Annotated in this window: 32 protein-coding genes; 10 read left to right on the top strand and 22 right to left on the bottom strand. The window is 73.4% G+C overall.

The window, feature by feature from the left end:
- The first annotated feature begins 189 nt into the window (after window positions 1–189).
- Window positions 190–1,578 carry an amidase gene (locus AB0G16_RS19085; RefSeq protein ID WP_362806267.1) on the top strand — a complete coding sequence of 463 codons (1,389 nt, stop codon included), beginning with the start codon at window positions 190–192 and terminating at the stop codon, window positions 1,576–1,578.
- A gap of 91 nt (window positions 1,579–1,669) precedes the next feature.
- Here the strand turns inward: AB0G16_RS19085 and AB0G16_RS19080 are convergent, their stop codons facing one another.
- Window positions 1,670–2,221 carry a hypothetical protein gene (locus AB0G16_RS19080; protein ID WP_362806265.1) on the bottom strand — a complete coding sequence of 184 codons (552 nt, stop codon included), beginning with the start codon at window positions 2,219–2,221 and terminating at the stop codon, window positions 1,670–1,672.
- A 96-nt stretch (window positions 2,222–2,317) separates the two neighbouring features.
- Here AB0G16_RS19080 and murA point away from each other — a divergent pair, with 96 nt between their 5' ends.
- On the top strand, window positions 2,318–3,634 hold the full coding sequence (gene murA / locus AB0G16_RS19075) for a UDP-N-acetylglucosamine 1-carboxyvinyltransferase (RefSeq protein ID WP_362806263.1): 1,317 nt from the start codon (window positions 2,318–2,320) through the stop codon (window positions 3,632–3,634).
- Between the two features lie 52 nt (window positions 3,635–3,686).
- Window positions 3,687–6,098 carry a transglycosylase domain-containing protein gene (locus tag AB0G16_RS19070; protein WP_362806261.1) on the top strand — a complete coding sequence of 804 codons (2,412 nt, stop codon included), beginning with the start codon at window positions 3,687–3,689 and terminating at the stop codon, window positions 6,096–6,098.
- A gap of 158 nt (window positions 6,099–6,256) precedes the next feature.
- Here AB0G16_RS19070 and AB0G16_RS19065 read toward each other — a convergent pair whose 3' ends face one another.
- From AB0G16_RS19065 to AB0G16_RS19055, 3 genes are all read right to left on the bottom strand, one after another.
- Entirely contained in the window at window positions 6,257–7,660 is a 1,404-nt protein-coding gene (locus tag AB0G16_RS19065) for a serine hydrolase domain-containing protein (RefSeq protein ID WP_362806259.1), read from the bottom strand.
- Window positions 7,661–7,876: 216 nt separating this feature from the next.
- A complete protein-coding gene (gene dnaE, locus AB0G16_RS19060; RefSeq protein WP_362806257.1) occupies window positions 7,877–11,398 on the bottom strand; it encodes a DNA polymerase III subunit alpha in 3,522 nt (1,173 codons plus the stop codon).
- Window positions 11,399–11,712: 314 nt separating this feature from the next.
- The gene (locus tag AB0G16_RS19055) at window positions 11,713–12,744 is read right to left on the bottom strand and encodes a chorismate mutase (protein ID WP_362806255.1); all 1,032 of its coding nucleotides are present in this window, start codon (window positions 12,742–12,744) and stop codon (window positions 11,713–11,715) included.
- A 330-nt stretch (window positions 12,745–13,074) separates the two neighbouring features.
- Here AB0G16_RS19055 and AB0G16_RS19050 point away from each other — a divergent pair, with 330 nt between their 5' ends.
- From AB0G16_RS19050 to AB0G16_RS19025, 6 genes are all read left to right on the top strand, one after another.
- Entirely contained in the window at window positions 13,075–15,690 is a 2,616-nt protein-coding gene (locus AB0G16_RS19050) for a protein kinase (RefSeq protein ID WP_362806252.1), read from the top strand.
- Window positions 15,691–15,737: 47 nt separating this feature from the next.
- Window positions 15,738–17,729, top strand: a complete 1,992-nt coding sequence (locus tag AB0G16_RS19045) for a protein kinase (protein ID WP_362806250.1) — start codon at window positions 15,738–15,740, stop codon at window positions 17,727–17,729.
- Window positions 17,726–18,661 carry an AraC family transcriptional regulator gene (locus AB0G16_RS19040; RefSeq protein WP_362806248.1) on the top strand — a complete coding sequence of 312 codons (936 nt, stop codon included), beginning with the start codon at window positions 17,726–17,728 and terminating at the stop codon, window positions 18,659–18,661. Before AB0G16_RS19045 ends, AB0G16_RS19040 begins: the two co-directional genes overlap by 4 nt.
- Window positions 18,662–18,672: 11 nt before the next feature.
- Entirely contained in the window at window positions 18,673–19,353 is a 681-nt protein-coding gene (locus AB0G16_RS19035; protein WP_362806246.1) for an AzlC family ABC transporter permease, read from the top strand.
- Window positions 19,350–19,661: an AzlD domain-containing protein gene (locus AB0G16_RS19030; protein WP_362806244.1), complete on the top strand. Its 312-nt coding sequence runs from the start codon at window positions 19,350–19,352 to the stop codon at window positions 19,659–19,661. Before AB0G16_RS19035 ends, AB0G16_RS19030 begins: the two co-directional genes overlap by 4 nt.
- 211 nt (window positions 19,662–19,872) lie before the next feature.
- Window positions 19,873–21,528, top strand: a complete 1,656-nt coding sequence (locus AB0G16_RS19025) for a protein kinase (RefSeq protein WP_362806241.1) — start codon at window positions 19,873–19,875, stop codon at window positions 21,526–21,528.
- Between the two features lie 233 nt (window positions 21,529–21,761).
- On the opposite strand, the gene AB0G16_RS19020 is transcribed toward AB0G16_RS19025, so the two are convergent.
- From AB0G16_RS19020 to AB0G16_RS19010, 3 genes are all read right to left on the bottom strand, one after another.
- On the bottom strand, window positions 21,762–22,691 hold the full coding sequence (locus AB0G16_RS19020; protein WP_362806239.1) for an RluA family pseudouridine synthase: 930 nt from the start codon (window positions 22,689–22,691) through the stop codon (window positions 21,762–21,764).
- A complete protein-coding gene (locus AB0G16_RS19015) occupies window positions 22,684–23,214 on the bottom strand; it encodes a signal peptidase II (RefSeq protein WP_362806237.1) in 531 nt (176 codons plus the stop codon). Before AB0G16_RS19015 ends, AB0G16_RS19020 begins: the two co-directional genes overlap by 8 nt.
- A gap of 113 nt (window positions 23,215–23,327) precedes the next feature.
- Window positions 23,328–23,747 carry a TraR/DksA C4-type zinc finger protein gene (locus AB0G16_RS19010; protein ID WP_362806236.1) on the bottom strand — a complete coding sequence of 140 codons (420 nt, stop codon included), beginning with the start codon at window positions 23,745–23,747 and terminating at the stop codon, window positions 23,328–23,330.
- Between the two features lie 502 nt (window positions 23,748–24,249).
- Here AB0G16_RS19010 and ileS point away from each other — a divergent pair.
- Complete coding sequence (gene ileS / locus AB0G16_RS19005) at window positions 24,250–27,402, top strand: isoleucine--tRNA ligase (RefSeq protein ID WP_362806234.1); 3,153 nt, start codon at window positions 24,250–24,252, stop codon at window positions 27,400–27,402.
- 221 nt (window positions 27,403–27,623) lie between these two features.
- Here the strand turns inward: ileS and AB0G16_RS19000 are convergent, their stop codons facing one another.
- The 15 genes from AB0G16_RS19000 to AB0G16_RS18930 all read right to left on the bottom strand — a co-directional run.
- Window positions 27,624–29,930: a hypothetical protein gene (locus AB0G16_RS19000; protein ID WP_362806232.1), complete on the bottom strand. Its 2,307-nt coding sequence runs from the start codon at window positions 29,928–29,930 to the stop codon at window positions 27,624–27,626.
- A 43-nt stretch (window positions 29,931–29,973) separates the two neighbouring features.
- Window positions 29,974–30,831, bottom strand: coding sequence for a DivIVA domain-containing protein (locus tag AB0G16_RS18995; RefSeq protein WP_362806230.1), 858 nt, complete (start codon window positions 30,829–30,831; stop codon window positions 29,974–29,976).
- A 49-nt stretch (window positions 30,832–30,880) separates the two neighbouring features.
- Entirely contained in the window at window positions 30,881–31,168 is a 288-nt protein-coding gene (locus AB0G16_RS18990) for a YggT family protein (protein WP_362806228.1), read from the bottom strand.
- A gap of 82 nt (window positions 31,169–31,250) precedes the next feature.
- Complete coding sequence (gene sepF, locus AB0G16_RS18985) at window positions 31,251–31,754, bottom strand: cell division protein SepF (RefSeq protein ID WP_362806226.1); 504 nt, start codon at window positions 31,752–31,754, stop codon at window positions 31,251–31,253.
- A gap of 118 nt (window positions 31,755–31,872) precedes the next feature.
- Complete coding sequence (locus tag AB0G16_RS18980) at window positions 31,873–32,577, bottom strand: YggS family pyridoxal phosphate-dependent enzyme (protein WP_362806225.1); 705 nt, start codon at window positions 32,575–32,577, stop codon at window positions 31,873–31,875.
- A gap of 190 nt (window positions 32,578–32,767) precedes the next feature.
- Window positions 32,768–34,216, bottom strand: coding sequence for a cell division protein FtsZ (gene ftsZ / locus AB0G16_RS18975; protein ID WP_362806224.1), 1,449 nt, complete (start codon window positions 34,214–34,216; stop codon window positions 32,768–32,770).
- Window positions 34,217–34,441: 225 nt separating this feature from the next.
- Window positions 34,442–35,110 (bottom strand): FtsQ-type POTRA domain-containing protein, encoded by a 669-nt coding sequence (locus AB0G16_RS18970; RefSeq protein WP_362806222.1) that lies wholly within the window; start codon window positions 35,108–35,110, stop codon window positions 34,442–34,444.
- 40 nt (window positions 35,111–35,150) lie between these two features.
- Window positions 35,151–36,560 carry a UDP-N-acetylmuramate--L-alanine ligase gene (gene murC, locus AB0G16_RS18965; RefSeq protein ID WP_362806220.1) on the bottom strand — a complete coding sequence of 470 codons (1,410 nt, stop codon included), beginning with the start codon at window positions 36,558–36,560 and terminating at the stop codon, window positions 35,151–35,153.
- Window positions 36,557–37,651, bottom strand: coding sequence for an undecaprenyldiphospho-muramoylpentapeptide beta-N-acetylglucosaminyltransferase (gene murG / locus AB0G16_RS18960; RefSeq protein ID WP_362806218.1), 1,095 nt, complete (start codon window positions 37,649–37,651; stop codon window positions 36,557–36,559). Before murG ends, murC begins: the two co-directional genes overlap by 4 nt.
- A gap of 14 nt (window positions 37,652–37,665) precedes the next feature.
- The gene (gene ftsW, locus AB0G16_RS18955; RefSeq protein WP_362806216.1) at window positions 37,666–38,988 is read right to left on the bottom strand and encodes a putative lipid II flippase FtsW; all 1,323 of its coding nucleotides are present in this window, start codon (window positions 38,986–38,988) and stop codon (window positions 37,666–37,668) included.
- Window positions 38,985–40,421 (bottom strand): UDP-N-acetylmuramoyl-L-alanine--D-glutamate ligase, encoded by a 1,437-nt coding sequence (gene murD, locus AB0G16_RS18950; protein WP_362806272.1) that lies wholly within the window; start codon window positions 40,419–40,421, stop codon window positions 38,985–38,987. The genes ftsW and murD overlap by 4 nt, the downstream gene beginning before the upstream one ends.
- A 268-nt stretch (window positions 40,422–40,689) precedes the next feature.
- Window positions 40,690–41,748 (bottom strand): phospho-N-acetylmuramoyl-pentapeptide-transferase, encoded by a 1,059-nt coding sequence (gene mraY, locus AB0G16_RS18945; RefSeq protein WP_362806214.1) that lies wholly within the window; start codon window positions 41,746–41,748, stop codon window positions 40,690–40,692.
- The gene (murF, locus tag AB0G16_RS18940) at window positions 41,745–43,142 is read right to left on the bottom strand and encodes a UDP-N-acetylmuramoyl-tripeptide--D-alanyl-D-alanine ligase (protein WP_362806212.1); all 1,398 of its coding nucleotides are present in this window, start codon (window positions 43,140–43,142) and stop codon (window positions 41,745–41,747) included. The genes mraY and murF overlap by 4 nt, the downstream gene beginning before the upstream one ends.
- A gap of 12 nt (window positions 43,143–43,154) precedes the next feature.
- Entirely contained in the window at window positions 43,155–44,699 is a 1,545-nt protein-coding gene (locus tag AB0G16_RS18935; RefSeq protein ID WP_362806210.1) for a UDP-N-acetylmuramoyl-L-alanyl-D-glutamate--2,6-diaminopimelate ligase, read from the bottom strand.
- 40 nt (window positions 44,700–44,739) lie between these two features.
- Window positions 44,740–46,725 (bottom strand): penicillin-binding transpeptidase domain-containing protein (locus tag AB0G16_RS18930; RefSeq protein ID WP_362806208.1); only part of this gene is annotated, 1,986 nt, incomplete at its 5' end.

Raw genomic sequence — 46,725 nt, 5'->3', positions numbered from 1 at the left:
CCCAGCGGGCATCCGGTGAGAAAAGCGGTGCCTCGGGTGCGGCAAGGAGGCTGCCCGCGACCACGGCGCCGCGAGATCGGTGACGTTTCCCCAGCGCCGTGCCGGTCCCGCTGTCGAAGGTTGACGACGCGCCCCACCCCGCCGATCGGCCAGACTCGTCCGCGACGGCCGTATCCGATCGGGGGACAGATGCACTACCTGACCGCTACCGAGATGACCCGGCTCCTGCGGTCCGGGCAGGTCAGCGCGGTCGAGTTGCTCGACGCGCACCTGCGGCGGATCGAGGAGGTCAACCCGGAGATCAACGCGATCGTCACGCTGGTGGCCGACCGCGCCAGGCGGGAGGCAGAGGAGGCCGACCGGGACCTGGCCCGCGGCCGGTGGCGTGGGCCGCTGCACGGGCTGCCGGTCGCGCACAAGGACCTGACCGACACCGCGGGGATCCGCACCACGTACGGCTCGCCGCTCTTCGCCGACCACGTGCCCGGCGCCGACGCGCCGATCGTGCGGCGGATGCGCGAGGCCGGGGCGATCACGGTGGGCAAGACCAACACCCCCGAGTTCGGCACCGGCTCGCACACGGTGAACGAGATCTTCGGCGCCACCCGCAACCCCTACGACCCGTCCAGGTCGGCCGGGGGCAGCAGCGGGGGGGCCGCCGCCGCGCTGGCGACCGGCATGGTGGCGCTGGCCGACGGCTCGGACATGGGCGGCTCGCTGCGCAACCCGGCCTCCTTCTGCAACGTGGCGGGGCTGCGGCCCACGCCCGGCCGGGTGCCCGCGCCGTCGGCCGCGGCGGCCTGGTTCACCCTCGGCGTGCCGGGGCCGATGGCCCGTACCGCCGAGGACCTGGCGCTGCTGATGAGCGTGGTCGCCGGGTTCGACGCCGCCTCCCCCCTGTCGATCACCGAGGGCGGCGACGTGTTCACCGCACCGCTGGAGATGGACCTGACCGGGATCCGGGTGGCCTGGAGCCCGGACCTGGGCGGGCTGCCGATCGACGCCGGGACGGCCCAGGTCACCGCGGACGCCCCCGCCGTGCTCGCCGCGCTGGGCGCCCGGGTGGAGCGGGTGGACGTGGACCTGTCCGACGCCGAGGACGCGTTCCGGATCTACCGCGCCTGGTACTACGCCCTGTCCTACGGCGACCTGCCGCGCGAGAGCCTGGGGGCGAACGTCCGCTGGAACGTCGACCGGGGCCTCGAGGTGACCGGGGCGGACCTGGCCCGCGCGGAGCGGCTGCGCAGCGGGCTCTACCGCCGGATGGACGACTTCTTCGACACCTACGACTTCCTCGTCGCCCCGGTCAGCCAGGCGCCGCCGTTCCCGGTGGACGCGCCGTACGTCTCGGAGATCAACGGCGAGAGGCTCCCCGACTACCTGGCGTGGATGCGCTCGGCCTACTGGATCAGCGTGCTGCACGCCCCGGCGGCGTCGGTGCCGTGCGGGTTCACCCCGGACGGGCTGCCGGTGGGGGTGCAGATCGTCGGGCGCCCCTTCGCGGACATGGCGGTGCTGCGGCTGGCCCACGCGTTCGAGCGGGCCACCGGCCACGGCTCGCGCCGCCCGCCACGCTGACGCCGCCACCCGTCCCGCCGGCCCCGCCACCCGCGCCGGCGGCCCCGCCATCGGCCGCGCGATCACACCGGCGCCCCCCGCCGGCGCCGCCCTACCGGTCGCTGATGTCGTACGACGACCGAGGCGCGTAGGGGTCGTCCCCGCCGAAGGGGCGGCGCAGCGGGGACTCGCGGTAGCCCGCGACGGCCTCCAGGCCGAAGAACACCCCCGCGGCCAGGGTCGGCCACACGTACAGCACGCCCCTGGCGGTCAGCTCCAGCGGGCCGGCGACCAGCGAGGCGGACGCCGCGGAGGCGGTGACGCTCGCCGCGCCCAGGTTGACCGCCTGCCCCACCGTCAGCGCGAGGTGCGCGCCCAGCAGCCCGCCCGCCGCCAGGCCCAGCACCACCGGCACCGGGCGGCCGCGCCGCGACACGGCGTGGCCGACGGCCCCGCAGACCAGCCCGAGCCCTCCGGTGATCACCGCGAACCACCCGTCGGCGGCGATCAGCGCCTGCGTGGAGGGATCGGCCAGCAGCGGCCCCTCCCGCGTCACGACGTAGGGGGGGCGCGGAGCGGCCAGCGACCACAGCGGCCCGGCGAGGACCCCGGCGACGGCGATCGCCAGCACGGTGATCACGAAGTCGCGCACGTCGCGCACCATGGCTCCCTCACCCTCTGTGCCGATGTGCCCGATGTTACCCACCCGTCCGCCCGGTGCCACCCGAGCGCGTGATGCGAACCCCGTTACTCTGGCGGGGTGAACGAAGAGGCATGGCTGATCGAGCCCTCCGGACCGCTCCGCGGTGACGTCGAGGTACGCGGTTCCAAGAACGGCGTCTCCAAGCACATGGTCGCCGCGATGCTCGGCTCCGGTGAGAGCACCATCCAGAACGCCCCCGACGTGGGCGAGGTAGGCATCACCGCCCAGATGCTCAAGGCCCTGGGCATCGACGTGGAGATCTCCGCCGGGGAGATCGGCATCGCCCCGGGAGCGCAGATCAACCCGCACGTCCCCGCGGCGTTCACCGGCCTGAACCGGATCCCGATCCTCATGCTGGGCCCGCTGCTCCACCTGGCGGGCGAGGCGTTCGTGCCGCTGGTCGGCGGCGACCCGATCGGCCGCCGCCCGGTCGACTTCCACGTCGAGGCGCTGCGCGCGATGGGCGCCGAGGTCGAGGTGAGCGACACCGGCGTGTACGCCAAGGCCAAGCGGCTGCGCGGCACCCGGATCGAGCTGCCCTACCCCAGCGTCGGCGCCACCGAGACGATCCTGATGTCGGCGGTGCTGGCCGAGGGCAAGACCGTGCTCAAGGGCGCGGCGATGGAGCCCGAGGTGGTGGAACTCGCCCTGTTCCTGCAGCGGATGGGCGCCCGCATCGAGCTGAGCCCGGACCGGCGCATCGTGATCGAGGGCGTGGAGCGGCTGCACGGCGCCTCCACCTGGCTCAACGGCGACCGCATCGAGGCGTTCTCCTACCTGGCGGCCGGCCTGATCACCGGCGGGCAGGTGCGGGTGCACGGCTGCCCGCAGGACCGGCTGGTCACCGCGATCACCACGCTGGCCCGGATGGGCGCCGAGGTCGACATCACCGACGACTACCTGTCGGCGTCGGCGCCGCGCGGGCTGCGGGCGGCGGCGGTGCAGACCGACACGCACCCGGGCTTCATGACCGACTGGCAGACGCCGCTGATGGTGCTGTTCACCCAGGCCCAGGGCATGTCGGTGCTGCACGAGACGGTGTTCGAGAACCGCCTGGTCTACGTGCCCGCGCTGCAGAGGATGGGCTGCGAGATCGAGGTGTTCGACGTGTGCCTGGGCGGCCCGGCCTGCCGCTACCACGACACCAACGCCAAGCACTCGGCGGTCGTGCGCGGCGTGTCCAAGCTGAGCGGCGCCGACGTGACGCTGCCCGACATCCGCGCCGGGTTCTCCGCGGTGCTGGCCGCCGCCGCCGCCGAGGGGACCTCCACGCTGCGCGGGGTGCACCACATCGAGCGGGGCTACCACCGGCCGTTCGAGCAGTTCGCCTCGCTCGGGCTGAAGATCCGTCGAGAAAAGGTGCAGAACCAGTAAGGATTGGGCGATCGCCGTTTGTAGGTGATCATTCGGTCGCACGTTACTATGCGTGACACCCCGCCCGGAGCCGAGACGCGACCTCGCCGCCTGCCTGCGCGGCCTGGCGGCGTGCGGCGTGCTGGGCGGGCTGCTGGCCGCGCTGGCGGCGCTGCCGCTGGTCGGCACGGCCGGGGTGGGCGTCAACACGGTCAGCCGGACCCTCGTCGACCTGCCGGACGGCCCCCGCGAGAACCCGCTCGCCCAGCGCACCGTGCTGCTGGACAGGAACGGCAAGCGGTTCGCCCAGTTCTACACGCAGAACCGGACGGTGGTGCCGCTGGAGCGGATCGCCCCGGTCATGCGGCAGGCGATCGTGGCGATCGAGGATTCGCGCTTCTACGAGCACGCCGGCCTGGACGTCAAGGGCACCCTGCGCGCCCTGGTGACCAACACCCAGGCGGGCGGGGTGCGCCAGGGCGGCTCCTCGCTCACCCAGCAGCTCGTGAAGAACATCCTGGTCGAGAACGCCGAGAGCGAGGCCGAACGCGCCCAGGCCCGCGCGCCCAACATCCAACGCAAGATCACCGAGCTGCGGTACGCGCTGGCCATGGAACGCCGGTACACCAAGGCCGAGATCCTGGAGCGCTACCTCAACATCGCCTACTTCGGCGCGGGCGCCTTCGGGGTGGAGGCCGCCGCGCAGCGGTTCTTCTCGGTGCCGGCCGCCCGGCTGACCCTGCCGCAGGCGGCGACGCTGGCCGGCGCGGTCCGCACGCCGTACGCCACCGACCCCTCGCTGGACGCCAGGCGGCGCGAGCGGCTGCGTGAGCGCCGCGACCTCGTGCTGGAACGGATGGCGCAGCTTTCCTACGTCTCCCGCGCCCAGGCCGAGGCGGCGGCGAGGAAGCCGCTGGCCATCCGCCTGCGGCCCGAGCCGGGCGGCTGCAACGGGAGCGACTACCCCTACTTCTGCCTGTACGTGCACCGGGAGCTGCTGACCAACCCCGTCTTCGGTCACACCCGCGCGGATCGCGAGCGCCGCCTGGCCAGGGGCGGCATCGTGCTGCGCACCACGCTCGCGCCGAAGGTCCAGCGCGCCGCCGAGCGCGCCGTCTCCGCGCGGGTCTCCGCCCGCGACACCGAGGTCGCCGCCGAGGCCATGGTCGAGCCGGGCACCGGCCGCATCAGGGCCATGGCCGCCAGCAAGAGGTACGGCCGCAACGCCGGCGGCGACGGCCGTTCCGCCATCGGCCCCCGCACCACCTACAACCTGCCCGCCGACACCGCGCACGGCGGCGGGCAGGGCTTCCAGGCGGGGTCGACGTTCAAGGTGTTCACGCTGGCGACCGCGCTGGCGCGGGGCTGGCGGTTCGACCAGGGCTTCAGGACGCCCGGCAGCTTCGTGCCCGACAGGGGCTTCACCGACTGCGCCGGCCGCAGGGTCAACGACCCGCGCGCGAAGATCTTCAACGCGAGCGGGGAGGGCAAGGGCGGCCCGCAGAGCCTGTCCACCGGCACCTGGAAGTCGGTGAACGTCTTCTACATGATGCTGGAGCAGCGGATGGGCCTGTGCCCGGTGGTGCGGACCGCGCGGGCGCTGGGGATCGTCCGCGCCGACGGCGCCCCGCTGCGGGAGGTGCCGACCTTCACCCTGGGCGTGAACGAGATGGACCCGGTGACCGTGGCCGCCTCGTTCGCCGCGTTCGGCGCGCGGGGCCGCTACTGCCGCCCGATGGCGATCGTCGAGATCGTCGAGCGGGACGGCGAGCGCCTGCGCGTCCCGCCGAGCTGCGCGCAGGCGATCGAGCGGGCCGTGGCCGACGCGGTCAACCACCTGCTGTCGGGGGTGTTCACCAAGGGCACCATGACCGGCCAGGGCATCGGCCGCCCGGCCGCCGGCAAGACCGGGACGAACAACGGCTACACCTCGGCCTGGTTCGCCGGCTACACCCCGGACCTGGCCGCGGCGGTCAGCGTGGGCGACATCCGCGGTTCCTACCGCTACCCGCTGCGCGACGTCGAGATCGGCGGCGAGTACTACGGCTCGGTCCAGGGCGCCTCCCTGCCGGGGCCGATCTGGGTCGCGTCGATGTCGGCGGCGCTGGAGGGGACCTCCGAGACCTCGTTCCACCGTCCCGACATGGGCCGCTTCGGCGGCGGTTTCACCCCCGGGATGGCCGAGGCCCTGGCGGCCGAGCGCGAGGCCGGGCGGGACGGCGAGCGCCGCAACGCCGGCGCGCCCGGCTACCGGCGGGGTCACCGCGGCTACCGCACCCGGGGCGGCCCGGACGCCTACGGTCACCGGGCCTACCGGTCGCCGCGGGGATACGGGGAACCCCGCGGGTACGGGGAACCCCGGGGCTACCGGGAGCCGTGGGCGTACCGGGAGCCCCGGGGGTACGGCGGCCGTCGCGCGCGGGGCGGGCCCGGCGCCCGCCCGGCCGAGCGCGCCCCGGCGTGGTGGCGCAACCGCGACCGCTGAACCACCGGCGCCCGGCCACCGGCCGGCGCCGGGCCGAGGTCAACGATCGACCGAGGTCAACGATCGGCCGAGTCACCGATCGAGCGTGGTCGGCGCTCGGCCGCGGTCGGCGCCCGGCCGGGATCGGCGCCCGGCCGAGGTCACCCGCCCGGCCGTGGTCAGCGCTTGACCAGGACCTGCTGGGTCGGCAGGAGCGACGGCCATCCGGCGCGGCGCGCGGTCGTCGCGGCCGAGCCGCAGAGCGCCTGCTCGAAGTGCGCCCCCATGGCCGCGTCGATCGCGTGCGGCATCGGGTAGCCGTTCTCGTTCAGCCTCTGGTACTTCATGAGGTTGAAGCCGTAGGAGATCTGGCGACGGCCGTCCGGGCTGGACAGCGAGACCGTCCCCATGCCGAACACGGCCCCGTCGTGCCCCCAGAACCGGCCGCAGGGGGTGTCCTGGGCGTAGATCCCCAGGCCGTAGTGCATCGCGACGCCGCCCTGGCCGTCGGGGACCGCCACGGTGGTCCTCATCTGGTCGAGCTGGGCCGGGGGCAGCAGCCCGCCGCCGAGCAGGAGGCGGTAGAACCGGTTGAGGTCGTCCATCGTGGAGACGACCGCGCCCGCGGTGGTCCCCCACGACATGTCGTAGACGCTGTAGTCGCGCGGCGGGTCGATGTAGCCGTACAGCGCCTCGTAGGCCTTGGAGTGCGGGCCGGGGACGAACGGGGTGCGCGGGAAGGAGGTGTCGCGCAGCCCGGCCCTGCGGATCACCTCGCGGGTGATGTACCGCTCGGCGCCGGTGCCGGTCACCTTCTCCAGCAACAGCCCGGCGATCGCGTAGTTGGTGTTGGAGTACGACCAGTTCTGTCCCGGCTCGCCCGTGCGCGGCGCCGCCAGCCCGAGCCTCACCAGCTCCCGGGGGGCGATCCTGCGGAACCGGTGCTCGTCGAGGCTCCGCGAGGAGAGCTGGACGAAGGAGGGGAAGGCGCCCGCGACGTAGTCGCCGATGCCGCTGGTGTGGTTGAGCAGCATCCGCACCGTGACCGTGCCGGCCAGGTCCTCCGGCAGCAGGCCGGGCAGGTACCGCGCGACCGGCGCGTCCAGCTCGACGCGGCCCCGCGCCACCTGCTGGAGGACCGCCACCGCAGTGAACGTCTTGGTGATGCTGCCCACCCGGTGCAGCATCCCCGGGTGCACGGGCCGCCGGGTCCGCACGTCGGCGACGCCGGCCGCGCCGGTCCACCGCTCGCCGCCGTCGCGCACCGCGGAGTAGGAGCCGTACATACCGGCCTCGTGGACCGCCCGGACGGTGGCCCGCAGTGCCTCACGGTCGAGGGCCGCCCGCCCGGTCTCATCGGACGGCGCGGTCGCCGGACCGGTCGTCGGGGCGGTCGGGGCGGTCGCCGGACCCGTCGTCGGGGCGGGTTCGGATCCGGTCGGCGCGGCGGACGCCGCGGGTCCGGGCGCGGCGGACGCCGGGGGCGCGGCGGCGCAGGTCAGCAGCACCGCGCTCAGCCCGAGCCCGGCGATCGTCCGTCCGCGGTGGATCCGTCCGCGGTGAGGGAGTCCCGCGAGGGTCATCAACTGTCATCTCCTCTGATTCCGGAAAAACAACAGGATGATCATCCCAAATCCACCCGGAACCGTCCTCCTCTCACCGGATGAGGTTCGCCCGCTCCGAACGGATGACCCGCGCCTCTCCGGCCCCGGCGAACGGCCCGTTCCCCGACCTCACCCGACGAACGGGCCGTCCGCCGCCCGTACCGGATGAATTCATGCGGGAGCGGGCAGGCCCCGTCAGGCTCCCAGGCAGGCGGGGCCGAGGAGCTGCTTCAGGTCGCCCATCAGCGCCGGGGACGGCGAGACCCGCAGGCGGTCGTCGAGGCGCATGACGGTGGTCCTGGGTCCGTTGTGGAGCTGCAGGTGGACCTCGGTGGTGCCGGGGTGGGCGGTCAGGACCTCCTTGAGCCGGCCGACCACCGGCGGGGTGCACCGGGCCAGGGTGAGGCTGACCGCCAGCGGCCCCCCGGCCTCCCGGGTCAGGTCGGGGGCCGTCACCTCCATCGCGATGATCTTCCCGACGTCCTCGCGCTTGTCCAGGCGGCCCTTGACGAAGACGATGGCGTCCTCGGCGAGGATCGTCGCGCAGAGCTGGTACGCCGACGGGAAGATCATCACCTCGATGGAGCCCGCCAGGTCCTCCAGCTGGGTCAGCACCCAGGTGTCGCCCTTCTTGGTGACCTTGCGCTGGAGGCCGCTCAGGATGCCGCCGACGGTGACGATCTGGCCGTCCGGGCGGTGCTCGTCCTGGAGCGAGCCGACCGAGCAGTCGGCGCCGGAGGCGAGGATGTGCTCCACGCCGAACAGGGGGTGGTCGGAGACGTACAGGCCGAGCATCTCCCGCTCGAACTGCAGCAGGGTGTTCTTGTCCCACTCCCCCGCCGGGATCTGCACGTCGAAGGTCTGGTCCTCGGCGCCCTCGATCGCGCCGAACAGGGAGTCCTGCCCCTGGGCCTCGTTCTTCTTGATCCCGATGATGCCGTCGACGGCCTGCTCGTGGACCATCACCAGGCCCTTGCGCACGTGCCCGAACGAGTCGAAGGCCCCGGCCTTGACCAGCGACTCGATGACCCGCTTGTTGCAGACGACCATGGGGACCTTGCGCAGGAAGTCCTTGAAGTCGGCGAAGCGGCCCTTGTCCTTGCGCGCGGAGATGATCCCGTCGACCACGTTGCCGCCGACGTTGCGGATGGCCGACAGGCCGAAGCGGATGTCGGTGCCGCGCGGGGTGAAGTCGAAGTCGGAGTCGTTGACGTCCGGCGGCAGCACCTTGATGCCCATCCGCCGGCACTCGTTGAGGTAGAGGGCGGACTTGTCCTTGTCGTCCTTGACCGAGCTCAGCAGCCCGGCCATGTACTCGGCCGGGTAGTTGGCCTTGAGGTAGGCCGTCCAGTAGGAGACCAGGCCGTAGGCGGCGCTGTGCGCCTTGTTGAAGGCGTAGTCGGAGAACGGCAGCAGGATGTCCCAGAGCGTCTTGATCGCGGCCGCCGAGTAGCCGTTGTCCTTCATGCCCTGTTCGAACGACTCGAACTGCTTGTCCAGCTCGGACTTCTTCTTCTTGCCCATCGCGCGGCGCAACAGGTCGGCCTTGCCGAGCGAGAACCCGGCGACCTTCTGCGCGATGGCCATGACCTGCTCCTGGTACACGATCAGGCCGTGGGTGGTGCCGAGGATCTCCTGCAGCGACTCCTCGAACTCCGGGTGGATCGGGACGATCTCCTGCAGGCCGTTCTTGCGCAGCGCGTAGTTGGTGTGGGAGTTGGCGCCCATCGGGCCGGGCCGGTAGAGCGCGCCGACGGCGGAGATGTCCTCGAAGTTGTCGGGCTTCATCAGCCGCAGCAGCGACCGCATGCCGCCGCCGTCCAGCTGGAACACGCCCAGGGTGTCGCCCCGGCCGAGCAGCTCGTAGGTCTTGCGGTCGTCCAGCGGCAGCTTGAGCAGGTCGATGGCCTCGCCGGTGTTGGCCTCGATCATCTTCAGGCAGTCGTCGATGATCGTGAGGTTGCGCAGGCCCAGGAAGTCCATCTTCAGCAGGCCGAGCGTCTCGCAGGTCGGGTAGTCGAACTGCGTGATGATCACACCGTCGGAGTCGCGGCGCATGATCGGGATGTAGTCGGTCAGCACCTCCGCCGACATGATCACCCCGGCGGCGTGCACGCCGGTCTGGCGGATCAGGCCCTCCAGGCCCCTGCCCAGGTCCATCGCCGCCTTGACGTCGACGTCCTCCTCGTACAGCTTGCGCAGCTCACCGGCCTCGTTGTAGCGCGGGTGGTCGGAGTCGAAGATCCCCGACAGCGGGATGTCCTTGCCCATCACCGCGGGCGGGAACGCCTTGGAGACCTTGTCGCCCAGCGCGTACGGGTAGCCCAGGACGCGGGCCGCGTCCTTGATGGCCGCCTTCGCCTTGATGGTGCCGAAGGTGGCGATCATGGCGACCTTGTCGGCGCCGTACTTCTCCGTCACGTAGCGGATCACGTCACCGCGCCGGCGCTCGTCGAAGTCGATGTCGACGTCGGGCATGGAGACGCGGTCGGGGTTGAGGAACCGCTCGAAGATCAGGCCGTGCGGCAGCGGGTCGAGGTCGGTGATGCCCAGCGCGTACGCCGCCAGCGAGCCCGCGGCCGAGCCTCGGCCGGGACCGACGCGGATGCCGTTGTTCTTGGCCCACATGATGAAGTCGGCCACCACGAGGAAGTAGGAGGGGAACCCCATCTGCAGGATGACGTTCATCTCGAACTCGATCTGGTCGCGGTGCTCGGAGTCGATCCCCTCGGGGAAGCGACGCTCCATACCCTTCCAGATCTCCTTGCGGAACCAGCTCTCCTCGGTCTCCCCCTCGGGCAGCGGGAAGGTCGGCATCAGGTTCTTGAACCCGAACATGCCGCTCGGGTCGACCTTCTCGGCGACCAGCAGGGTGTTGCGGCAGCCCTCGGCCCACAGGTCGGAGGAGTCGACGGCGCGCATCTCGTCGGCGTTCTTGATGTAGTAGCCGCTGCCGTCGAAGCGGAAGCGGTCGGGGTCGGAGAGCTGCTTGCCGGTCTGGATGCACAGCAGCGCGTCGTGGGAGGTGGCGTCCGACTCGTAGGTGTAGTGGGAGTCGTTGGTGACCAGCGGCGGGATGTTCAGCTCGCGGGAGATGCGGGTCAGGCCGTCGCGGACCCGGCGCTCGATCTCCAGCCCGTGGTCCATGATCTCCAGGTAGTAGTTCTCCTTGCCGAACAGCTCCTGGAACCGGGCCGCCGCCGCCAGCGCCTCGTCGTACTGGCCCAGCCGCAGGCGGGTCTGCACCTCGCCGGACGGGCAGCCGGTGGTGGCCATCAGCCCGTCGGCGTGCTCGGCGAGGATCTCGGCGTCCATCCGGGCCCACTTGCGCACGAAGCCCTCGGTGTAGGCGCGCGAGGAGAGCTTCATCAGGTTGCCCAGACCCGTGGCGTTCTTCGCCCAGATGGTCATGTGGGTGTAGTAGCCGCCCGCCGAGACGTCGTCGCGCTTCTGGTGCGGCTCCCCCCACAGGACCGGCTTCTTCTGGTGCCGCGAGGCGGGGGCGACGTAGGCCTCGATGCCGATGATCGGCTTGATCCCGGCCCCGGTCGCCTGCTTGTAGAAGTCGTAGGCGCCGTGCATGTTGCCGTGGTCGGTGATCGCGATGGCGGGCATGCCCAGATCGCCGACCTGCTTGAACATCTGCTTCAGCCGGGCGGCGCCGTCCAGCATGGAGTACTCCGTGTGAACGTGCAGATGCACAAACGAGTCTGACATGCGGCTTCGTCCTCCCCTGGTCCCACCGTCGGCGGGGCAAGAGTACCCAAACAAGGGATGCGGGAGGGACTCCTGCGCCTCGCGTCGCCGGTCTCACGACCATGATTTTTCCGCGTCCGGGGCCGGTGTCCCGGATGACCGGATCGACCCGGACGCGCCGGGCCCCGCCGGGGTCCGCCGGGGTCCACCGGGGTCCACCGGGGTCCACCGGGGTCCACCGGGGTCCGCCGAGGTCCGCCGAGGTCCAGGAGCAGGGCCCCCGGGGTCCAGGGGCGGGGCCCGCCGGGTTCCACGGGATCCGGCGGGGCCCGGGATCACCGCCGGGGTGACGAGCGGCGTTCCTCGGCGAGGTGCAGGCCCGCCTCGATGACCGCGTTCATGATCGGGGCGAGCCGGGTCTCGCCCAGGACGGGGGCCCGGCGGGCCATCTCGGCGACCAGGCGGCGCTCGCGGTCGGCGTCGCGGCCGGCGAATCCGCCGACCGGCTTGAGGCGCTGGACGGTCACGGCGAGCTCGGCCCGGCGCTCCAGGAGGACGGCCAGGGCCGCGTCCACGCGGTCGATGGCCTCCCGGGCGTCGGGGACCGAGGCCGGGACCTCCCGGCGGGTGACCGCGCCGATGATCCTCGCGGCCTCCCGTACGGCCAGCGCCTCCCGCTCGGCGGAGCCGGGAGGCAGGAGCAGGCCGTCGGCGCCCGCCGCCACCGCCGCGGCGGCCAGCGCGGGCCCGTTCCCGTCCCCGTCCCCGTCCCCGTCCCCGTGACCGGCTCCGTTCTCCTCACCGTTTCCGTCCTCGTGGGCGCTTCCGTCCCCCAGGTGAGCGCCGAGGTCGGCCAGGACCGGACGGCCCGACAGCTCGCGCGCGGCGCGCATCAGGGCGAGGTCGAGGACGAGGCCGCCCCGGACGGTGCCGTCACCGCTCTCGCAGAGCACCACCCGGTCGTTGCCCTCCGCCGCGCAGTCCGCGGCGGCCGCCAGCCACTCCCGCAGCGTCGCCGAGGGCGCCCGCCGCAGGAGCACCGGCAGGCCGAGCCGGGCGACGGCCCGCACCAGGGCCGCGTCCCGCATCCAGGCCGCGCCGTCCACCGCCCCGGCCACCACGCCGTCGGCGCATCCGGCGATCACCGGCAGGTCCGCCGCGCAGGACGGCTCCACCAGGACCGGTCCCTGCCATCGCGCGCGGGCCGCGGCCACCGCCTCCGCCACGGAGAGCCCGGCCGGACGATCCCGCGGACCGATCCAGCGGGCGTCCGCTCCCGGGCCGCCGATCACGACGGCCGGCCCGGCCCCCACGGTGAGCGCGCCCACCCGCACCGGCACGCGTTTCCTGTGTACGGTCGACGACATGAGGCTCTCCCATGCTCGGCCGGCACGCGTCCCGCGAGCCGGCGGCCGTTCGTAAGAGATGTCGGAAACAGAAAAAGGCAGAGACTTCACGTCTCCGCCTCGGTGCCGGCTCCGGCTGGTCGTCAGGTCACGCTGTCACGACCGGCTCTCCGGAGCCGGCTCGATAAACGCGAAATAACAGGTCACATGCACAATCTTAGGTCATCCCTCCGGCGCACGCCACGGACCGGACGGCACGTCTCAGGATACGGACTTCTGCGCGGCGGGTGAGTCGATCACTTTACCGGGCTATGAGAGTATTCGGGGGTTCCGAAGGAGGTAAGCCGGTTGATGGCCGAAGCACAGCCCGAGGGGCGCCGTATCGCCTCTCGCTACCACCTGCTCGAAGCCATCGGCCGGGGTGGCATGGGCATCGTGTGGCGGGCCCACGACGAGCTCCTGGACCGTGAGGTCGCGATCAAGGAGGTCCGCTACGCCGACACGCTCGGCGAGGACAACCAGGAGGACTTCAACCGGCGCACCAAGCGCGAGGCGCGTGCCGCCGGGCGGCTGACGCACCCCAACGTGGTGGTCGTCCACGACGTCGTCGAGGAGGACGGGCGTCCCTGGATCGTCATGCAGCTGGTGGAGTCGCGCTCCCTCGGCAAGGTGCTGCGCCAGGACGGGCCGCTGCCGCCGCGGCGGGTCGCGGAGATCGGCCTGGCGCTGCTGGAGGCGCTGCGCGCCGCCCACGCCCAGGGGGTCCTGCACCGGGACGTCAAGCCCGAGAACGTGCTGCTCGCCGACGACGGCCGGGTGGTGCTGACCGACTTCGGCATCGCCACCCTGGAGGCCGAGACCGCGCTGACCATGACCGGCATCGCGGGCACCCCCGCCTTCATCCCGCCGGAGCGCATCAAGGGCGGCAGCGCGCAGCGCGAGTCGGACCTGTGGTCGCTCGGCGCGACCCTGTACGCCGCCGTCGAGGGCAGGCCCCCGCACGACCGGGGCGGGGCGCTGCCGACCATGCACGCCATCCTGAACGACGAGCCCGAGCCGCCGGTGAACGCCGGGCCGCTGGCTCCGGTGCTGGAGGGGCTGCTCCGCAAGGACCCCGCGCTGCGCATGCCCTACAAGGAGGCCGCGCGGCTGCTGCGCGCGGTGTCCGAGGGCGCGGGCGAACGGCCCGCCAGGACCGCCGTCATGCCGGCCGCGGGCCGCGCGGACGGCACCGACCCCTCGGCCGACACCGACCCGGGCCTCCGCTTCCGCACCGGGGACGTCCCGCAGACGGGCGCGAAGCTGGGCGCCGCACCGCCTGCCGGCGCGGCCGGTGCGGCGGGCGCGCCGCCCACTCCCACACGCCGCGAGGAGTGGCCCGAGCCCGTCCCGCCGCAGGGCGGGGGCGGCCGGCGCCAGGACGGTTCCGCGGCGAGGCCCGGGACGCCCGGCGCCGCGGGCGCGGCGAGCCCTCGCGCCGTGCCGGAGGCCAGGCCCGCGAAGGACACGGCCTCGAAGGACGCGAAGGACGCGAAGGACAGGGACGGGGTCGCCGAGGGCGGGGCGGCGTCGAGCGCCGGGGCCGTTCCCGGCGCGAAGGACGCTCCCGGCGCGAAGGGCGGCCCGGCGGCTCGGGCGGGGGCCGTCTCCGCGTCGGGTGCCGCACCCGGCAAGGCCGTCCCCGCCCCCTCGACCCCCTCGACCCCCTCGGACCCCGAGGACGCGGCCGCGTCCAGGGCCGTCCCCGGGCGCGGGGCCACGCCGTCGCGAGGAGACGACGCGTCCCCCGCGGTGGGGAGGAAGTCCGCGGGCGCTGCGACGGGCGCTGTGGACGAGGTGGACGCGGTCCCGGCCGAGGACGTCCCGGCCCCGCGAGGGGGTCCGGGCGCCGGAAGGCCCGCCGCCCGTGGCAGCGCCTCCCCGTCGACCCCGGCCTCAGCGCGGGGTGCCGTCTCCGGGGACGCCGCGCGACGGGACAGGGACGCGAGCGCCTCCGGTGCGGGCCGCGAGAGCGCCCCCGCACGCCCGAGGCCGGTCCCGGCCCCTCGGCCCAACCCCTTCCCGCCGGTGGCCGCGGCGGCCCGGGACGGCGCCCCGGCCCCCTCCCGGAAACCCGTCCCCCCGGCCGCGGCCGGGCAGGTCGCCGGCCGGACGCCGGAGCAGGCCTCCGCCCACGCCGGGCACCGGCAGGACGAGGTCACGTCGGTCTCCGGGGGGTCGGGCGGCTCCCAGACGAAGCGGGGCCTGCTGGTGCTGCTGCCGGTGCTGCTGGTCGTCGGGGTGGTCGCCGGCTGGCTCGGCATGAACAGCCGCAAGAACGAGGGGACCCCGCAGGCCGGGCCCGGCGCGCCGAGCACGTCCGGCGCGTCGGACGGCCCGACTGGCGGCGCGGTGTACGACCCCTCGAAGGGGTCGCCGGAGGCGTCGGCCCCCTCGTCCTCCTCGCCGGCGTCCTCGTCGCCCTCGTCGGCCTCGCCCTCCCCGCCGGCGCCGAGCCCGTCCCCCACCAAGACGGAGAAGAAGTCCCCCCTGCCCGCCGGCTGGCGGATGCACAAGGACTCCAACGGCTTCTCGCTCGGCCTGCCCAAGGGGTGGAGTCAGGACAAGCGGCGCGGCAACCAGGTGTGGTTCCGCGGGCCGGACCGGACGAGCTTCGTGATGATCGACTACGTCGACAAGGCGCGCCCCGACCCCAAGCAGGACTGGCTGGAGTACGAGCCGACCGTCCGGAGCAAGTTCTCCGGCTACAAGCTGATCCGGATCGAGAACGTCTCGTACATGAAGAAGGCCTCCGACTGGGAGTTCACCTGGAACACCAGCTCGGGCAAGGCGAGAGTGATCAACCGCGGGTTCATCACCAAGGGCGGCCGCGGGTACGCGATCTACTGGCATACGCTGGACAAGAACTGGAAGAAGAACATGCACCTCTTCGAAGGATTCGCCGCGACCTTCTCCTCGAAGAAGTGAGCGGCATCCCTACCGGCTGCGGATCGTGAGCTCGGGAAGGGGCGAGGATGGCGGAGAGAAAGGTCGCGGGCCGCTACCGGCTGCTCGAACACATCGGCGAGGGCGGCATGGGCATCGTCTGGCGTGCCCACGACGAGCTCCTCGACCGGATCGTGGCCGTCAAGGAGGTCCGCTACGGCGGGGTGGGCGAGACCGCCCGCGCCGACCTGAACCGGCGCACCATCCGTGAGGCCCGGACCGCCGGGCGCCTGGACCACCCCTCCGTGGTCATCGTGCACGACGTGGTCGAGGAGGAGGGTCGTCCCTGGATCGTCATGCAGCTCGTCCGCTCGCGGTCGCTGGGCGAGATCGTCCGCGTCGACGGGCCGCTGCCGCCGGAGCGGGTCGCGTCGGTGGGGGTGCACGTGCTGGGCGCGCTCCGGGCCGCGCACGCCGCGGGCGTGCTGCACCGGGACGTCAAGCCGGAGAACGTGCTGCTCGCCGACGACGGCAGGGTGGTGCTGACCGACTTCGGCATCGCCTCGATGACGCAGGAGAAGAGCATCACCCGTACGGGCGCGATGGTCGGCACCCCCGCGTTCCTGCCCCCCGAACGGCTGCACGGGCTGCCCGCGACCCCCGAGTCGGACCTCTGGTCGCTCGGGGCGACCCTGTACGCGGCGCTGGAGGGCAGGCCGCCGTTCGAGCGGCCCACGGCCGCCGCCACCATGATGGCCGTCCTGCAGGGCGAACCGACCCCGATGGCACGTTCCGGCCCGCTGGAGACGGCGATCCTCGGGCTGCTGGCCAGGGATCCGGCCGCCCGGACGAGGCCCGACCGGGTGGAGGCCCTGCTGAGCCGCGCCGCCGCCGGCGGCCCCTTCCCCGGCCACCGGCCCCCTGACCACGCCCTCCCCGGCCGCACCCCCCCGGGGCCGGTGTCCTCGGGACCCACGCCCGCAGGATCCGGGCCCTCAGGACACGGGTCGTCACACCCCGCGTTCCCGGGCCACCTGCCCCGGGGTCACGCCTCTCCCGGGCACCCACCTCCCGGGCACACGCCTCCCGGGCACACGCCCCCGGTGCCGCTCTTCGGCCAGGGCGCTTCTCCCGACCCCGGCGGGCTCGCCCCGTGGCCCCCGGACCCGTGGTCCCCCGCCTCCCGGCCCGCGGACCCGTGGCCCGGCGGCCCGGCGGCCCGGCCCGGCGACCCGGTGTACGGGCTCCATGCGGGCGCGCCCGCGCAGCCGGACCGTCCGCCCGGCGCCTGGCCGGACCCTCCCCGCACCCGTCAGGACCACTCCGCGTACACCCGCCCGGAACCGTCCCCCTCCAGCCGTCCCGGGCAGGGGTACGGTTCCGCGTCCTCCTCCGCCGCGTGGCCGGTGCACGAGCACCCCACGGACACCGGGGAGGTTCCCACCGGGCCGCGGGCCGAGCCGAGATGGCCGGTACTGCTGGCCGGCGGGATCGCTCTCGCCGTGCTGGTCGGGGTCGGCGGATGGCTGCTCCTCAGGGAGCGGGACACCACGCCGGACCCGGGCACCGGCGGGCCCGCGATCACGGCCACCGCGGCCCCGGAAGGGCCGACCCCGGCGGCGACCCCGCGCCCGAGCCGCACCGTTCCGGCGGGCTGGCGGCTGCACCGGGACCCGATGGGCTTCTCCGTCGCCGTGCCCGGGACCTGGCAGGTCAAGCGGTTCCCCGGACGCGACCGGGTGGAGTTCCGCGCCCCCGGCTCGGACGCCTTCCTGTGGATCGAGTCGACCGAAGACCCCGAGAAGGACCCGGTCAGGCACTGGGAGAAGGTCGAGGAGGCCGGGACCGCCGACGGCGTCTGGCCGGGCTACCGGCGGATCGGGATCACCGAGCTGACCTACCGGGGGGTGCCGGCCGCCGACTGGGAGTTCACCTACCTCAGGGACGGGGTCCGCACACACGTCCTGGACCGGGGCTTCCGCACCACCGCCGGCAAGCCGTACGCGATCTACTGGGAGAGCCCGGAGTCGGAGTGGAAACGCTCCTCCTTCGACGCGTTCACCAGCTCCTTCCGGCCATGAGCCACGATCGGGCCGCGAACGGCGATCCGGCCGTGAACGAGGAACCGGCCGGCGGCGTTCCCACCGTGGGCGACGTTCCCGCCGTGGGCGACCCGGAGAGGGCACGTTTCTGGCGCAGCGCCGCCCTGCCCGGGGTGGACCTGCTCAAGGCCAGGTACGTCACCCACCGCTTCTCCCCGCACGCGCACGAGGGCTACGCGATCGCGATGGTGCTGTCGGGGGTGGAGGAGTTCTTCTACCGGGGCGCCGTCCACCGGGCGGGCGCGGGCAGCCTGAGCACGCTCGACCCCGAGGAGGCGCACGACGGTTACCCGGGCGTGCCCGGCGGCTGGTCCTACCGGGTGCTGTACCCGTCGGTCGGGTTCGTCTCCGGGATCGCCGCCGAGCTGATGGCCGGGCGCGGCACCCCCTGCTTCCCCGAGGTCGTCACCCACCACCCGCCCACCGTCGCACTGCTGCGGGCCGCGCACGACGCGGCCGAGCGGGGCGACGACCTCGCCTCCTCGACCCTCGCCCGTACCGCCTTCGCCGCCCTGCTGCGGCACCACGCCGCCCGCCGGCCTCCCGAGGCCCCGGTCACGGGCGCCGGCCGGCCGGCGGTGCTGCAGGCCCGGGAGATCCTGCACGAGCGGCTCGTCGACCCGCCCACCGTCGAGGACCTGGCGCGGGCGGTGGGCACGAGCCCGTTCGCCCTGATGCGGGCCTTCAAGGCGGCCACCGGGCTGCCCCCGCACGCCTACCTGAACACGCTGCGGATCATGGAGGCCCGGCGCCTGCTCCGGGCCGGCATGCCTCCCGCGCGGGTGGCCGGGGACGTGGGCTTCACCGATCAGGCCCACCTGGGCAGGCACTTCAAGCGGATCGTGGGCGTCCCCCCGGCGGCGTACCAGCGCGCAGGAACGTACAAGAGCAGACGCGGGAACCGGACATAAGCTCGCTTCTCATGGAAGCAACCACTCGTTCCTCCGCGATACGGGACGGACTGGGCGTGGGAATCGCCGTCGGCCTGTCCGGGGTCGCCTTCGGCGCCGCGGCGACCGCCGCGGGGCTGAGCGTCGCGCAGGCGTGCGCGCTGAGCCTGTTCGCCTTCACCGGCGCCTCGCAGTTCGCCCTGGTCGGGGTCGTCGCCGGCGGCGGCAACCTGGTCGCGGGCACCGCGGGAGCGGTCCTGCTGGGAGCCCGAAACGGCCTGTACGGCCTGCGCATGGCCGGGACACTCGACCTCCGGGGCTGGCGCAGGCCGGCGACGGCCCACGGGGTGATCGACGAGACGACGGCGGTCGCCATGGCCCAGCCGGACGAGAGATCGGCCAGGACGGGGTTCCTGGTCACCTTCGTCACCCTCTACCTGATCTGGAACGCCACCACCCTGGCCGGCGCGCTGGGCACCTCCGCGCTGGCCGACCCCGCCGTGCTCGGCCTGGACGTGGTCGGTCCCGCCACGTTCCTGGCCATCCTGTGGCCCCGCCTCACCGGCGAGGACCCCGAGGCCCGCCGCCTGCGCCCGATCGCGGCGGGCGGGGCGGCGGTCGCGCTGGCCGCGACCCCGTTCACCCCGCCCGGCGTGCCCGTGCTGCTCGCCGCGGTGGTCGTGCTCGCGCTGCTGCTCAGGAGGACCCGATGAGCGTCTGGTGGGCGATCGCCGTCACCTGCGTGGCCTGTTACGCGCTCAAGTTCGCCGGGCTGTCGGCACCGCGCCGGATCCTCGACCACCCTGGCGTGCAGCGCTTCGCGACCCTGGTCCCGGTGGCCCTGCTGGCGGCGCTGATCGCCGTGCAGACCTTCGCGGACGGGCAGGCGCTGCACCTCGACTGGCCACGGACCGCGGGGATGGGCGCGGCCGTGGTGGCGCTGCTGCTGCGCGCCCCGTTCCTGGTCGTGCTCGCGGTGGCCGCCGTCGTCACCGCCGCGCTCCGGTACGTCCTGGGCTGAGGCGGGCGGGCGGCGTCCCGGCGCGGGGCAGGCGCGTCCGGTGAGGACACGGGCGAGGCAGGCCCGTCCGGTGAGGACAGGGGGCGGCTCGGGCGGGTTCGCCGGCGAAGAGACCGAGAACCCGGATGGCTTCGCGGGTAAAGAAACGCTCTGGGAGGGTCCGCGGTACCTATCCTGAATGCCGGGAGAAATCCGGGGTAGGCGCCAGCGCATGACCGATTCTCAGGGCATCATCGGAGGCCGCTACCGCCTGCTCGAACGCATCGGCCGAGGGGGCATGGGGACGGTCTGGCGAGCCCGGGACGAGGTGCTCGGCCGTGACGTGGCGGTCAAGGAGGTCATCCCCTCCCCCGACCTCACCGGCCCCGAACGCGAGATCTTCACCGTGCGCACGCTCAGGGAGGCCAGGGCCGCGGGGAGGGTCGGGCATCCGGGGGTGGCGACCGTCTACGACGTGATCGAGGAGGAGGGCCGCCCCTGGATCGTCATGCAGCTCGTCGACTCCCGCACCCTCGGGGCGGTCGTCAGGGAGGACGGGCCGCTGCCGCCGATGCGGGTCGCGCGCATCGGCCTGGAGGTGCTCAACGCGCTGGTCGCCGCCCACCACGCGGGTGTCCTGCACCGGGACGTGAAGCCTGACAACGTGCTGCTGGCCAGGGACGGGCGGGCCGTGCTCACCGACTTCGGCATCGCGGTGCTGGAGGGCGACTCCTCGATCACCAGGACCGGCTCGCTCATCGGCACCCCGGCGTTCATCGCGCCGGAACGGGCCGCCGGCGGCCCGGCCGACTTCGCCTCGGACCTGTGGTCGCTCGGCGTGACGCTGCACGTGGCGGTCGAGGGGCGCTCCCCCTTCGAGCGGGCACACCCGCTGGCGACGCTCAGCGCCGTCATGCACCAGGAGCCGGAGCCGCTGCGGCTCGCCGGCCCGCTCGCCCCGGTGATCTTCGGCCTGCTCCGCAAGGACCCGGCCGACCGCATGACCGCCCAGGAGGTGCAGGGCCACCTGGCCTCCCTGGTCAACGGGACCGCCCCCCAGCCGACCGTGCCCATCGAGCTGCCCGTCGATCCGCTCGCCGGGCCGCCCACCGGGCCGCCCACCGGGCCACCCCTCGCCGCCTCCGCGGCGTCCGTCACCACGCCGGGCGGCATACCGGCGATGACCGCCCCGGGTGCCGTGGGCGCCGTCGGTGCGATGGGTGCGGTGGGTGCGGTGGGTGCGGCGGGTGCCGTGCCGCCCCCGGTGGATCCGTCCGGGCCCACGCCCGTGGCGGCCCCCGCTCCCCGCCGGCGACGCCCGGCCCTGATCGGGGCGGCCGCGGTGGCCGTGGCCGTCGTGCTGACCTCCGGGGGGATGATCTGGGTCGCCGCCAACTCGCCGGAGACCCCCTCGAAGGAACCGACGACCTCGGCCAGCGTTCCGCCCTCCGAGAAGAAGCCGACGAGCGAGGCCGAGCAGGCCAAGGTGCCGTCCGGCGAGGGCTCCTCCGGGGACGAGGCCCCCTCCCGGCCGTCCCAGGACACGCCCCGCTACGACGAGCCGACCCCCCGGACCCCGACGGGCAAGCCGTCGCCGAAGCCCTCGGCCGAACCCTCCCAGGACGACGGGCGGGGATCGGAGGACCCCGCCGACGAGCCGGGGCAGGACCAGGACCAGGGCGGCGGGGACGACGGTTCCGGGGACTCCGGCGGATCCGGCGACGGCGGCGGCGAGGGTTCGGGCCAGGACGACTCCTCCGGCGAGGAGCAGCAGGGCGACTCCTCCGACCAGGTGGACCCCAACGCGGGCGCCCTCGATCCCCAGGCCTCCGAGAGGGCCGAGAAGGCCGCGGCCGAAGCCGCCGCCGGGACCGTGGCCGCCGGGTGACGGCGGACGGGAAGCCGGGCGGGCCGCAACGGTCAGGACAACGGTGAGGACAACGGTGAGGAATCGGCCGCCCGGGACCGTCCGGACCGGAGTGTGACCCGGCCCGGCCCCGGACCCGGGGGCGGGCCGGCCCGGGGCGTGACCGTGACGCCCGGTCCGGGAATCCCGGGGTCACGCGCGTTCACGCCCCCGGTGCCCCAGGTGCTCCCTGGCCGCCCCTCGGCGACGCCGGCCTAGGAATCCGAGGAGACGGCCTCCAGCGCGCGCGCCAGGTCGTCGGGGTAGGCGGTGGTGAAGGAGACCCACTCACCCGTGGTGGGGTGCTCGAAGGCCAGGGAGACCGCGTGCAGCCACTGACGGCTCACGCCCAGGCGCGCGGCCAGCGTCGGATCGGCCCCGTACAGCATGTCGCCGACGCACGGGTGGCGCAGCGCCGACATGTGGACCCGGATCTGGTGGGTCCGTCCCGTCTCCAGCTTGATGTCCAGCAGGGACGCCGCCCGGAACGCCTCGATCGTGTCGTAGTGGGTGACCGAGTCCTTGCCTCCGGCCACGACCGCCCAGCGGCCGTCCCCGACCGGGTGGCGGTCGATCGGCGCGTCCACGGTGCCCCGGTGCGGGTCGGGGTGGCCCTGCACCAGCGCGTGGTAGCGCTTGTCGACCGTACGTTCCTTGAAGGCCCGCTTCAGGTGGGAGTAGGCGTGCTCGCTCTTGGCGACGACCATGGCGCCGGTGGTGTTGGCGTCCAGCCGGTGCACGATGCCCTGGCGTTCTGCCGCGCCGCTGGTGGCCACCCGGTGGCCGGTGCCGAGCAGGCCGCCGATCACGGTGGGGCCGGTCCAGCCGGTGGTCGGGTGGGCGGCCACGCCGATGGGCTTGTTGACCACGACGATGTCGTCGTCCTCGTACACGATCTGCATGCCGGGCACCGGCTCGGCCACCGGCACCGGCGCGCTGGGCGGCGGCGGGAGCGTCACCTCCAGCCACGCCCCGCCGTGCAGCCGGTCGGACTTCGACGCGGTCGAGCCGTCCACCAGCACCTCACCGGCGACGATCAGCTCGGCCGCGCGGGTGCGGGAGAGGCCGAACAGGCGCGACAGGGCGGCGTCGAGCCGCTCGCCCTCAAGGCCGTCGGGCACCGGGAGGCTTCGCCGGTCAGACATCGTCGCCCTCCTTCGCGTGTCCACCGGTCCCGGTGTCGCGGGTGCCGTCGATCTGGTACCCCCGCCAGGCGAGCACGACCGCCAGGATCCCGCCGCAGACGATCGCCGAGTCGGCCACGTTCCAGACCGGGAAGTGCCCGGGGAAGGTCTCCACGAAGTCGACCACGTGCCCCTGGAGCGGGGAGGGCCGCCCGGGGCCGAACCCCGAGGGGAACCGGAAGAGCCGGTCGGTGAGGTTGCCGAGCGCCCCGCCGAGCAGCAGGCTCAGCGTGATCGCCCAGGGCAGGCTGCGCAGGTTGCGCGCGGTGCGCAGGATCGCCACCACGACGGCCGCGGCCACACAGGTGAAGACGATCGTCATTCCGGTGCCGAGCCCGAAGGCGGCCCCGGAATTGAAGATCACCCGGAACTGGAGCAGTCCCGGGACGACCACGAGGGGTTCCCGGCCCTCCAGGGTCCTCAGCACCAGGGTCTTGGTGGCGAGGTCGAGGAGGTAGACGATCGGGGCGATCACCGCGAGCACGGCGATCCGCCGCCTCGCGGCCGGAGCGGGCGGAGCGGCCGGGGCCGTCCCGCCCGCGGTGTCACCGATGCCGGCGGTGCCGCCGGTGTCACCGGTACCGCCGGTGTCGCCGGTCAGCGGCGCTCCTCCCGCTGCTTGCAGGCCACGCAGAGCGTCGCCCTCGGAAACGCCTGAAGGCGCTCCTTTCCGATCGGCTGATGGCACGATTCGCACACTCCGTAGGTCCCCGCGTCGATCCGGGCGATCGCTCGCTCGTTCTGCGCGACCAGATCGCGCGAGTTCAGGGTAAGGGCGATTTCACGCTCGCGTTCATACGTCCGGGCCCCGGCGTCCGCCTGGTCGTCACCCGCCCCGTCCGTGACGTCGCTCGACGCGATCTCGGTCTCGGACCTGGCGATCTCCTCGGTGAGCTCCCGGACCTCCTCGGCAAGCTGCCCGCGGACCTCCGCGAGCTCCTCGGCCGACCAGGTGACGACGGTGCCGTCCTTAGACGACGCCACCGCGCTGTTGTCTGCGCGCACGGTCGCGGCCATGGCGGCCTCCTTGTTCGATGGACCGTATCCGGTGTGGTAAACGGTGCGGGCAGCTTAGGTCTCCCATAACAGAACGGCAAACGACCCGCCGTGATGTTTACCACTCCAGTAACATCCGGTCGCTTCCCCCTGATTCCGCCCGGCGGCCCCCGAAATCGGAAAGCCCGCGCCCGGACACCGGGAAGCCCGTGCCCGGCGGGTGCGTTATCGTGTGAACCTGCAGGGCGTTGATGGGGACAGCCACCTCCGCATCCCCTCGCACGAGCGACCCGGGGACGGTGTGAGCCCGGGGCGAGGCGCGGTGGGAAGATCACCCCGGAGCCGCCGGAAGAACGGCCGCGGTGACCTCGACAGGGGTCCCGGGCGGCCCGGTAGAACCGGCAGCAGACCCAAGGAAGAGGGCCTTTCCGCGTGCGGAGGGGTCAAGGAGGGTGGTACCGCGGGGCCAGACGGCCTCGTCCCTCCACGCCACAGCCGTTCCAGCGTGGAGGTCCCGTCCATCATGTCCGCCTATTTCCGCTCCCTTCCCGCGCAGGTCGATCTTCCCGCGATCGAGCACGAGGTGCTCGGCCGCTGGCAGGACGGCAAGATCTTCGAGCGCTCGGTCGAGCAGAACGCGGGCGCCCCCACCTGGGTCTTCTACGAGGGCCCGCCCACCGCCAACGGCATGCCCGGCGTCCACCACGTCGAGGCCCGCGTCTTCAAGGACGTCTTCCCCCGCTACAAGTCGATGCGGGGCTACAGCGTGCCGCGCAAGGCCGGCTGGGACTGCCACGGCCTGCCCGTCGAGGTGGCCGTCGAGAAGACGCTCGGCCTGTCGGGCAAGAAGGCGATCGAGGAGTACGGCATCGCCGCGTTCAACGACAGGTGCCGCGAGTCGGTGCTGAAGCACGTGGACGCCTTCGAGCAGATGACCGAGCGGATGGGCTACTGGATCGACCTGTCCCAGGCCTACCGCACGATGGACCCCGACTACGTGGAGTCCGTCTGGTGGTCGCTCAAGGTCATCTTCGACAAGGACCTGCTCTTCCGCGACTTCCGGATCACCCCGTACTGCCCCCGCTGCGGCACCGGCCTGTCCGACCACGAGCTGGGCCAGCCGGGCGGCTACGAGACCGTCACCAGCCCCTCGGTGTACGTCCGCATGCGCGCCACCTCCGGCCCGCTGGCCGAGCTGGGCGCCTCGCTGCTGATCTGGACCACCACGCCCTGGACGCTGGTCTCCAACACCGCGGTGGCCGTGCACCCCGACGTGACCTACGTGGCGGCCCGCCCGGCCGGCTCCGACGAGGTCCTGGTGGTGGCCGAGCCGCTGCTGGCGGCCGCGCTGGGCGAGGGCGCCGAGGTGCTGGCCTCCTTCACCGGCGCCGAGCTGGAGCACACCACCTACACGCGCCCCTTCGACCTGGTCGACATCCCCGGCGCGCACTACGTGGTGCTCGGCTACTACGTCACCACCGAGGACGGCACCGGCCTGGTCCACCAGGCCCCCGCCTTCGGCGCCGACGACATGACGACCTGCAAGCGCTACGGGCTGCCCGTGGTCAACCCGATCGGCCCCGACGGCCGCTTCCTCGACACCGTGCCGCAGGTCGGCGGCCGGTTCTTCAAGGACGCCGACGAGGACCTCACCGCCGACCTGCGCGAGCGCGGCCTGCTGTACCGGGGCGGCCACTTCGAGCACAGCTACCCGCACTGCTGGCGCTGCCACACCGCGCTGCTGTACTACGCCCTGCCCGCCTGGTACATCCGCACCACCGCGATCAAGGACCGGATGCTCGCCGAGAACGAGAGGACCGGCTGGTACCCCGAGACGATCAAGTGGGGCCGCTTCGGCGAGTGGCTGCGCAACAACGTCGACTGGTCGCTGTCGCGCTCGCGCTACTGGGGCACCCCGCTGCCCCTGTGGGTCTGCACCGCCGACGAGTCGCACGTCACCTGCGTCGGCTCGCTGGAGGAGCTGGGCCGGCTGTCGGGACAGGACGTCTCCGCGCTCGACCCGCACCGCCCCTACGTGGACGACGTCACGCTGCCGTGTCCCACCTGCGGCAACGAGGCGCGCCGGGTGCCGGACGTGATCGACGCCTGGTACGACTCGGGCTCGATGCCGTTCGCCCAGTGGGGCGCGCCGTACCGCAACGCCGAGATGCTGGACAAGGCCTACCCGGCGCAGTTCATCTGCGAGGCCACCGACCAGACCCGCGGCTGGTTCTACTCGCTGATGGCGGTCGGCACGCTCGTCTTCGACCGGTCCTCCTACGAGAACGTGCTCTGCCTGGGCCTGATCCTGGCCGAGGACGGCCGCAAGATGAGCAAGCACCTGGGCAACGTGCTCCAGCCGATGCCGCTGATGGACCGGCACGGCGCCGACGCGCTGCGCTGGTACATGGCCTGCTCCGGCTCCCCCTGGGCCGCCCGCAGGGTCGGGCACGGCGCTCTGGAGGAGATCGTCCGCAAGGTCCTGCTCACGTACTGGAACACCGCCTCCTTCTTCACCCTGTACGCCAACGCCGAGTCCTGGTCGCCGGCGCGCCTGGCCGAGGCGCCCGCGTACGCCGAGCGCCCGCTGATCGACCGCTGGGCCCTGGCCGAGCTGCACCGGACGGTGGCCGAGGTCACCGCGTCGATGGACGTCTTCGACACCGCCCGGGTGGGGCGCCGGCTCGCCGAGTTCCTCGACGACCTGTCCAACTGGTACGTGCGGCGCTCCCGCCGCCGGTTCTGGGCCGGGGACACCGCGGCCTTCGCCACGCTGTACGAGTGCCTGGAGACCGTCACCCGGCTGATGGCGCCGGTGGTGCCCTTCACCACCGACTACGTCTGGGACGTGCTCCGCGACACCGGCACCCCCGCCTCGGTGCACCTGGCCACCTGGCCCGAGGTGAACGACGCGCTGCTGGACGCGGAGCTGTCGGAGCGGATGGCCCTGGTCCGCCGCCTGGTCGAGCTGGGCCGCTCGGCCCGCGCCTCCAGCGGGGTGAAGACCCGCCAGCCGCTCGGCCGCGCCCTGGTCGGCGCCCCGGGCTGGGGAGCGCTGCCGGTGGAGCTGCGCGAGCTGGTCGCCGACGAGCTCAACGTGAAGGGCCTGGAGGACCTGTCCGGGATCGGCGCCGACCTGGTCTCCTTCACGATCAAGCCCAACTTCCGGGCGCTGGGCAAGCGGTTCGGCTCGCAGACCAAGCTGGTCGCCGCGGCCGTCACCTCCGCCGAACCCGCCTGGCTGGCCGCCGCGCTCCGTACCGGCGCGCCGGTCGCGGTGGAGACGGGCGAGCTTGGCGTGGTGGAGCTCGGCCCCGACGACGTGATCGTCACCGAGCAGCCGAGGTCGGGCTGGGCGGTGGAGAGCGGAGCCGGGGAGACCGTCGCCCTGGACCTGACCATCACCGACGAGCTGCGCCGTTCGGGCCTGATCCGCGACGTCGTCCGCCTGTTGCAGGACACCCGCAAGTCCACCGGCCTGGCGATCTCCGACCGGATCGACGTGTGGTGGTCCACCGACGACGCCGACCTGGCCGAGGCGCTGCGGGCCGAGGGCCGGACCGTGTCCGCCGAGGTGCTGGCCGTCTCCCTCACCGAGGGGGGCGCCGAGGACGTTCCCGTCCACCGGGACGCCGAGCTGGGCCTGACCTTCCAGCTCCGCCGCGTCGGTTCCTGACCGGCTCCCGCCCCCCCGGCCCGTCTCCCGCCCGCCGAGGGGGCGGGAGACGGGCCGGGGACGAGCTCACCACCCGTGACCGGGCGAGCGGCCCGGAACCGGCACGGACCCCACACGGACCCGGCCTGGTCCCGGCTCGGAATCGGCACGGACCCCACACGGACCCGGCCTGGAACCGGCTTGGGATCGACCCGGTACCGGCCGGTCCGGAATCGGCCTGGTCAGGAACCGGTGTCGCTCAGGCAGACGGAGCAGCCGCTCAGCCCGGCCTTCTCGGCCTCGCCGAGCGTCATGGACTCGACCCCGCTCTCACCCACGCCCTTGACGAGAGGGCAGGCCGGGGCGTGGAAGCGTCGGGTGCCGACGATGACCTTGACGGTGGCCCCGACCTTGACGGTGGCCTGGTCGGCCTCCTCCTTCCGGCCCGAGGAAGGCGACTCGTCCTTGATCACGGGGATGCCTCGGGGAGAGGTGTCTTCATCGTCCCGCTCGGAGGAACCATCCTCGTCCCCGGGTGAGGTCACACCCCCGGACGTCGCCCCCCCGGACGTCGTGCTCCTGGACGCCGCGTCACCGGACCCGGACGACCCGGACGGCCCGGTCCCGGCCGCTTCGGCCTCGGCCGTACCGGTCCCGGCGGCTCCGGCGGCCCCGTCCTCGGACGTCCCGGTCCCGGTCGTCTCGGTAACCGCCGTGGTGCCGGCGGTCTCGGTCCCGGACGCCACGGTCCCGGCCTCGGGAGCCGTGGTCTCGCCCGTCCCGGTCGCGGGCCTCTCGGTCGCGGGCCTCTCGGTCACGGGCCTCTCGGTCACGGACGTCGCGGCAGGTTCCTCGGCGGTGGGACCGTCCCCCGAGGCCGTCCCGGCCGCGGTCTGCGTCCCGGCGCGCCCGGGTGCCGTCTCGGCCGGCCCCACCGGCTCCTCCGGCTCGGGGCCGCCGTCATCGGCGCCCGGCTCCCGGCCCGGGCCGGAGGGCGCCCGGGAGGCGTCCTGGCCGGCGGAAGCGGACTCTGTCCCGGCGGGGCGGGCCTGGCCGGAGGTCCCCGAAGCGGAGGCCTCGTGCTCGACGGGCTCGGCCCCGGCGTCGGCTTCTCCGGCGCCCTTCACCGGGGCGCCGCCCCCGGGGGCGGCGGGCTCGGCCTCGTGGGCCCGCGCCTGCCTCTCCTGCTCGGCCGAACTCTCCGGCCCGGCCTGCGTCTTCTGCCCGGCCGGGCTTTCCGGCCGGGCCTGCGCCTTCGGTCCGGGCTGCGCCTTCGGTTCGGCCGGGCTCTCCGGCTCGGCCTGGCTGTTCGGCTCGGACGTCCGGGCGACCGCGTCGCGGCTGAACCAGCTGGTCGCCTCGGACTCGGCGTGCGGGATCTCGGGGATCCTGGGCAGCCGGATCGGCAGCGCGGGAGTCGGCGCGTTCACGGCCGGGGACGCCGGGGAGGGGGTCCTCGGCGCCTCCTGCGGCCTTCCCTGCGGGCCGGTGGGCCGCCCCTGGGGCTCGGAGGAGCGTCCCTGCGGTTCCGAGGAGTGGAGGTAGGGCCGAACCGGGCCTGCGGGCTCCTGCGGGGGCCGCGCGCCCTCCTGGCGGAACACGGCGGTCTCCCGGGCCGCGGACGTCTCGCGGGCCGTGTCGCCCCTCGATGGCGCCTCGGCCCTCGATGACGCGGTGCTCTCCCGGGTCGCGGCGCTCTCCCCGCCGGTGGACGGGGCTCCGTCCCTGTCCGCCGGAGCTCCCGTTCCGCGCCAGGAGGCCTCGGGAGCACGTGCGGCGGCCCCCTGCCCGGCGGCCGGTGTCGCGGATCCGTACGGGGAGGGGAAGCGTGCGGCGGTCTCGCGGGAGGCGGGCTCGAGCGGGCTCTCGGTGCCGGGCTCGCGCGGCCTCTCGGCCGGACCGGACTCGCGGTGGGCGCTCGGACCGGAGGACTCCCGTGCCCCGGAGGGGCCGTCCTGCGGTCGCGTCCCGGCGACCGGGTCGGGCAGGCACGTGGTGCAGGGCGTGAAGCCCTCCTCGCGCGCCTCCTCGTGGGTGAGCTCCTCGTGCTCCCTGCCGGCGAGCTGACGGCATCCCGCGACGTGGTAGCGCTTGCGCCCCGGGACGACCAGGACGATCGCGTCGGCGGGCAGGGCGCCCCGTCTCGCCGTCGCGGCGGTGGCCGGCCTCGCCGCCGGCCCTGCCGGCGAGGCTGTCGCCGGACCTGTCACCGGGCCGCTGTGCGGCCGGCCCGGGGCGACGGGCACCTGCGCCCGCGTTCCGTGCTGCGTCGCCAGGTGGGGCGCCGTGGGGGGCTGACCCGGCATGCCGTGCGGTACGGGCATCGGCCCGACCGGCGACGGCCCCTGCGGGTCAGAGGGCTTGGAGGCCCCGGCACGTCCGCCGGGGAACAACTCGTGGCGGCGCAACAACGCCCCGATCACCAGGAAGACGGCGGACAGCATGCTGACCGCGATCGACCATACGACCAGGTACAGCTCGGCCATCACGAACCCCGCTATGAGCAGGATGATGGCCGTGAGTACCAGACCGGCGCTGATGAGGATCACAGAGAGACTCCCGGATGCGGGTCAAGAGTAATGACCCGAAACCTTAGCGGCGGTCGTTGTGAGGACCGTCAACGCCCTGGAAGGCACCCGAATGCTGCGACGGCTCGCCCCCGAACGGGTTGGGAGCGCCCTGCAGGGTCGGCTGACCGCCGGGAGCCACCGCGTGGGACATGGCCGGAGGCCCGCTCACGATCGGGAACCCGCCGCTGCCCTCGGCCGCCACGTTCAGCTCGGAGAGCTGGTTCTCCAGGTACAGCTTCAGGCGGCTGCGGTACTCGCGCTCGAAGCTGCGCAGCTCCTCGACCTTGCGCTCCAGCTCGTCGCGGGTCTGCACCAGCGAGCCCATGGCCTGACGGTGCCGCTCCTGCGCGTCGCGCTCCAGCGTCTCGGCGCGGGCACGGGCGTCGCCGATGACCTGCTCGGCCTGGCGGCGCGCCTTGCCGAGGATGTCGTCGGCCTCGCGGCGCGCGCGGGTCACGGTCTCGTCCGCCTCCCGGCGGGCGTCCGCGATGGCCTGGTCCGCGGTCTGCTGCGCGAGCGCGAGCACGCGCGCGGCGGTGTCCATGTTGTCCTCGGCCGGGGGCATCCCCATGTTGACCGGGACGGGCTGCTGGTGCTGCACCGGCTCGGGCGCGCGCATCGGCTCGGGCTGCTGCATCATCATCTCGGGCTTGGGCTCGGCGATGGGGGCCGGCGCCATGGCCATCCCCATCCCGCCGGGCACCTTGCCGCGCAGGCACTCCGCCAGCTTGGCGCGGAGCTCCTCGTTCTCCTGGATGAGACGGTCCAACTCGGACTCGACCTCGTCGAGGAAGGCGTCCACCTCTTCCTCGTCGTAACCCGGCCTGAGGCGGGTCGTACTGAACTGCTTGTTCCGCACGTCGGCGGGCGTCAACGGCATTTCGGTCTCCTTGGCGCGCTTGGAGTCTGTCCCGGGGGAAGGTACCCGATCAAAGACGCGCGGACACGAGTTGGATCAAGAGCACGACCAAGATGAACAGCAAGGTGAAGCTTAGGTCAAAGGCCACCGTACCCAACCGGAGTGGTGGAATGAAACGGCGGAGGAACTTGAGAGGTGGGTCGGTCACCGTGTATACGAGCTCCGCCAGCACCAGGACGATGCCGGTGGGGCGCCACTGGCGCGCGAACGCCTGCACCGTCTCCAAGATCATTCTGCCGATCAGCAGAACGAGGTAGATGGACAGGACAAAGACCAAGATCCCGCCAACGATCTCCACGGTCCGTCCCCGCCTCCACTTCGTTCCGCCGTCCCCTGTCCCGTCGGGACACGTCGGGCCGGTCACTGTTCATGATGGAACTCTAGCTCTGGTTGAAGAATCCGCGTTCCGCGATTCGGGCCTTGTCCTCGGCGGTCACCTCGACATTGGCTGGGGACAACAGGAACACCTTGTTGGTAACACGTTCAATGCTGCCATGTAGGCCAAAGACCAGACCTGCCGCGAAATCAACGAGGCGCTTTGCGTCACTGTCAACCATCTCGGTCAGGTTCATGATGACCGGCGTGCCGTCCCGGAAGTGCTCCCCGATGGTCCGCGCCTCGTTGTACGTGCGGGGGTGGAGGGTCGTGATGCGCGCCAGGTCGGTCGTGCGGCGCTCCAGGACGGCCGTCGCGGGCCTGACGGCGGGCACGGCCGGGTCGGTGTCGTCCGGGAGGTCGTGGACCGTGCCAGGACGATCCTCGCCCTCACGGCGCGTGTCGTCGAACTCCTCGTACTCGTCGTCGGGGTAGCTGTCGTATCTCTCGTAGCGGTCGTCCTCAACAAGACCGAGGTAGACCGCCATCTTGCGCATCGCGCCGGCCATCGCTACTTCTTCCTCCGTCTTACCTCGATGCGCCCGAGGGGCCGGCCGACCGCCTTGAGCTCACCACCGTTCGACCGCTGTCCGGATACGTGAACGCCAAGGTCCACTTGAAGGGACATTACCTGACGAAGGGCTTCCTGCGACCGAGCAACGCCGTACCAACACGCAGGTGTGTCGCGCCGTTGGCAATCGCCTGGGACATGTCACCGCTCATTCCGGCCGAAACGACCCCGGCCTCGGGGTGGGCGTCACGGACGGATCGGGCGATCTCCCTCAACCTGGCGAACGCCCTGCCCGGGTCCTCCCCCAGAGGCGCGACCGCCATCACCCCGCCCAGCGCGAGCCCCCCGGCACCGGCGACGGCGTCCGCCAGCGCCTCGACCTCCTCCGGTCGCGCGCCGCCCCTGGCCGGGTCGCCGTCCAGGGCCACCTGTACCAGGCAGGTGACGCGGCGTCCCGCCGCGAGCGCCTCCCGGCTGAGCGCGGCGACCAGGCGCGGGCGGTCGACCGAGTGGACGACGTCGGCGTAGCCGACCACCGAGCGGACCTTGTTGGTCTGCAACTGGCCGATGAAGTGCCAGCGCAGGCCGAGCCCGGCGCAGTCGCGCGCCTTGGCCGAGGCCTCCTGGTCGCGGTTCTCCCCCACGTCGGTGATCCCGAGCCCGGCCAGCAGCCGCACGTCGGAGGCGGGGTAGGTCTTGCTCACCGCGACGAGCGTCAGCTCCTCGCGGGGGCGTCCGGCCGCCCGGCAGGCCTCGGCGATCTCCGCCTCGACCCGGGCCAGGCCGGCCGCGATCTCGTCACGTCGTGTCGTTTCCGTCACATCTCCGCCGCTCGACGCCGGCCTGCCGGCGAGGCCGTCACCGCCGTCGTTCCCGCCGTCCCCGGCGGGTCCGTCCCGGCCGTCCCCGTCATCGCCGCCGTCCCCGTCATCTCCGCCGGTGCCCCCGCCGGGCCGACCGGAACGACCCGCACGGCCGGGCGGTCGTCGCCAGCGGCCGCGGTGACCGGTCTCACTTGAGGAAGTCGGGGACGTCCAGCTCCTCCTCCTGCTCCTCGAAGATCACCGGCCGGCGTCGGGCCGGGTCCGGGACCCGCGCGGAGATCGGCGTGGGCTGGGACGGCTCGGGCGCGGGGCGCGGGATCGACAGCGGCGGGGTGTGCGGCTCCTCCGCCCGGTGCGGCTCGCCGCCCTCGTCGGAGGAGGACGGCTGCTGGACCGGGTGCGCCTGCTGGTGGGAGACCTGCTCCACCGGCGCGACGACCGGGCGCACCGGCGGCGGGGCGTGCTCCACCCTGGGCTCGGCCCTGTGCTCCACCCTGGGCTCGGGCCTGGCCTCGTGGCGGGCCTCGTGCCGCGGTTCGTGGCGGGGCTCGTGCCTGAACTCGGAGCGCGGCTCGTTCTTGACCGTGGGGGCCAGCGGGCGGACCGGCGCGGCTGCCGCCGGGGCCGGGGCCTGGCGCGCGGCCTGCTGGGGACGCGCGGCCGGCTGCGCGACCGGCTTGGGCGCGGGCTCGGGCTCGTCGAACCCGGCCGCGATCACGGTGACGCGCACCTCGTCGCCGAGGGCGTCGTCGATGACCGTACCGAAGATGATGTTGGCGTCCGGCGCCGCGGCGGTGGAGACGAGCTGGGCCGCCTCGTTGATCTCGAAAAGGCCGAGGTCGGAGCCGCCGGCGATGGAGAGCAGCACGCCGTGCGCGCCGTCGATGCTGGCCTCCAGCAGCGGGCTGGAGACGGCCATCTCCGCCGCGGCGACCGAGCGGTCGTCGCCGCGCGCGTGACCGATGCCCATCAGGGCCGAACCGGCCCCGGACATGACGGACTTCACGTCGGCGAAGTCGAGGTTGATCAGGCCGGGGGTGGTGATCAGGTCGGTGATGCCCTGGACGCCGGAGAGCAGCACCTGGTCGGCCGCCTTGAAGGCGTCCAGCACGCTCACCTGCCGGTCGGAGATCGACAGCAGCCGGTCGTTCGGGATCACGATGAGGGTGTCGACCTCCTCGCGGAGGGTCTCGATGCCGGCGTCGGCCTGCATCGCCCTGCGACGGCCCTCGAAGCTGAAGGGGCGGGTCACCACGCCGATGGTCAGCGCGCCCAGCGTGCGGGCGATGTTGGCCACCACAGGGGCGCCGCCCGTGCCGGTGCCGCCGCCCTCACCGGCGGTGACGAAGACCATGTCGGCGCCCTTGAGCACCTCCTCGATCTCCTCGCGGTGGTCCTCGGCCGCCTTGCGCCCGACCTCGGGGTTGGCGCCCGCGCCGAGGCCGCGGGTGAGCTCGCGACCGACGTCGAGCTTGACGTCGGCGTCACTCATCAGCAGCGCCTGGGCGTCGGTATTGATGGCGATGAACTCGACGCCCTTGAGTCCCTCCTCGATCATCCGGTTGACGGCGTTGACTCCGCCTCCGCCGATTCCTACAACCTTGATGACCGCGAGGTAGTTCTGCGGTGCTGCCACGACGAGGGGCCTTTCCGCTCGTTGACTTGCAATTTCATGCGGCACGGGGCCCGTGCCGTCGTTTTCGAAACCCTCACCCTCAAGTTGAGATTTAGCTTTATGTCAACCTGAGGAGTGATACGGACAGTAGGAGTTGCGCTCCTGGCGGGTCAACTAACCGCGCCGCAAGCGCGCCAAGCGTGTCGCGGGCCACCCTTTCCCGGGGAGGCCCGCCCTCCGATGAGATCACTTGACGGTCACCACGTCAGGCGAACTGACGTCATAGCTGTCGGCCCGGCGTTCGAGCAGCGTAACAAGGATCTTCGCCTTGTCGGCGGGCCGGTCGCCGCCGCCCCAGACGATCGAGCGGCCGTCCTTGAGGCGGAGCGAGACCGTCTCGGCCGAGGGGGCGAGCACCTCGGCGACCCGGCGCGCCAGATCGCCCGGCAGTGCGGTGATCACGGTGAGCCCGGCCATCGTCGCCGGGTCCCGGGGTCCGGGCCGGACCACCCGCAGCACGGGCAGGATCGGCGGGGCGACGTCCCTGACCTCGATCACCACCCCGTGCCGGTCCATCAGCGCCGACCGCCCGCCGGTCGGCACGGTCGCCACCGGCTCACGCTCGACGATCTCCACCCGCAGCGTGTCCGGCCAGGTGCGGCTGACCTTCACCGACTCGACCTGGGGGATGGCGGCGACCCTGGCCCTGACCTCGGCCACGTCGACCGTGGCCAGCGGCATGCCGCCGACCACCTGCGCCGCCCGCCGTACCTGCTCCGCCGACAGGCCCGCGTTGCCCGCGACCTGGATCTCCCGCACCCCCAGCACCGGGGAGAAGAACACCAGCCAGGCGGCGATGCCCACCACGGCCACGGTGAGCAGGAACAGCACGGCGGGTCTCCACACCCTGCTCATCGCCGCCCCCTCCGCGATGACCCGAACCGGCCGGCGCGCGTCACCGCGCGGCCAGCTCCGCCACGATCCTGGGCCCGAGCTCGGTCACGTCGCCCGCGCCCATGGTCAGGACGATGTCGCCGGGCCGGGCACGGGCCGCGACCAGGGCGGGCACCCCGTTCCGGTCGGGGGCGTAGGCCACCCGCTCGGCCGGCAGCGCCACCTTGCCCGCCACCAGCGCCCCCGACACGCCTGGCTCGGGGTCCTCGCGGGCGCCGTAGACGTCCAGCACGATGGCCTCGTCGGCCAGGCCGAGCGCGGTGCCGAACTCGTCGGCGAAGAACCTGGTGCGCGAGTACAGGTGCGGCTGGAAGACCGCGATGACCCGGCCGTCGCCGGAGGAGAAGGACGCGACCACGTCCCGGGCCGCGCGCAGGTCGGCGGCGAGCTCGGTGGGGTGGTGGGCGTAGCTGTCGAAGACCGCCACCCCGCCCGCCTCGCCCTTGGCCTCGAAGCGGCGCTTGGCGCCGGTGAACAGCGCCAGGCCGTCGCGGATCTCCTCGAAGGAGACGCCCAGCTCCGCGGCCACCGCGATCGCGGAGGCGGCGTTGAGCGCGTTGTGGCGGCCGGGCACGGCGAGCCTGACCTCACCGTGACCGTGAAGCGTGAAGGTCAGGCCCAGCCCCTCGGGGGCGATGTCGCCGACCCTCAGGTCGGCGTCCTCCGCCTCGCCGTACGTGATCACCTTCAGCCCGCGGGAGCGGGCGATCGGGATCAGCGCGGCCGAGCCGGGGTCGTCGGCGCAGAGCACCATCGTGGTGGTGACGCGCTCGACGAACCGGGCGAAGCCGTCGTGGACCGCGCGCGGGTCGCCGTAGTTGTCCAGGTGGTCGGGCTCGACGTTCGTCACCACGGCGATGTCGGGGGCCAGCATCAGGAACGAGCCGTCGCTCTCGTCGGCCTCGGCGACGAACACCCCGCCCGAGCCCTCGTCGGCGCCCAGCCCCGTCGTCACGAGCTGCCCGCCCACGCAGTACGAGGGGTCGGCGCCGCACTTCTGCAGGGCCACGGTGAGCATCGAGGTGGTGGTGGTCTTGCCGTGGGTCCCGGCCAGCGCCACCCCGGTCCTGCCCGCCATGACCGAGGCGAGCGCGGCGGCCCTGGGGATGACCCGCAGGCCCTGGCGCAGCGCCTCGCCCAGCTCGGGGTTGGAGTCGCGGATCGCGGTGGAGACCACCACGGTGTCGACCTGCCTGATGTGCGAGGCGGCGTGGCCGATGTGGATCCTGGCCCCCAGCTCCCGCAGCTCGGTCACCATCTCGGAACCACGCGCGTCGCTGCCGGAGACCGGCACGCCGCGCTTGAGCAGGATGCGCGCGATCCCGGACATCCCGGAACCGCCGATCCCGATGAAGTGGACCCGTCCCAGATCGCCGGCCGCGACCGGATCCACCAGCTTGACCAGGCTCATCGGCCGCTCACTCCTCCTCGCGCGACGCGCAGCACCCGGTGCGCCAGCGTCGTGTCCGCGTCCTTCCTGCCCATCCTGGAGGCCGCCTCCGACATGGCGACGACCCGCTCGGGATCGGACAGGACGGGCAGCACGTTGTTCAGGATCCACTCCGGCGACAGCTCGGCGTCGTCGACCATCAGGCCGCCGCCGCCCTGCACGATCGGGGCGGCGTTGAGCCGCTGCTCGCCGTTGCCGTGCGGCAGCGGCACGTACACGGCCGGCAGGCCGACCGCCGTCATCTCGGCGCAGGTCATGGCGCCGCTGCGGCACAGGGCGAAGTCGGCGGCGGCGTAGGCCAGGTCCATCCGGTCGACGTACTGCAGCACGACGTACTGCGGGTCGCCCGGCGGCGGCTCGTGCTCCAGCGTGTTCTTCGGGCCGATGACGTGCAGCACCTGCACGCCGGCGCGGCGCAGCGCCGGGGCGGCCGCCAGGGCGGCGTGGTTGAGCGAGCGCGCCCCCTGGGAGCCGCCGGTGACCAGCAGGGTGGGCAGGTCGGCCTCCAGGCCGAACCACGAGCGCGCCTTGTCGCCCATGGAGAGCCGGTCCAGGTCGGCGATCTGGCGGCGCAGCGGGATGCCGACGTACTCGGCGCCGCTCAGCGGGGTGCCGGGGTGGCCGGTGAACACGTGCTCGGTGAGGCGCGCGCCCAGCCGGTTGGCCAGGCCGGGGCGCGGGTTGGCCTCGTGCACCACGATCGGCACGCCGCGGCGGCGCGCCCCGAGGTAGGCGGGGGTCGCCACGTAGCCGCCGAAGCCGACCAGCACGTCGGCCCGGAAACGTTCCATGACGGCGGCGGCCGCGTTGACCGCGCCCGCCAGGCGGCCCGGCACGCTCAGCAGGCTGGGGGTCAGCGAACGCGGCAGCGGCACCGCGGGGACCAGCTCCAGCGCGTATCCCCGGTCCGGCACCAGCCGCGTCTCCAGGCCGCGCTCGGTGCCGAGGCAGGTGATGGCGATGTCGGGGTCGAGTCTGCGCAGCGCGTCGGCCAGGGCCAGCGCCGGTTCGATGTGACCGGCCGTCCCGCCACCGGCGAGGACCACCCTCATTTCGGTCCTTTCGCTCATCGTCTTCCGCGGCCCGGCCACAGTCTGCGGGCCGGACCACCCAGGCCAAGCCAGCTTAGGCCCCGCGCCACCGGTCCGGGGCCATGGGCGGCGAGCGCCTCGCGGGCGCCGGGTTCCTGCTTGGCGAACGACAGCAGCATGCCGAGCGCGGCCAGCGTGGGCAGCAGGGCCGACCCGCCGTAGGAGACCAGCGGCAGCGGGATGCCGGTGATGGGGAACACGCCGATGACCGCGCCGATGTTGACGATGGCCTGGCCGACGATCCAGGCGACCGCGGCGACGGAGGCGAGCCGGATGAACGGGTCCTTGACCCGCGTGGCGACCCGCAGCCCGGCGTAGCCGAGCAGCCCGAACAGCGCGACCACGACGAGGGTGCCCATCAGGCCGAGCTCCTCGCCGAGGATGGAGAAGATGAAGTCGCTCTCGGCGTGCGGGATCCAGCTCCACTTCTGCCTGCTGGAGCCCAGGCCGAGTCCGAACCAGCCGCCGCTGCCGATGGCGATCTGCCCCTGCACGGCCTGGAAGCCCGAGGTCTGCGCGTTGCCCCACGGGTCGAGCCAGCCGGTGATCCGCGCCGAGCGGTAGCCCTCCGTGGTGATCATGACGATGGTGGCGAGCACCGCCACCGCGAGGATGCCGCCGAACAGTCTCAGCGGCGCCCCCACCACCCACAGCAGCGACAGGAAGATCATCATCAGCACCAGGGTGGTGCCCAGGTCGCTTCCCAGCATGACCATGACGGCCAGGAGCGCGGTGCCCGGCATCAGCGGGATGAACAGGCTGCGCCACTCGATCAGGCCGCCCCGCGCCCTGCGGGCGAGCAGGTCGGCCCCCCACAGCACCAGCCCGAGCTTGGCCGGCTCCGACGGCTGCAGGTAGATCGGGCCCAGGTCGATCCAGCGCTGGGCGCCGAGCTGGGAGGTGCCGACGAACAGCACCAGCACCAGGGCGAGCAGGGAGAGCACCATCAGCGGGTACCCGGCGAGCCGGAAGAACCTCGGCGGCAGCTGCGCGCAGACCCACATCAGGGGCAGGCCGAGCGCGGCCGAGATCGACTGCTTGAAGAACCAGTAGAAGGGGTCGCCCACCTCCTGCAGGCCCTTGATGCTGGAGGCCGACAGCACCATCATCAGGCCCAGCACCAGCAGCAGCCCGCTGCACCCCAGGATCAGGTAGTACGAGGTCAGCGGCCGGTTGAGCATCTCGCGCAGGGCGAGCAGGTGCTCGCGGAACCCGTCGGGGCGGCCCGGGACGCCGTCGGGGCGGCCCGGGGCGCCCTTGGGACGGCCGGCGACGCCCTCGTGCGCGGTCGTGCTCACGCCGTCGCGCCGCCGTCCGGCTCGGCGAGGCGGTGCACGGCCCGGGCGAACGCCTCCCCTCGGGCGGGGTAGCCGGTGAACATGTCCCAGGAGGCGCCGGCCGGGGCCAGCAGCACGGTGTCTCCGGGGGCGGCGAGCCTGGCGGCTTCGGTGACGACGCGATCCATGACCCCAGTGTCTTGCCCGGCCACCTCAACCACCGGAACATTCCCGGCGTGTCGCGCCAGAGCCTCGCGAATTCGCCCGCGGTCGACGCCCAGGAGCACGGCGCCGCGCAGCCGGGGCGCGGCCCGGCGTACCAGTTCGTCGACGTCGGCGCCCTTGAGCTGCCCGCCGGCGACCCAGACGACCGAGGGGTAGGCGGCCAGCGACGCGGCGGCCGCGTGCGGGTTGGTGGCCTTGGAGTCGTCCACGTAGTCGACCTCGGCGACCCTGGCCACGTGCGCGATCCGGTGCGGGTCGGGCACGAAGTCCAGCAGGCCGCGCCGGACCGCGGCGGGGGGCACGCCGTAGGCCCTGGCCAGGGTGGCGGCGGCGAGCGCGTTGGCCACGTTGTGCGGCGCGAACGGGCGGACGTCGTCGAAGGAGGCCAGCTCCTCGGCGCCGGTCACCGGATCGGCGGTGAAGGCCCGGTCCACCAGCAGGTCCTCGACCACGCCGATCTGTCCCGGACGCGGCACACCGAGGGTGAACCCCACGACCCGCGCCCTCGCGGACGTCCCCGCCGCCGTCGTCCCCGGCTCAGGCGCGGACCCGTCGGCGCTCACGGGACCGCCGGTGCCCGCGGGCGCTCCCGCGGCGCCGCCGGAGCCGTCCAGGTAGGGCGCGGCCAGGCGGGCCGCCCACTCGTCGTCGGCGTTGTACACGACCGTCCCGGCACGGGCGAAGATCTCTCCCTTGGCGCGGGCGTACTCCTCCATGGAGCCGTGCCAGTCCAGGTGGTCGGGCGCGACGTTGAGCACCGCGGCGACCCGCGGGGCGATGCTGGGCGAGCGGTGCAGCTGGAAGCTGGACAGCTCCACCGCCAGCACCTCCGCGGGGCCTCCGACGGCCTCCACCACCGGGGTCCCGACGTTGCCGACGGCCAGCGCCCGATGACCGGCGGCCAGCAGCATCGAGGTGAGCATCCGCACCGCGGTGGTCTTGCCGTTGGTCCCGGTCAGCGCCAGCCAGGGGGCGGCCGCCTCGGGGCGGACGCGCCAGGCCAGCTCGACCTCGCCGATCACCTCGATCCCGGCCGCCACGGCGGCGGCGAGCATGGGATGGTGCGGGGGCCAGCCGGTGGTGACGATCGTCGTGGTGCCCGGCGGGGGTTCGGCCGGCTCGCCGAAGCGGACCTCGACGCCGAGCGCGGCGAGCTCGGCGGCGGCCGCCCTGGCCCGCTCGCCGTCCCTGCCCTCCAGGACGACCACCTTCTCGCCCCGGGCGGCCATCACGCGGGCGGCGGCGACGCCCGAGACGCCCAGGCCGGCGACGCAGATCACGTGGTCCCCCGCACCGCGCGCGCCGGAACGCCGTCCGGTCGGGCGCCCGGTGGCGGGGCACCGTCCGAAAGGACACGACCCGCGGGAGCACGGTTCACAGGGGCACGTTTCACAGGGGTACGGCCCGCGGGATCACGGCGCGCGGGAACCCGGCCCACGGGGGCACGGCGCGCGGGAGCACGACCTGCGGGGGCGGGGTTCGTCACAGGGGCGGGGCTCACAGCCTGGGCATCCATTCCACGTAGAACAGGCCCAGCCCGGCGGCGGCGCACAGGCCGGCGATCAGCCAGAAGCGGACCACGATGGTCGTCTCGGCCCAGCCGGATAACTCGAAGTGGTGCTGCAGCGGTGCCATCCTGAAGACCCGTTTCCCGGTCATCTTGAAGAAGCCCACCTGGATGATCACCGACATCGTGATCAGCACGCACAGGCCGGCGAGGATGATCAGCAGGAGCTGGGTCCGGGTGGTGATGGCCAGCCCGGCGAGCACGCCGCCCAGGGCCAGCGATCCGGTGTCGCCCATGAAGATCTTCGCGGGCGGGGCGTTCCACCACAGGAAGCCGACCAGCGCGCCGAGCACGGCCGCGGCCACCACGGCCACGTCCAGCGGGTCGCGCACCCAGTAGCAGTTGGGGCCGAGCTGGGTCGTGCAGCTGTTGCGCAGCTGCCAGTTGCCGATCAGCACGTACGAGCCCAGCACCACGCCGGTGGCGCCGCTGGCCAGGCCGTCCAGCCCGTCGGTGAGGTTCACCGCGTTGGAGAAGCCGACGATCATGATCAGCACCCAGATGGTGAACCCGACGATGGTGATGGAGGGGCCGAAGTCCCTCAGGAACGACAGCCGCGTCTCGGCCGGGGTGATCTGGTACTCGTTGGGGAAGCGGGTCACCAGGACCGCGAAGACCGCGCCGACGACGAGCTGGCCCAGCGCCTTGGCGCCGCTGCGCAGGCCGAGGCTGCGCTGCTTGTAGATCTTGATGAAGTCGTCGAGGAAGCCGACCGCGCCCAGCCCGGTCATCAGGAACAGCACCAGCACCGCCGAGGCCGTGGGCGGCGTGAAGCTGTACAGGTGGGCGCAGGCGAAGCCGACCAGCGAGGCGATCACGATCACCGTGCCGCCCATGGTGGGGGTGCCCCGCTTGTCGTGGTGGCCCGAGGGCCCCTCCTCCCGGATGCTCTGCCCGTAGCCGCGCCGGGAGAACAGCCGGATCGCCAGCGGCGTGCCCAGCATGGACAGCAGCAGGCTGACCGCGGCCGCGACGAGGATCTCCCTCATCGGCGGTCACCTCCCAGCAGGGCCGCGGCCACCCGTTCCAGCCCGGCCGCGCGCGGCCCCTTGACCAGCACGACGTCACCGGGGGCCAGCAGCGCGGCCAGTTCCTCGCCCGCGCGCCCCACGTCGGCCGCGTGCGCGACCCGGGTGTCCGTCCCGGCGTCCCGTACGGCGGCCCGGGCGCCCGCCAGGACCGGCTCGGCGCCGGAGCCGACCACCAGCAGGCCGGCCAGGCCCGCGCCGCCGGCCAGGCGGCCCAGCTCCTCGTTGAGCGCGGCGCTCTCCTCGCCCAGCTCGCGCAGGGCGGCGACGACGGCGAAGCGGCGGCGCCCGCCCGCGAGCGCGTCCAGGGCGGCGAAGGCCGCGCGCATGGAGTCGGGGTTGGCGTTGTAGGCGTCGTTGACCACGGTCACGCCGTCGGCGCGGTCGGTGACCTCCATCCGCCAGCGGCTGCGCGGCTCGGCCTCCGACAGCTCCTCGGCGATGGTCGCGACCGGCAGCCCGAGCTCGTAGGCGGCCGCGGCGGCGGCCAGCGCGTTCTGCACGGCGTGCTCGCCGTACAGCCGCAGCGCGACCGGGGCGGCACCGGAGGGGGTGCGCAACCTGAAGGAGGCGCGGCCCCGCTCGTCGACGGTCACGTTCTCGGCCCGTACGGCCGCGCCCTCGCCCCGGCCGTACCAGGTCACCCGGGCGTCGGTGCGCCCGGCCATCGCGGCCACCAGCGGGTCGTCGGCGTTGAGCACGGCCACGCCGTCGGCGGGCAGCGCCTCGACCAGCTCGCCCTTGGCGCGGGCGATCGCCTCCCTGCTGCCGAAGACGCCCAGGTGGGCGGTGCCGACGTTGAGGACCACGCCGATGCGCGGCGGGGCGATGCGGGCCAGGTGGGCGATGTGCCCGGTGTCCCTGGCGCTGAGCTCCAGCACCAGGTACCGGGTCTCCTCGCCCGCCTTGAGCACGGTCAGCGGGTGGCCGATCTCGTTGTTGAACGACTCCACCGGCGCGACCGTCGGGCCCATCCTGGCGGCGAGCCTGGCCAGCAGGTCCTTGGTGGTGGTCTTGCCCGCCGAGCCGGTGACGCCGACGACGGTGACGGCCGGCAGCGCCGTGTGGACGGCGGTGGCCAGGGAGGCCATGGCCGTCACGGTGTCGGCGACGACGACGGCCGGGACGCCGACCGGCCGGGACGCCAGCACGGCGACCGCTCCGGCCTCGACGGCCCGCGCGGCGAAGTCGTGCCCGTCGGCCCGTTCCCCCTTGATGGCGACGAACAGCGCCCCGGGTTCGACGGCGCGGGAGTCGATGACGACCGGGCCGCGCACCACCGCGCGTGGGTCGGCCGTGCCCGCGAGGGCCCCCGAGGTGATCTCGGCGATCCTCGCCAGCGGCAACGGGATCATGATGCTTCTTCCCTACTCTCCATACGTGCTTCGGCGCCCGGTGCGGTTCCTGCGCCTGACGATCGCGTCGGCCACGACCTGCCTGTCGTCGAAGGGGAGCACCTGGTCGCCGACGTACTGGCCCTGTTCGTGGCCCTTGCCGGCCACGATGACGACGTCCCCGAAGCCCGCCCGGCCGACGGCCAGGTCGATGGCCGCGGTGCGGTCCGGCTCAATGATCACATGTGCGCGCCCGTCCTGGGGCACGCCGAGAACTCCGTCCATCATCTCGGCCAGGATCCGCAGCGGGTCCTCCGAGCGCGGGTTGTCGCTGGTGAGAATAGCCACATCTGCCAGTCTTGCGGCGGCTTCTCCCATCATTGGGCGTTTACCACGGTCGCGGTCCCCGCCGCAGCCGAGCACCACGATGAGCCTGCCCTTGGTGATCTCACGCAGCGAGCGCAGCACCGACTCGACCGCGCCGGGCTTGTGCGAGTAGTCGACGATGACCTGGAAGTCCTCGCCGGAGGCGACCCGCTCCATCCGGCCGGGAACGCCCGCGAGCGTCCCGACGCCGGCCACCGCGGCCCGCAGCGGCACCCCCGCCTCCACCAGCGCGACGATCGCGCCCAGCGCGTTGGCCACGTTGAAGGGGCCCGGCAGGTTGATCGAGACGGTCTCCTCGACGCCGCCGGGGCCCACCACGTGGAAGACACTCCCCTCGGGGCCCAGGTGCACGTCCGTGGCCCGCCAGTCGGCCTCGGGGGCTCCCCGGGCCGAGAAGGTGGTCATCGGGATCGTGGCGACGTCCAGCAGCGCGCGGCCGTGGGCGTCGTCGACGTTGGTCACGCCCGCCCGGCTCAGCCCGGCGGTGAACAGCCGCGCCTTGGCCGCGAAGTAGTCGGCGAGGTCGCGGTGGAAGTCGAGGTGGTCCTGGGACAGGTTGGTGAACAGCGACACGTCGTACAGGACGCCGTCGACCCGGCCCAGTGCCAGCGCGTGGCTGGAGACCTCCATGGCCGCGGCCGTGACGCCCCGCTCGCGCATCAGCGCGAACAGGCCGTGCAGGTCGCTGGCCTCGGGCGTGGTGAGGCCGGGCGGCAGGTGCAGCTCGCCGACGTGGATCTCGACGCCGCCGATCAGGCCCGCCCGGTGCCCGGCGGCCCGCAGCCCGGCCTCCAGCAGGAAGCCGGTGGTGGACTTGCCGCTGGTCCCGGTGACGCCGATGACGGTCACGTCGGCGGCGGGGTTGCCGTACACCCAGGCCGAGACCTGGCCGAGCACGGCGCGGGGATCGGGCACGACGAGCACCGGCAGCCCGGTCGCGACGGCGGCCGCCCGGCCGGTCGCGTCGGTCAGGATCGCGGCGGCACCCGCGGCGAGGGCCTGCGCGGAGAAGTCGGCGCCGTGGGCCGTGGCCCCAGGCAGCGCGACGTAGAGGTCTCCGCGGCACACCCGGCGGGAGTCGATGGTGACCCCGCGGACCGCGGCGAGCGGCGCTCGCGACGTGCCCGACGGCGCGCCGATGAGGCTCGCCAGCCCCGAGAGCGGGCGGGGTGAACTGTTTGAGGGTCGCATGGACGACGGGGGACGCACGGCGAGAGCGTACCTTCACTCGTCACTCCCCGGCGCGTATCCGCACCGGGGACGGCCGGGTTCCGGTCGGCGGGATCTTCCCGCTCTTCAATGCGAACGTCATCACCTTCTTGAAGACCGGGGCGGCGATCTCGCCGCCGTAGTAGCCCTCCTGGGGGTCCTGCAGGACCGCCAGGACGACCAGTTCGGGCTTGTCGGCCGGGGCGAACCCGACGAACGTCGAGGTGTAGCCGCAGTAGCCCTGGCATCGGGTGTCGTAGCGCATGGCGGTGCCCGTCTTGCCCGCCACCCGGTAGCCGTCGATCGCGGCGAGGTTGCCGGTGCCGCTCTCGCTCACCGCGGCCTCCAGCATCGCCGAGACCTCCCGTGCCGTACGCTCGCTGATCACCCGGGTCCGCTTCGCCGGCGGGGACGCCACGAAGGCGCCGCCGGCGTCGGTGGTGCTGGCGACCACCTGGGGCGCGATGCGCGTCCCGCCGTTGGCGATGGTCTGGTAGACGCTGGCCGTCTGCAGCGCGGTCACCGAGACGCCCTGGCCGTAGGAGATCGTGCAGCGCTGGCTGCCCGACCAGTCCTTCCAGTCGGGCAGGAGCCCGGCCTCCTCCCCGGGCAGGCCGGTGCCGGGCCTGGCACCGAACCCGAAGCGCTGCAGCATCGAGTGGAGCTTCTCGTCGCCGATCCGCTGGGTGGCGAGGATGGTCCCCACGTTGCTGGAGGTCGCCACGACGCCGGAGAAGGTCAGCCGCTCGACGGGGTGCGGGTGGGAGTCCTTGAGCACGCGGTCGGCGCACCTGATCTGGTCGGGGACCGTGAACAGGGTCTCGGGCCGCACCGCCCCCGACTCCAGCGCCGCCGCGGCGGTGATGACCTTGTTGGTGCTGCCCGGCTCGAACACGTCGGTGACCGACCGGTTGACCCGGTTCTCCTCGGAGGTGGCCGTCCAGTTGCCCAGGTCGAGCTCGGGAGCGTTGGCCATGGCGACGACCTGCCCGCTCCGCGCGTTCATCACGATGACGCTGCCGGTACGGGCGCCGGTGGCCTTGACCTGTTCGGCGATCGCCTCCTGCGCGGCCCACTGGACGTCGCGGTGGATGGTCAGCCGCACGTCCCTGCCCTCGACGGGAGCCTGCACGACGCTGCGGGTCATCGGGATGCGCTGCCCGTTGCGGCCCGTCTCCATGATCTGCTGGCCGTCGCGTCCGGCGAGCAGCCTGTCGTAGGTGCTCTCCAGCCCGGCCAGCCCGGTGCCGTCGGTGCCGACGAAGCCCAGCAGGGTGCCCGCCAGGTCGCCGCCCGGGTAGTCGCGGCGGTACCGGTGCTTGCTGCCCACGCCCTTGAGGTCGCGCGCCATGATCCGCTGGGCGACCGCCGGGTCGACGGCGGCGGCGATCTGCTCGTAGCGGCTGGTCCCGTCGGCCAGCTTGGTCAGGATCGTCTCCTTGGCCGTGTTCAGCTCCCTGGCCAGGATCGTGGCCACCTGGTCGCGCTTGTCGGCGGCGATCTCCGCGGGGTCCACGAAGATCTCGCGCGCCTCCAGGGTCAGCGCGAGCTCGTGGCCGTTGACGTCGGTGATCGATCCCCGTCTGGCGGGAAGCTTCTCGCCCTGGACGCGCTGCTTGGCCGCCTCGGCCGTGTAGACCTTCGAGTCCAGGCCCTGCAACTGGATCAGCCGCCCGGCGAAGATGGAGAGCACGAAGGTCATCGCCATCAGGCCGATGCCGATGCGGCGGCGGGGGTTTCCCAGGCGCAGCACCGCGACGGGGCGCGCCGGGGGGCGGGGCGGCCTGCCGCCGCCACCGCGCCGGCCCGTGCCCGCGCGCTCCCCGGGGGGTCCGGCGCCGCGGCGCCAGAAGGGACGCGCCACGCCGGGCGGCCCGCCCGCGCGCGGGGAACCCGACGGCCCGCGCGGCCGCTCGGCTCCGGGCGGCCTGCGGGTCGTCCCGGCCGTCGCGGGGGCACCGGGGCCGCGCGCCGCCCCGCGCTCCCCCGGCCCGCGCGTCGCGGCGGG

Source organism: Streptosporangium sp. NPDC023615 (assembly GCF_040640155.1).
Classification (GTDB): domain Bacteria; phylum Actinomycetota; class Actinomycetes; order Streptosporangiales; family Streptosporangiaceae; genus Streptosporangium.
This window is presented reverse-complemented; position numbering and strand designations above follow the sequence as displayed.

Excerpts from the sequence above, each read along its gene's own strand:
- murG (WP_362806218.1), bottom strand. The coding sequence starts at position 37,651 with ATGAGGGTGGTCCTCGCCGGTGGCGGGACGGCCGGTCACATCGAACCG.
- AB0G16_RS18970 (WP_362806222.1), bottom strand. The coding sequence starts at position 35,110 with ATGAGCAGGGTGTGGAGACCCGCCGTGCTGTTCCTGCTCACCGTGGCC.
- murC (WP_362806220.1), bottom strand. The coding sequence starts at position 36,560 with ATGAGCCTGGTCAAGCTGGTGGATCCGGTCGCGGCCGGCGATCTGGGA.
- sepF (WP_362806226.1), bottom strand. The coding sequence starts at position 31,754 with ATGGCCGGCGCGATGCGCAAGATGGCGGTCTACCTCGGTCTTGTTGAG.
- AB0G16_RS19080 (WP_362806265.1), bottom strand. The coding sequence starts at position 2,221 with ATGGTGCGCGACGTGCGCGACTTCGTGATCACCGTGCTGGCGATCGCC.
- AB0G16_RS19040 (WP_362806248.1), top strand. The coding sequence starts at position 17,726 with ATGAGCCACGATCGGGCCGCGAACGGCGATCCGGCCGTGAACGAGGAA.
- AB0G16_RS18995 (WP_362806230.1), bottom strand. The coding sequence starts at position 30,831 with ATGCCGTTGACGCCCGCCGACGTGCGGAACAAGCAGTTCAGTACGACC.
- AB0G16_RS19025 (WP_362806241.1), top strand. The coding sequence starts at position 19,873 with ATGACCGATTCTCAGGGCATCATCGGAGGCCGCTACCGCCTGCTCGAA.
- murD (WP_362806272.1), bottom strand. The coding sequence starts at position 40,421 with ATGGCCGCCCGGGGCGAGAAGGTGGTCGTCCTGGAGGGCAGGGACGGC.
- AB0G16_RS19065 (WP_362806259.1), bottom strand. The coding sequence starts at position 7,660 with ATGACCCTCGCGGGACTCCCTCACCGCGGACGGATCCACCGCGGACGG.
- AB0G16_RS19035 (WP_362806246.1), top strand. The coding sequence starts at position 18,673 with ATGGAAGCAACCACTCGTTCCTCCGCGATACGGGACGGACTGGGCGTG.
- AB0G16_RS19020 (WP_362806239.1), bottom strand. The coding sequence starts at position 22,691 with ATGTCTGACCGGCGAAGCCTCCCGGTGCCCGACGGCCTTGAGGGCGAG.
- ileS (WP_362806234.1), top strand. The coding sequence starts at position 24,250 with ATGTCCGCCTATTTCCGCTCCCTTCCCGCGCAGGTCGATCTTCCCGCG.
- AB0G16_RS19010 (WP_362806236.1), bottom strand. The coding sequence starts at position 23,747 with ATGGCCGCGACCGTGCGCGCAGACAACAGCGCGGTGGCGTCGTCTAAG.
- AB0G16_RS18935 (WP_362806210.1), bottom strand. The coding sequence starts at position 44,699 with ATGCGACCCTCAAACAGTTCACCCCGCCCGCTCTCGGGGCTGGCGAGC.
- AB0G16_RS19085 (WP_362806267.1), top strand. The coding sequence starts at position 190 with ATGCACTACCTGACCGCTACCGAGATGACCCGGCTCCTGCGGTCCGGG.
- AB0G16_RS19050 (WP_362806252.1), top strand. The coding sequence starts at position 13,075 with ATGGCCGAAGCACAGCCCGAGGGGCGCCGTATCGCCTCTCGCTACCAC.
- dnaE (WP_362806257.1), bottom strand. The coding sequence starts at position 11,398 with ATGTCAGACTCGTTTGTGCATCTGCACGTTCACACGGAGTACTCCATG.
- AB0G16_RS19030 (WP_362806244.1), top strand. The coding sequence starts at position 19,350 with ATGAGCGTCTGGTGGGCGATCGCCGTCACCTGCGTGGCCTGTTACGCG.
- AB0G16_RS19045 (WP_362806250.1), top strand. The coding sequence starts at position 15,738 with ATGGCGGAGAGAAAGGTCGCGGGCCGCTACCGGCTGCTCGAACACATC.
- mraY (WP_362806214.1), bottom strand. The coding sequence starts at position 41,748 with ATGAGGGAGATCCTCGTCGCGGCCGCGGTCAGCCTGCTGCTGTCCATG.
- AB0G16_RS19055 (WP_362806255.1), bottom strand. The coding sequence starts at position 12,744 with ATGTCGTCGACCGTACACAGGAAACGCGTGCCGGTGCGGGTGGGCGCG.
- murF (WP_362806212.1), bottom strand. The coding sequence starts at position 43,142 with ATGATCCCGTTGCCGCTGGCGAGGATCGCCGAGATCACCTCGGGGGCC.